The following is a 47,372-nucleotide window of genomic DNA, read 5'->3' as shown; positions in this document are numbered from 1 at the left end:
TTTATCAGAAGTTCTGAGTCGGATTTTCCGGCCCTTCGGGAGTGGCTCCCGTACACGCGAAGTGTCCGGGTTCCCCCTCAGGCGGAGCCGTAAACGTACTGGAGCGGGCCGCCTCGATGCAAATCGAGGCGGCCCGCTCCAGGTTCACGCGTACGAGGGGGTCGTACGACCGTCAGACCTCCACGACGACCGGGAGGATCATCGGCCTGCGCCGGTAGTTGTCGGAGACCCACTTGCCCAGCGTGCGGCGGATCAGTTGCTGCAGCTGGTGGGGTTCTACGACGCCGTCCTGGGCCGAGCGTTCCAGGACCTCCGTGATCCTCGGGACCACGTCCACGAAGGCGGAGTCATCGATGCCGGAGCCGCGGGCCTGGATGTGCGGGCCACCCGTGATCTTGCCGGTGGACGAGTCCACGACGAGGAAGACCGAGATGATGCCCTCGTCCCCCAGGATCCTGCGGTCCTTCAGCGCGGGTTCGCCGACATCGCCGACCGAGAGGCCGTCGACGTAGACATAACCCGCCTGGACCTTGCCCGAGATCTTGGCCTTGCCCTCGATGAGGTCGACGACCACGCCGTCCTCGGCGATGACGATGCGGTCGTGCGGGACGCCTGTCATGGCGCCCAGCTCGGCGTTGGCCCGTAGGTGGCGCCATTCGCCGTGGACCGGCATCAGGTTCTTCGGCCGGCAGATGTTGTAGAAGTACAGCAGCTCGCCGGCCGAGGCGTGTCCGGAGACGTGGACCTTGGCGTTGCCCTTGTGGACGACGTTGGCGCCCCAGCGGGTGAGGCCGTTGATGACCCGGTAGACCGCGTTCTCGTTGCCCGGGATAAGCGACGAGGCCAGGATTACTGTGTCGCCCGCGACGATGCGGATCTGGTGGTCGCGGTTGGCCATGCGGGACAGGGCGGCCATCGGTTCGCCCTGCGAGCCCGTGCAGACCAGGACGACCTGGCTGTCCGGGAGGTCGTCGAGCGTCTTGACGTCGACCACCAGGCCCGGCGGGACCTTGAGATAGCCGAGGTCACGGGCGATGCCCATGTTGCGGACCATCGAGCGGCCGACGAAGGCGACCCGGCGGCCGTGCTCGTGCGCCGTGTCCAGGACCTGCTGGATGCGGTGAACGTGGCTGGCGAAGCTCGCCACGATGATCCGCTTGCGAGCGCCGCTGAAGACCTGTCGCAGGACGTTAGAGATGTCGCGCTCGGGCGGGACGAATCCCGGGACCTCGGCGTTCGTCGAGTCGGCGAGGAGCAGGTCGATGCCCTCCTCGCTCAGCCGTGCGAACGCGTGTAGATCTGTCAGACGACCGTCCAGCGGGAGCTGGTCCATCTTGAAGTCGCCGGTGTGGACGACCATGCCCGCGGGGGTGCGGATGGCGACCGCGAGCGCGTCCGGGATCGAGTGGTTGACCGCGACGAACTCGCAGTCGAAGGGACCGATTCGCTCGCGGTGCCCCTCTGCGACCTCCAGCGTGTACGGCCGGATGCGGTGCTCCTGGAGCTTCGCCTCGATGAGGGCGAGGGTCAGCTTGGAGCCGATCAGCGGGATGTCCGCCTTCTCACGAAGGAGATACGGGACTGCGCCGATGTGATCCTCGTGGCCATGCGTGAGGACGATGCCGTCGATGTCGTCGAGGCGGTCCCTGATGGACGTGAAGTCCGGCAGGATCAGGTCGATGCCGGGCTGCTCCTCCTCGGGGAAGAGCACGCCGCAGTCGACGATGAGCAGGCGGCCGCCGTATTCGAAGACCGTCATATTCCGGCCGATTTCCCCGAGGCCGCCGAGTGGGGTGACCCTCAGGCCGCCTTCGGGGAGCTTGGGCGGCGGGGCGAGTTCAGGATGCGGATGACTCAAAAGACTCTCCTACCCATGCGCGCCACGTACCTGTGGGCACGTGGCGCGCATGACGTTCGTGCAAAAGCAGTTATCGGATGTGGGGTGCGGGCGCCGAAGCCCCGCGTATTCAGTTGTGAAGTCCGTTGTCAGAGCTGTACCCCGCCGGCGGCAAGATCGATCTTGAGCTGAGCGATCTCCTCGGGCGAGCACTCGACCATCGGTGAGCGCAGCGGTCCGGCGGGCAGTCCCTGGAGGGTGAGCGCGGCCTTGGTGGTCATGACGCCCTGGGTGCGGAACATGCCGGTGTAGACGGGAAGCAGCTTCTGGTGGATCTCGGTGGCCTTCTGGACGTCACCGGAGACGTACGCCTCCACCAGGGTGCGCAGTTCGGGTGTGACCACATGGCCGACGACCGAGACGAAGCCGACCGCGCCCACGGAGAGCAGCGGCAGGTTCAGCATGTCGTCGCCGGAGTACCAGGCCAGGCCGGTCCGGGCGATGGCCCAGCTGGCGCGGCCGAGGTCACCCTTTGCGTCCTTGTTGGCGACGATGCGCGGGTGCTCGGCGAGCCTGACCAGGGTCTCGGTGCCGATCGGGACGCCGCTGCGGCCGGGGATGTCGTAGAGCATGACCGGCAGTTCGGCGGCGTCGGCGACGGCCGTGAAGTGGCGGTAGAGGCCCTCCTGCGGGGGCTTGTTGTAGTACGGCGTGACGACGAGCAGGCCGTGCGCGCCGGTGCGTTCGGCTGTGCGGGCGAGTTCGACGCTGTGGTGGGTGTCGTTCGTGCCGACGCCCGCGATGACGTGGGCGCGGTCGCCGACCGCTTCCAGTACGGCTCGTACGAGATCCGTTTTCTCCGCGTCGCTGGTGGTCGGGGACTCACCGGTGGTGCCGTTGATGATCAGGCCGTCGTTGCCTGCGTCCACCAGGTGGGTAGCGAGCCGCTGAGCGCCGTCGAGGTCGAGTGCGCCGTCCGCCGTGAAGGGCGTGACCATGGCGGTGAGGACCCGCCCGAAGGGGGTCTGCGGAGTGGAGGTCGGAGCCATGGGTGACACGCTACTCGCTGCTCAATGCGGGGTCTGCCCTAGGGGCAGGCGACAAGTCGTGACAAATATGGAGCCCGGCACTGCCTGCTCGGGGGTTCAAGCAGTGCCGGGTCCGTTTGATCAGGCTAGATGAACTTCTCCAAATGCCGCAATACGGACACTTCGTGCGGCCCATCCGTACATGTGTGCCCGACCGGCAAACAGAGGTGCGCTACGGGGCGACACGGCCGTTGGCATTGAAGGCGGCGTAGGTGAGCGGCATGAGCTTGGCCCACTGCTCCTCCATCTTCTCGCCGACCATCTCGATCTCCCGCTGCGGGAAGGACGGCACCTTCGCCAGCTCGTGCTGTGTGCGCAGTCCGAGGAAGTGCATCAGCGAGCGCGCGTTGCACGTGGCGTACATCGAGGAGAAGAGGCCTACGGGGAGGACGGCACGGGCGACCTCGCGGGCCACGCCGGCGGCGAGCATCTCCTGGTACGCCTCGTACGACTGGCGGTACGAGTCCTCCATGGTGCGGCCGACCAGCTCCTGCTGGGCCTGGGTGCCCTCGACGAAGACGTACTTGCCCGGGCGGCCCTCCTGGACCAGCTTGCGGGACTCGCCGGGGACGTAGAAGACCGGCTGGAGCTCCCGGTACCTTCCCGATTCCTCGTTGTAGGACCAGCCCACGCGGTGCCGCATGAACTCGCGGAAGACGAGGATCGGGGCGCTGATGAAGAACGTCATGGAGTTGTGCTCGAAGGGGCTGCCGTGCCGGTCGCGCATCAGGTAGTTGATCAGGCCCTTGGAGCGCTCGGGGTCCTTGCCCATCTCGTCCAGGGACTGCTCGCCGATCGTCGAGACGCGGGCGGCGAAGAGCACGTCCGCGTCGGACGCGGTGTGCTTGACCAGCTCGACGGTGACATCGCTGCGGAAACTGGGCTTGAGGTCGTCGGCGGGGGTGTCGGTCACGGCTCGGAGGGTCCTTCCATCACGTCTCTCGGGCGGCGCCCACTCTACGGCCCGGCACTGACATCGGGGCGTTCGGTGCCGTGCCGCGACATTCATTGGCGAACTTCTGCGAATTCGGTGAAACAGGGCACCGATTGGGGCGTTCGCTCGTCTGTATTGGTGAGAGCCACCCGTTCGATCCCGACTCGACCCCAGAGGGGAGAAGCACCACCGATGTTCCGTCGGCGCGAACCTGTTCCGTTCGCCTTCATCGCCGAGACCGACCGCTTCCGCAGCAATGTCACCCCGCCGCCGCGTGAGCGTGCGTCCGCCGGGCAGATAGCCGGGCGTTGGCTCCTGGGCCTCACCATCATCGCCGGAATCGTGGGCTCTCTGGTCCTCGGGATGCCGGCGCTGTCCCAGAACAACCTCTCGACCCAGAACCAGCAGTCCCAGGCCGCCGACAATCGCTGACCTGGCGCGCAGCCGTACAGCTGACCATGACTCATCCGGACCCCCAACGGTGGTGAGCGGGAACACGGCCGGATAGCCTCACCGGGCACAGCCCACGCATGGATTCAGTGAGGACACCAGCCGTGCCCCTGCCCTTCCTTACGGCCGACCGCGCATTCGAGGCCGCGGACGAGCTCGCGCTGCCGTTCGACGACCGCGACCGCTGGCGGCGCCCCTACCGGCCCGGACCGTGGCGGGTGGCGGCAGCGGCGCTCGTGCTGCTGCTCGCGTCGTACGTGCTGTTCGCCGCCGTCATCATCGCGTTGACCGGCTCGCGGCCCGAGGCCGCGGTGATCCTCGGTATCGCGGTGGTCGTCATCCTCTGCGCCCTGCGGCTGCTGCGCATGGGCGTGTGGGTGAGCGCGCGCGGGCTGCGCCGGGTGCGGTTCCTCTTCACCCTCACGGTGCGGTGGGACCGGGTCGCCGCCGTACGCACGGTGCAGCAGCCGGTGCGCTGGCTCGGGCTGCCGCGCACAGTGCAGGGGCAGGCGCTGCTCCTCGTACGCAAGGACCGTGCTCCGGAGGATGTGACCGCGCTGCTGACCACGCACGACATCGACTTCGTGGCGCGGGCCTCCTCCTTCGACCGGGCCGCGGACTCGGTCGAAGTGTGGTCCGACGAGTACCGGCGGAGCTGACCGCCCGACAGCAGCCGTAAGGCACACAGCCGTATGCCGAAGGGGCCGGTCCGCAGTGGGTGCGGGGCGGCCCCTTCGGCGTACGGGCGTTTCGGGAGTTCAGGCTTGGACGGGTCTGCCGTCGTGCAGGGCGATCGCGCGTTGCATCGCCTTGCGGGCGCGCGGGGTGTCGCGGGCATCGTGGTAGGCGACGGCCAGGCGGAACCAGCTGCGCCAGTCGTCGGGGGCGTCCTCCGTCTCGGCCTTGCGCTTGGCGAAGACCTCGTCGGCGGAGTCGCGGTCGATGCGGCCGCCGGCGGTGCGCCTCAACTCGTCGACGGGCAGGCCGCCTTCGGCGTCGAGTTCGGCGGCGAGCTTGTTGGCGTTGCGGACGAACTGGGTGTTCTTCCAGAGGAACCAGATGCCGATCACCGGCAGGATCAGGACCGCGATCCCGAAGGTGACCGTGATGAGCGTGCCGGACTGTATGAGCATGACGCCGCGGCTGCCGACCAGGACGAAGTAGAAGACCAGGACGGCGGCCGTGACGGCGTAGGTGAGTTTGGCGCGCATGTCGTGAGTCTCAGCCCAGGTCCAGGAAGTGTTCCAGGCCGAAGGTGAGGCCCGGGGTCGTCACCACGCGGCGGGCGCCGAGCAGGATGCCCGGCATGAAGCTGCTGTGGTGGAGCGAATCGTGGCGGACGGTCAGCGTCTCGCCCTCGCCGCCGAGCAGGACCTCCTGGTGGGCCAGTAGGCCACGCAGCCGGACGGCGTGCACCGGGATGCCGTCGACATTCGCGCCGCGCGCGCCGTCCAGGGCCGTGGTCGTGGCGTCCGGCGCCGGGGCCGAGCCCGCCTTGGCGCGGGCCTCCGCGATGAGCTGGGCCGTGCGAGTGGCGGTGCCGCTGGGGGCGTCCACCTTGTTCGGGTGGTGCAGTTCGATGACCTCGACCGACTCGAAGTAGGGCGCGGCGATCTGCGCGAACTTCATGGTGAGTACGGCCCCGATGGAGAAGTTGGGCGCGATGAGGACGCCCGTCTCCGGGGACTTGGCCAGCCAGCCGTTGAGCTGCGCGAGGCGTTCGTCGGTCCAGCCCGTCGTGCCGACGACCGCGTGGATGCCGTGGCCCACGCAGAAGTCGAGGTTGTCCATCACCGAGGCGGGCGTGGTCAGTTCGACCGCGACCTGGGCGCCCGAAGCCGTGAGCGTCTCCAGGGTGTCGCCCCGGCCCAGGGCGGCCACCAGTTCCATGTCCTCGGCGGCCTCGACGGCTCGTACCGCCTCGGCGCCGATCCGGCCCTTGGCACCGAGGACCGCCACGCGCAGCTTGCTCATCGTTCTTGCTTCCTTACCGGATACGGGTTCCGAAACCGGATACGGGTTCCGAAGGCGGGTGTCAGGCGACGGCGTCGTGCAGTCGGGCCGCCTGCTTGTCCTTGAGCGGGCCGATGACCGACAGCGAGGGCCGCTGTCCCAGGATCTCGCGGGCGACCTCGCGGACCTCGTCCGGGGTGACCGACGCGATCCGGGCGAGCATGTCGTCGACGGACATCTGCTCGCCCCAGCACAGCTCGCTCTTGCCGATGCGGTTCATCAGCGCGCCGGTGTCTTCGAGGCCCAGGACGGTGGAGCCCTGGAGCTGGCCGACGGCGCGGCCGATCTCGTCGTCGGACAGGCCGTGTTCGGCGACCTGGTCGAGTTCGTCGCGGCAGATCTTCAGCACGTCGTGGACCTGCGAGGGCCGGCAGCCGGCGTAGACGCCGAAGAGGCCGCAGTCGGCGAAGCCGGACGTGTACGAGTACACGCTGTAGGCCAGGCCGCGCTTCTCCCGGACCTCCTGGAAGAGGCGGGAGGACATGCCACCGCCGAGGGCCGTGTTGAGGACCCCCAGCGCCCAGCGGCGCTCGTCGGTGCGGGCCAGGCCCGGCATGCCGAGGACGACGTGCGCCTGCTCGGTCTTGCGGCCGATCAGCTCGACCTTGCCGGTGGAGCGCAGCACGCGGCGGCCGTCGCGCGGGGCGATGGGTGCCGCCTCGGGGGTGCGGAAGGCGCCCGCCTTGTCGAAGGCCGCGCGGACCTGTCGTACGACCTTGTCGTGGTCGATGTTGCCGGCGGCCGCGACCACGAGGTGGGTCGGGTCGTAGTGCTTCTTGTAGAAGCGGCGGATGCGGTCCGCGGTGAGGGCGTTGACGGTGTCGACCGTGCCGAGGACGGGGCGGCCGAGGGGGTTGTCGCCGAACATCGTGCGCGCGAACAGGTCGTGCACGCAGTCGCCCGGGTCGTCCTCCGTCATGGCGATCTCTTCGAGGATGGCGCCGCGCTCGACGTTGACGTCGTCCTCACGGATGAGGGAGCCGGTCAGCATGTCGCAGACGACGTCGATGGCGAGCGGCAGGTCGGTGTCGAGCACGCGCGCGTAGTAGCACGTGTACTCCTTCGCCGTGAACGCGTTCATCTCACCGCCGACCGCGTCGATCGCGGAGGAGATGTCCAGCGCGCTGCGCTTGTGCGTGCCCTTGAAGAGGAGGTGCTCCAGGTAGTGCGTGGCGCCGTTCAGGGACGGCGTCTCGTCGCGGGAGCCCACGTGTGCCCAGATGCCGAAGGTCGCGGAGCGGACCGAGGGCAGCGTCTCGGTGACGATGCGCAGGCCGCCCGGGAGGGTGGTCTTACGGACCGTGCCGATGCCGTTCGTGCCCTGGATGAGGGTTTGGGTACGGGCGACGGCCCGCGCCTCCGAGGAGGTGCGGGCCGTCGTCGTGGAGCTGGTCGACGTCACTTGTCGTCGTCGTCCTTCTTGTCGTCGCCGCTCTCTTCACCCTCGATGACGGGGATGAGGGAGAGCTTGCCGCGGGAGTCGATCTCGGCGATCTCGACCTGGACCTTCTGGCCCACGCCGACGACGTCCTCGACGTTCTCCACGCGCTTGCCACCGGCGAGCTTGCGGATCTGCGAGATGTGCAGCAGACCGTCCTTGCCCGGGAGCAGCGACACGAACGCGCCGAAGGTGGTGGTCTTGACGACCGTACCCAGGTAGCGCTCGCCGACCTCCGGCATGGTCGGGTTGGCGATGCCGTTGATCACTGCGCGAGCGGCCTCGGCCTGCGAGCCCTGCGCGGCACCGATGTAGATGGTGCCGTCGTCCTCGATCGTGATGTCGGCGCCGGTGTCCTCCTGGATCTGGTTGATCATCTTGCCCTTCGGGCCGATGACCTCGCCGATCTTGTCCACGGGGATCTTGACGGTGATGATCCGCGGGGCGTTCGGGGACATCTCGTCCGGCGTGTCGATCGCTTCCATCATCACGTCGAGGATGTGGAGGCGGGCGTCACGGGCCTGCTTGAGCGCGGCGGCCAGGACGGAGGCGGGGATGCCGTCCAGCTTGGTGTCGAGCTGGAGGGCGGTGACGAACTCCTTGGTGCCGGCGACCTTGAAGTCCATGTCGCCGAAGGCGTCCTCCGCACCGAGGATGTCGGTGAGGGCGACGTAGTGCGTCTCGCCGTTGATCTCCTGGGAGATCAGGCCCATGGCGATACCGGCGACGGGGGCCTTCAGCGGCACACCGGCGTTCAGCAGCGACATGGTGGAGGCGCAGACCGAGCCCATGGACGTCGAGCCGTTCGACCCGAGGGCCTCGGAGACCTGACGGATCGCGTAGGGGAACTCCTCGCGCGTCGGCAGGACCGGGACCAGGGCGCGCTCGGCGAGCGCTCCGTGGCCGATCTCGCGGCGCTTCGGGGAGCCGACGCGGCCGGTCTCGCCGACCGAGTACGGCGGGAAGTTGTAGTTGTGCATGTAGCGCTTGCGGGTCACCGGGGAGAGGGTGTCCAGCTGCTGCTCCATGCGGAGCATGTTGAGGGTGGTGACGCCCAGGATCTGGGTCTCGCCACGCTCGAACAGCGCGGAACCGTGCACGCGCGGGATGGCCTCGACCTCGGCGGCCAGGGTGCGGATGTCGGTGACACCGCGGCCGTCGATGCGGACCTTGTCCTTGATGACGCGCTCACGGACCAGGGACTTGGTCAGCGAGCGGTACGCGGCGGAGATCTCCTTCTCGCGGCCCTCGAACTGCGGGAGCAGCTTCTCGGCGGCGATCTCCTTGACGCGGTCCAGCTCGGCCTCGCGGTCCTGCTTGCCGGCGATGGTGAGCGCCTGGGAGAGCTCGCTCTTGACCGCGGCGGTCAGGGCCTCCAGGACGTCGTCCTGGTAGTCGAGGAAGACCGGGAACTCGCCGGTCGGCTTGGCGGCCTTGGCGGCGAGGTCGGCCTGGGCCTTGCAGAGCACCTTGATGAAGGGCTTCGCGGCGTCCAGACCGGAGGCGACGACCTCCTCGGTGGGCGCCTCGGCGCCGCCCGCGACCAGCGCGATGGTCTTCTCGGTGGCCTCGGCCTCGACCATCATGATCGCGACGTCGCCGTCCTCCAGGACACGACCGGCGACGACCATGTCGAAGACGGCGTCCTCGAGCTCGGTGTGCGTCGGGAACGCGACCCACTGGCCGTTGATCAGCGCGACGCGGACGCCGCCGATCGGGCCGGAGAAGGGCAGACCGGCCAGCTGCGTGGACGCGGAGGCGGCGTTGATCGCCACGACGTCGTACAGGTGGTCGGGGTTGAGGGCCATGATCGTGGCGACGACCTGGATCTCGTTGCGCAGGCCCTTCTTGAAGGACGGGCGCAGCGGGCGGTCGATCAGCCGGCAGGTGAGGATCGCGTCCTCGGAGGGGCGGCCCTCACGGCGGAAGAAGCTGCCGGGGATCTTGCCGGCGGCGTACATCCGCTCCTCGACGTCCACCGTGAGGGGGAAGAAGTCGAGATTTTCCTTGGGCTTCTTGGAGGCAGTGGTGGCCGACAGCACCATGGTGTCGTCGTCCAGGTACGCCACGGCGGAGCCGGCGGCCTGCCTGGCCAGCCTGCCCGTCTCGAAGCGGATGGTGCGGGTGCCGAAAGTACCGTTGTCAATGACGGCCTCGGCGTAGTGGGTCTCGTTCTCCACTAGCGTTTTCTCCGTTACTTGTCGTCTTTCGTCCCTCCCCGCCCGTGTGGCGGGGGGACGGTGGCGGAGAAGCGCTGTCTGATGCGGGCCGGTCTTCGATCGAAGCACCCGGGGTTTCCTGCCCGGGGGCCACTACCGAGGACCGGCGGCTGCGAGGCGCGCTTCTCCTCTTCGTGGTCGTGCTCTGTCGCACGTGGTCGTGCTGGGTCGTACGTTCTGCGTTCACATCGTGCGTTGTGCTACCACACTACAAAGCGTGAGTGACACTCCGCACGTTTCCGCACGTACGGGCAATCCGCACATACGGCAAAGGGAGCGGCTCCCGATCGCTTCGGGACCCGCTCCCCTCACGGCGTCTTACTTGGCGCCCGCAGCACCGCGGCGGATGCCCAGGCGGTCCACCAGCGCACGGAAGCGCTGGATGTCCTTCTTGGCCAGGTACTGGAGCAGCCGACGGCGCTGACCGACCAGGATCAGCAGACCACGACGGGAGTGGTGGTCGTGCTTGTGGGTCTTGAGGTGCTCGGTCAGGTCCGAGATACGGCGCGAGAGCATGGCGACCTGGACCTCGGGGGAGCCGGTGTCGCCCTCCTTCTGACCGAACTCACTGATGAGCTGCTTCTTCGTAGCGGCGTCGAGCGACACGCGTACTCCTCGTAGTCTGAGATGTGCCACCGAGTGCCCCTGGTCCACTTCTCAGGGGAGCTTCCGTAACTCGGGAGGCGGGATCCGTAGGGCGCTGCCTCCGGAGCGCTGAGCTCCAGGGGTGCGTACACAAACGGCCGCTACACAGCGTACCAGCCTGGGGGGATGCCTCGGTCCAGGTCCGTGAAGGGCCCTGACCGGGGCGGATACGGCCACTAGGGTGACTTCCATCCGTGGACGGAGCGTTCCGTCCACGGATGGAGCGTGGATCACGTCGGTTCGTCCGGAAGGGGTCGCTTCGCCATGGCGGAGACGGAGCAGGAGATCAAGGCACGCAAGGAGCGGGAGCGGGACGAGCTGTACGCCCTCGACATCTCGGGTGTCGAGTGGCGCAGCGCGCCGGGCACGGAGGAGCACGAGGAGCGCGTCGAGATCGCCGACCTGCCCGACGGTGCGGTGGCCATGCGCTCGTCGCTCGACCCGGACACCGTGCTGCGGTACACGGAGGCGGAGTGGACGGCCTTCGTGCTGGGCGCCCGGGACGGGGAGTTCGACCTGGAGCCGGCGCCGCACGACGGGGAGCCGGGGGCGGACGCGTAGCGCCTTCGCGCGACGGGGGGTGGGGGTCGGCCGAGGGTTCGGCCGACCCCCACCCCCCGTCGCGTGCGTGCGGGGCCGCGGCTACTTCACCGCCATGCTCTCTATGCCCAGGACGAGATAGACCCACTTTGACTGGCCGGCGGCGGGGCCCTCGGCCTTCTTGACGCCGAAGAAGATGCGCCCGTCCTGGACGACGATGTCGTTGTAGTCGGTCATCGTCATCAGGTCTGCCTCCTCCGGCAGATCGAAGTAGAGGTACGGGGTCTCCTTGCCCGTCTTCGGATCCAGGCTGACGAGCCCCGAAGGCATGATGTGCTGGTCGGTCACGCGCACGGCGAGGAGCTTGTCGCCGCTCATCCGTACCGGATACAGGAGCGAGCCGGGGCCGGAGTCGAACTTCATGGTGGTTTTCCCGGTCGCCAGGTCGAAGCCGATGAGCCAGTTGGAGTTGACCAGCTCACCCGACTCCTTGCTGCGCAGGAAGACCTGGCCGTCGCCGACGGCGATGGTCGGGCAGTCGTCGATGGTGAGGTAGTCGTCGTACGCGCACTCGCCGACGTAGGTGCCGTTCTGGAGGCGGACCACGGCGCGGATCTTGCCCTTGGCGTCGAGGGAGAGCATCTCGGAGATGCCGATCTCGCCGGCCTGGACGGCCAGGACAGGTGGCTCGGCGGACGGGATGTCGAGGTCCCGGATCCCCTTCGCGGCGGTGTACGTCCACAGGACCTTGCCCGTGTTCGGGTCCACCTTGCGGGCCTTGTAGGTGGTGGCTGCCAGCGAGCCGAGAGGGGCGTCGTCGTGGTAGCACTCCTGGCGTACGAGCAGCGCGCCTCCGCCGGCGGCGCCCATGTCCTGGCAGGAGCCGGTCGACGTCGTCTCCCACAGTCGCTTCCCCGTGGTCATGCTGTACGCGTCGGTGCCACCTCCCCAGGTCACCACGACCGTGCCGTGCGTCAGGGTCACGCTCGGAGTGTCCTGGTCGTCACCGCCCGTCGCGGAGCTCGTCTCGTCCCCGAGCTTGGAATAGGGGAAGTCGGTCTCCCAGACCTCGCTGCCGTCGTCGAGGTCGAAGAACGCCACGTGGTTGCAGTAGGCACCGCCCCGGTCGTTGGCCCGGTACAGGACAGCCGTGCGGTTCTCGCCGTTCACATGGCGCGTGTAGCCGCAGATCGGGCCGTCGAGGGGGAGCTTCCACTTCTCGTCGCCCGGGACGGCGTCGGTGCCCATGCGCAGGCCGATGACGGTCTTGTTGATGCCCTTGGCAAGAATCTTGTCCGTCGCCCACATGCCGGGCATCTGGTACTCCTCGCCCGGGCTCATGTCGTCCACCGAGAAACGGACGGCCATCTTTCCGGTGGTACTCGCGGGCTGTTTCTCCACGGTCTCGCGGACGTCGAGGCGGCCCTGGCTCGCCGCCGGGGCGTTGTCGGTCGTCGCCTCCGTCTTGTTGTCGCCCCCGGCCGCCAGCAGGCCGGCCGTGCCCACGGCCGCGACGAGAACGACCGCCAGCAGTCCGAGCAGCCTGTTCCGGCGGCGCTTCTTGCGCCGGCCGTCCTCGGCGACGGTGGACTGGGTGTACATGGTGGGAGGTGGGCCGAAGCTCACGCGGACGAATCCTTTCGTCGCCTGTTCGCGGGCATGCGTCTGTTCACGGGCATACGTCTGCTTCTCGTCGGCCGTCCCCTACGAGAAGCTGTCCCCTACGGGAAGCAGACGCCGGGTCAGCTCGTCAGTGACCGGACCGTCGCGTACACGTCGAAGACGGCGAGTGCCAGCGGCACCAGGGTCAGCAGGACGAAGCCCTCGGCGATCTCCAGGAAGCGCCCCCAGAACGGGGTGAGGCCGCTGCGCGGGACGATCAGGCCGAGCGCGGTCACCAGCGCGGTGGCCGCCGCGATCGCCGCGACGAGCCAGACCGTACGGAGGTCGAGGCCGCCGCGGTCGCCGCGGAGCGCCTCGTGGATCAGGGAGGTCGGCGGGTTGAGCGCCAGGCCCAGGCCGAGCAGCACGAGGGAGCCGAGTCCGGCGGCCAGGACGGGGGCGACCTGGGCGGTGTAGCGGAAGAGGTGGGCGCGCATCAGCAGCGCGACACCGGTCGCGAGGGCGAGCAGCTGGGCCCAGACGTCGTTCGAGAAGCCGAGGACCGCCGTGGCACCGACGGCGGTGACCGCGCAGCCGCCGACGAGGCCGACGAGGAGTTCGTGACCGCGGCGGGCCTGGGCGGCGACGCGTTCGGTGTCGACCGCTTCCTGGGCGGCGGGCTCGGTGCCGTACGCGCTGCGCGGGGCGGTGTTCGGGGGGTCGAAGCCGATCGGCAGGCGGGCGAAGCGCATCGAGAGGCCCGGCAGGAAGGCCAGCGCGCCGACCGCGACCGGGGCGCACAGGGCGGCGATCTCGGACGGGGTCCAGTGGGCCCGGATCGCGATGAACGCGACGATCAGGCCGACCGCGGACGCGAACACGAGGGCGACGAACGGCGCGTCCCCGCCGGGTGAGCACAGAGTGAGGACGACGGCGGCCACCAGCACGGCCGCGCAGGCGAGGAGGAACTGGAGTTTGCCGATCCCCTGGCCGTCGGTGAGCGGCAGCAGGCCCGAGCCGGCCACCCCGATGTTGGGCAGGGCGCCGAGGCCCAGCGCGATGGCCGAGGACCGGTCGTCGTAGACCCGGGCGCGGACGCAGGCCAGGACGACCAGCAGGATGCCGACGACCGCGGCGAGGATGCCGGGCAGGCTGTTCATGTCGTGGCGCGGGTCGGCGGTCCAGGCGACGAAGGCGAGCAGGGCCGGCAGGACACCGCCGCCGACGAGGCCGGCCGCGCGGGTCAACTCGCCGCTCCACAGCGTGTGTTCGCGGGTCACCGCGGCCGAGACCGCCTCGGACACGTCGTCGAACACGGCCGGCGGGAGCGACTCGGAGAAGGGGCGCAGGGTGAGGAGTTCGCCGTCGAGAATGCGCTGGGCGGCGAACGTGCGGGAGCTGTCGAGGACGGTGCCGTCCCGGCGCACCAGGTGATAGCCGACCGGGGCGCCCTCGGTGGGGCTCTGCCGGGAGAGCCTGAGGATCTCCGGATAGATGTCGGCGACCGGGATGTCGTCGGGCAGTGCCACGTCGATGCGACTGTCGGGCGCGACGATCGTGACCCGGCAGAAACCGAGCCCCGGTCCGGTGCCGACCGGGGCTCCGGTACCGGGCCCGCCCGCCGCGGAGGCCGTGATGCTCACCTGCTGCTCCCCCTCAATGATGATTCTGCGTCTGCGTCGTGAAGGTGTCGCGCAGCACGTCCCGCACACCTTCACATCGCGTGAAATGCCCTGTTTTTCCAGCCTGGTTCGCGTGTGCTCACGCGAACATCCGGCACCCTACCGCTCACCCGTCCCGCGCGAAGTCAGTAGGATCGCGCGGCGGCCTGCGTCCGCCTGACACGGGGTGGCGGACGGTAGTCCCGGGGCCGCGCAAGGGAATTGGTGAGCAGTGAGCCACATCGTCGTCAAGCGCCCGCCGCGCGCGCTGCCGTCCGAGGTGCCCACGGACGAGATCGTCCTGCAACCTCCGCCGGAGTTGCCTCGGGGGCATCAGGAGAGCGTCCTGATGCAGTTGCTGCCGACGCTCGGCATGGGCGGCTCGGTGGTGTTCTTCTTCACGAACGGACAGCCGTTCATGAAGATCATGGGCATGGTGATGATCGTCTCGACGGTGGCCATGTCCATCGCCATGGTGGTCCGCTTCCGCCGCGGCAACCAGGGTCAGCTCGCGGATCTGCGCACCGACTATCTCCGCTACCTGGCGCAGACCCGGCGGACCGCCCTGGACACCGCGCGGGCGCAGCGCGACGCGCAGTACTACCTCCACCCCTCCCCCGAGCAGCTCTGGGCGCTGGTCGCCGAGGGCAGCCGGGTGTGGGAACGGCGGCCGGGCGACGAGGACTTCGGCCAGGTGCGCATCGGCCTCGGCCGGCAGGCGCTCGCCACCGCGCTCATCGCCCCCGAGACCGGCGGGGTCGACCAACTGGAGCCGCTGACGGCGGGCGCGATGCAGCGCTTCCTGTCCGTCCACGGCACCCTGGACGACCTGCCGATGGCGGTCTCCCTGCGCGCCTTCTCCTACCTCACCATCAGCGGCGAGGCGCAGTCCGTACGGTCCTCCGCCCGGGCCCTGGCCGGTTCGCTGGCGGCGCTGCACTCGCCCGAGGACCTGATGATCGTGGTCGCGGCGGCCAGGGAGTCCCTGCCGCACTGGGAGTGGGCCAAGTGGCTGCCGCACGCGCAGGCGCCCGGTGCCACGGACGGCGCGGGCACCCGCCGGCTGATCGACAGCGACATCCGCGAGCTGGAGAACCTGATCTCCGCCCGGCTGACCGGCCGTCCGCGCTTCCACCCCGACGCGACAGCGCTGCCGGACGAGCCGCACATCGTCATCGTCCTCGACGGGGTCTCCCTGCCCCCCGACTCGGTCCTGGCCAACCCCGAGGGCCTGCAGGGCGTGACGCTCGTCGACGTCGTCCCCGGCGAACCGGCCGCGGTCCGCGGCGAGCTCTCCATCGTCGTACAGCCGACGTCGCTGCATCTGGAGTCCGGACACGGAGACGTCTACGAGGGGACGCCCGACGCCCTCTCGTACGAGTCCGCCGAGGCGCTCGCAAGGCAGTTGGCGCCGCTGCGGATGGCGTCCGGCGGGGACGACGACCAACCGCTGCTCGCCAACCTGGAGTTCACCGATCTGCTGAACCTCGGTGACGCGGCCTCCGTCGACACCAAGCGCACCTGGCGGACGCGTTCGCTGGCCGAGCGGCTGCGGGTGCCGATCGGGCTCGGGGAGGACGGGCGGCCCGTGATGCTCGACCTCAAGGAGGCCGCGCAGGAGGGCATGGGCCCGCACGGACTGTGCGTGGGCGCCACCGGCTCCGGCAAGTCCGAGCTGCTGCGCACCCTGGTCCTCGGCCTCGCGGTCACCCACTCCTCGGAGACGCTGAACTTCGTCCTCGCGGACTTCAAGGGCGGCGCCACCTTCGCCGGCATGGCGCAGATGCCGCACGTGGCGGCCGTGATCACCAACCTCGCGGACGATCTGACGCTGGTCGACCGCATGGGCGACTCCATCCGCGGCGAGCTCAACCGCCGCCAGGAACTCCTGCGCGACTCGGGCAACTACGCCAACATCCACGACTACGAGAAGGCGCGCGCCGCGGGCGCCCCGCTCCAGCCGATCCCCTCCCTGGTGCTGGTGATCGACGAGTTCAGCGAACTCCTCACCGCCAAGCCGGACTTCATCGAGATGTTCGTGCAGATCGGCCGGATCGGCCGCTCGCTCGGCGTGCATCTGCTGCTGGCCTCGCAGCGCCTGGAGGAGGGCCGGCTGCGCGGCCTGGAGACCTATCTGTCGTACCGCGTCGGTCTGCGCACCTTCTCGGCGGCCGAGTCGCGGGCCGCGCTGGGCGTGCCGGACGCCTACGAACTCCCGAACGTCCCCGGGTCCGGCTTCCTGAAGTACGGCACGGACGAGATGGTGCGGTTCAAGGCCGCCTATGTGTCCGGTACTTACCGCTCGGGCACCTCGCAGGCGTCGCTCGGTGCCGGTCAACTGCCGGTCGACCGGCGGCCGGTGCTGTTCACGGCGGCCGAAGTGCCGGTGCAGTACACGGCGGTGCCGCAGCAGCGCACCGAGTCCCCGGACATCGACGACGCGCTCGCCGACACGGTGCTCGACGTCATCGTGCGCCGCCTTGAGGCGCAGGGTCCGGCGGCCCACCAGGTGTGGCTGCCGCCGCTGGACAGCCCGCCCTCGCTGGACGGACTCCTGCCCGGCCTCACGGCGGTGCAGGGCCGCGGACTCACCCAGCCCGGCTACGAGGGCGCGGGCCGGCTGGTGGTCCCGGTCGGCCTGGTCGACAAGCCGTACGAGCAGCGCCGCGACCACCTGTGGATCGACTTCTCCGGCGCGGCCGGCCATATGCAGATCGTCGGCGGCCCGCAGTCCGGCAAGTCCACCCTCCTGCGCTCCCTGATCTGCGCCTTCGCCCTGACCCACACCCCGTACGAAGTCCAGTTCTACGGCCTCGACTTCGGCGGCGGCGGTCTGTCCTCGGTGGCCGGCCTGCCGCACGTGGGCGGCGTCGGCTCCCGCCTGGACCCCGAGAAGGTCCGGCGCACGGTCTCCGAGGTGTACGGCGTGATGACGCGCCGCGAGGAGTACTTCCGCTCGGCGGGCATCCCGTCGATCGCGGAGTTCCGCTCCCGCCGGGCGCGCGGCCAGATCTCGGTCACGGACCAGCCCTGGGGTGACGTCTTCCTCGTCATCGACGGTTGGGGCAACTTCCGCGCGGATTACGAGGGGTTGGAGGCCGCGGTCCTGGACATCGCCGCGCGCGGCCTCGGCTTCGGCATCCACCTGGTGCTCACCGCGTCCCGGTCGATGGAGGTCCGCGCCAACCTCAAGGACCACCTGATGAACCGCCTCGAACTGCGGCTCGGCGACACCATGGACTCCGAGATCGACCGCAAGGTGGCGGTGAACGTCCCGACCGGTGTCCCCGGACGCGGTGTGTCGCCGCAGCGGCTGCACTTCATGGCGGCGGTGCCGCGCATCGACGGCCTCGTCTCGGACACCGACCTGGCCGACGCCACCCAGGCGCTGGCGACCGAGGTGTCCCGGCACTGGGAGGCGCCGGGTGCGCCCGAAGTACGGCTGCTGCCACGCGAGTTGGCCGCCGCGCAACTGCCGCCGGGCGACCGGTTCCCGCAGCGCGGTGTCACGTTCGCCATCGACGAGAACAATCTGGAGCCGGTCTTCGTCGACTTCGAGCAGGACCCGTTCTTCCTCGTGTTCGGCGAGAGCGAGTCGGGCAAGTCGAACCTGCTGCGGCTGCTGATCAAGCAGTTGTCGGAGCGGTACACCGGCGACGAGGCGAAGCTCTTCGTCATCGACAACCGGCGCTCCCTGCTGGACGCGACGCCGGCCTCGCACCTCGCCGAGTACATCCCCATGTCCAACGCCATGGACCACCACATGGTCGCCCTGGCGGACCTGATGCAGCGCCGTACCCCGACGGCCGACGTAACGGCCCGGCAACTCCGCGAGCGGAGCTGGTGGCAGGGCCCGACGGTGTACGTGGTCGTGGACGACTACGACCTCGTCTCCACGTCCAGCGGCAACCCCCTGGGCAACCTCACGGAGATGCTGCCGTTCGCCCGTGACGTCGGCGTCCGCTTCATCATCGCCCGCTCCACGGCAGGCGCCGGACGCGCCGCGTACGAGCCGTTCATGCAGCGCATGCAGGAACTTGGCGCCCAGGGCGTCGTCCTGGCGGGCGACCCCGGCGAGGGCGACGTCCTGGGCGGGGTGCGGCCGCGGCCGATGCCTGCGGGGCGCGGGGTGTTCGTGTCGCGGAAGCGGGGGAAGCCGTTGGTGCAGACGGGGTTGATGCCGGAAGGGGAGTACTGAGGGGGCGCCGGGGCTGGAACGCTGCCGTAGGCCTCGGCGGGGCGTGAGGCGTGGGCGCGGTGTACCTGGGTGGTGGCTGCGGGGCGGTTCTCCTGACGGCTTTGTGCGCGGTTGACCGTGAGTTTCGAAGGCCCAGGCTCCAGCGGTGCCGCGCAGTGAGGCATCGCTGGTCGTGGCCACACACCGCTCCCGCGCCGGTCGCGCCACCGGACACGCCCTGACGCTTGAGCTCCGGGTCCGCTCAGCGCATCGGCTCCTCAGGCCCCCGCAGTGACTCAGAAGGCGGCCTGTGGAGGGGATGCGGAGGCTGGTCGTTTCCCTTTTGGAATCGGTCAAGTGAAGCTGATCCATTGGTAAATTGAGAGATCGGTTCCGCCAAGTCGAAGCACGCGAGGTAGCTCGCCGGCCTTCGTCGGGACGAGGGCCGAGCAGACCGACGGGGAGGGGCCGCGCATGGCGTGGGACGAGTGGGAGCAGCTGAAGTCCGAGGCGGCTCAGAAGCAGTCGGCGCACATGCAACTCAACCAGCTCGCGCCTTCGGGAGGCGGTGGGGGCGGGGGTAAGAGCGCATGGGGCGACCTCACCGTCAGCCAGAAGGATCTTGCCGCGATCGGCTCGGCGGCACAGGACTTGTTCGACGACTTCGGGCAGTACAGCGACTACGCCCGTGTCGCCTCCACGGCGGCCGCCGGCGGACTCAAGGACGAAGGCTTCGCACTCGGCGGGGCTCTCGATCATGTCGCGGAGCGCTGGGTCGACCAGGTGCAGTCCCTGCTGGACGCCTGCGCGCACATCTCGAACCACCTGCGGTTCACCAAGAACCAGCACGCGGCCGACGAAAGCTTCATCGCGGGCACTCTCAGCAGCATCTCCCTGCTGGACATCGGCTTCGACCACACAGGACGGGCCGCTGATGGACCTCGACGCTCTCCGCTTCGGTAACTTCTCGAAGCTCGGCGAGGCGATCACCGACTGGGAACAGATGACGACAAAGCTCGCGACCCTCAAGGAGGACGCGGAGCGCAACCTCAAGGGCAGGGCGGACAAAGCCAACTGGTCCGGCGTCAACGCCACTGTCACCCGCGAGTTCGTCGACAAGACGGCCACCGAGTTCGCCGACGCCCATACCCAGGCCGACTCCATCACGAAGATCCTCGCCGATACCCGGGGCGAACTCATCGGTTTCCGTGCCCAGTTGAACGACGCGATCACCCGGGCCTCGCAGCAGAACCTCAGCGTGATCGACACCGGCGCCGGCACGTTCACCGTCGCCGGGAACACCCGGCCCGACTGGGCGTCCGACCCCAGCGGAAAAACCGGCGTGACGGATCCGGGAACGGTGAACGGCTTCCGCGACGAGATCCAAGGCATCCTGACCAAGGCGACACAGAGCGACCAGAGCGCCGCAAAGGTTCTGAGGCTTCTTGTCGACGAGGCCAAGTACGGCTTCGCCGACGCCTCCTACACGGACCGGGACGAGGCGGCAAAGGCCGTCGCGGCTGCGGAGAAACTGGCGAAGATGGCCAAGGACCCGGCCGACATGAGCCTCGACGACATCGCGGTCTTCAACCGCACGATGGAGAAGTACCACGACGATCCCCTCTTCGCCGAGCAGTTCGCGACCCGTCTGGGGGCCAAGGGGACGCTCCAGTTCTGGACCGAGATGACCTCCGTCCACGCTGGTGCCAGGGGCTCGGAGCTCACGGCCATGAAGGACCTACAGGCGAACATGAGCCTGACCCTGGCCACGGCATCCTTCTCCGACTCGGACGCCATGCGGGACTGGAAGAAGGACCTCATCGCCGAGCGCAACACGAACTTCCGCGCCACCGACTCGCCCAACCCCGTCGGCGCCCTGGGCTCTCAGGTCATCAGCAGCCTCATGCGTAAGGGCGAGTACGACACCGAGTTCCTCGGCGACTACCGGGAACAGCTGTTCAAGGCGGACAAGGCAGCAGGGGACGCCGGCACCCATGACCTGTGGGTCAAGGGGTACGACGCCGTGGATCTCGTCTTCGGCGACGGGAACGGCAGAGACCCACTGGAGGGGCTGTTCGACGGCCTCTCCCACAATCCCGAGGCGGCGGAACACGCCTTCGAGTCCAAGTCGGATCTGGAGCACATGCTCGGCACCACCGGCTACACAGACCGAGGTGAGTCCCTCGGCCGCGCCCTGGAAGCCGCCGTCACGGGAGTTGCCGACGGTGACACCACCACCAAGGCACCGGGGCACAGCGTGGCTCAAGTACACATCATGGCGAACATCATGAAGGCGGTGGCGCAGCCTGGCGGGGGCGCGGGGCTCGTGGGCTACGGCTTGGGTGACAGTTTCGGCAACATGGCGGCTTCCTACATGCCTGAGATTAGTCAAGCATTGAACGGCCCGCAATCCGGTAGCGTCTTCCTTACGAACAGCGAAAGCCCGAATGGATTCAAAGAAATGGTCCCTGACGTCGCGAGATTCATTTCCGAAGTGTCCGCAGACCCCGCCGGGCGGGCTGGCATTGTCTTCGGAGAAAGCCTCTATACCACCGCCCTCACGGAATCACATTTGTCGGACCCATCTCTCTTCGATGGACCGCAACAGCAACTCCTTGGGGATATCGGCAGGAACGCGGGCATCATCCAAGGTCTCGTCGCACATTCCGTGGCGGACGGCGAGGTTGAAGCCGCTGTCGCGAGCGAGAGCGAATATAACAGCGCAATGAAGGAAAAGGGGGATTATGCCAAAACCTGGATCCAAGTCGGCATGACCTTTCTCAAGGTTCCTGCAGAGCTCGGAGGAGACGTAATGGGAAGTGTGGTCGGAGGAGGGCTAGCCACCATCGCTGGGGCGGCCGTTGACCATATCCAGGGACCGCAGGCAACCGGCGCTGGCGATCAAGCCTTGTACCACTCTGCACACGACTTCTACCAAACGCGGAACTCAGTGAACGAACAAACCGTATGGTCAGTCGAGGAAGCCATGCGTCGGAATCATGTGGATCTCCCGAAGGATGGGATAGACGACACCGTCGGACGATCCGTCGAGGATGGTTTCGACAATGCCAGCGAGCTCCTCTCTCGCTCCAAGGAGCGCCCGAATGGGTAAGTTGAGTTGGAGTCGAGAAAAAGTCGCTAGTCGAAAAAGCGTGAAAGTGGTTCTTTTCAGTCTGACAATTCTCTGCACTGCGGGCATCTCCGGGTTCGCATATGTTCACTTCTTCACCAAGGGGCTGGAAAACCTACCGTCCAGGGTTTGTGACGGCACCGTTGAACGGGACCTGGTCATCCAGGTGTTGCCACCGGCACGATCAGCCGACCAATGGACTGACCGTCAAAATTCGAGGGCGGACCTCACTTATTACTGTCACGTTACCACCACCAACAACTCGTCCCTCTTGAGTGAAACCCGGGTCCGCCCCATCTCCAAGGCGGACTGGCTCAAGAGCTATTCGAAAAACGGCGGAACCAACAAGATCATCCACACCACAGCAGATGACATAGAGGCATTGACACAACTCAACAGTGATTATGTGGAGGTATACGCACCTTGCTCACCTCCCTCAATCCCTTCCTATAACGCGTCTGAAGACTATGCGGTCCTCACCAGGCTGTGGGTGGACGGAGACACCAAAGCAACCGGCACGCCATTGGGACAGGCCTTGACCGACATCGCCTATCAAGTCACCAAACATGTACACAAACTGGCCGAATGCCAAGGCGCCCACGATTTTCCCCAGGAACTGCCCCGCTACGGAGACCGTTGATGGATGGCGACGAGATGCGGTCCCGCTTCGACGGCCGGGGCCGCGTCGAGTTCCGGCTCGATGCGTCAGCACTGCCTCGGGCCAAGGACATCGCCCACGCACTCGGGTACCGGCTGCTTTCGAGCGGGAGAATCTCCCGATGGGTTCACGTGCTCGTTTTCCAGCGCGACGACGACCCGCGGGCACGCCGCCGAGCCGAACAGACCATCGAGCGGCTGCGGGCGGGCGGCCCGGTCCTGCCAGACGGGGAACTGCCTGCACCCCCGCCTCCACCTCCGGCACCGCCCCTCACGCCCCGACAGCCTGAGCCCCGCCCCCGCCGATCGCTGGAACCCCAGCCCCCTCCACCTGTAGGCCCGCCTGCTGTAGGCCTGCTTGGCCCCCGGGTCCCTTCCCGGCCGCCGTACCCGCCACTGCCTCCACCACCGCCTTCCGCCACACCGGAATCCCTGGAAGATTCCAGTCCTGAGAGGCGGTCGTGACGCTATGAGGTTTGTGGTGCGGTTCGCGGCGCTTGGCCGGATCGTTGATCCAGACGGTCTGGCGTAACGCGGGTGGTCGGGGGCGCCGACCTACGCGTTCGGGATGGTGGGCTCATGCCTCGGCGAGAGTGGTGGCCCGCATGTACTTGGCGGTCTTGAACTGGGCCTCGCTGCAGGAGTTGAGGAAGCCCGGCAAGGCCGACGACAGTACCGATCCCGATCCCGATCGAGTCCGATTTGCCCGAAGGCTGGCGAGCTGCGCCTCCTAATGAAGTCGGCGCGCTTGGCGCACCGTTCGTCGCAGTCCGCCTACCGTCGTCGGACGCTGGCCTCGCAGCGAACATCACGATCGACGGGGAATACTGGCCCGACATGGCGACGCTCCCCGAGGTCACCGACGAGTCCGTGGCACCTACGGGTCGGGCGGTGACGTCCGTCACGGTGACCGCCCGCCGCGAAACCGGCTCCGTGGATGCTCCGCTCTTCACACAGGAGTCCCGGGCGAGGAGTTGCGGGCGGCTCTGCTCGGTCTCAATCAGTCCGACGTTCCGTACGTCATCCGTTGCGGTGACCGGGAGCAATGCGACCTGGTGGCGGAGTGGCGGCTCACGGAGCCCGCCTGGCAGCAGGATTTCGTCCGGTCCCACATCACTCACGCCGTGCGGATCCGGATGCGACTCGTCAACGAGGACCACGAATTGCGCGCACTTGAGGAACAGTGGGAGGTCAGCCGGGTGAGGAGTCCGACGAGGCTCCAGGTGCCGTCGGAGTACGTGCGCGGGCCGAGTCGAACAGGCAGCCGCGAGTGGACCTTCGGTCGTGGGCAGAACGGTGGCCTCGAAGCGACGGAGACCTTCCGTTTCGACAGCGCGGAACTGCGTTCTCCCCTACAGGACACCGTCCTGAAGTCGGGCTGGACCTGGCGGGGAGTGATCTTCGGCAAGCTGTGAGTGCGGCGCTCACCCTTCTTCCGTCACCCCACGGCGGCCGGTGGTCATCGAAGTATGCAGGTCCCGGCGGTGTGACGATCAGCAAGAGGGCACTGCGTACCCGAAGCGGCTCCGGTTGACGGGCCGGCCTCGCCAAATCGCCCGGTCTGTCTAGAACTTCGATGTACCTTCGTCCCGCCACCGTCTGCACCACTGCACCACCGAGCCGCTCACCACCCAACACGCCGCGCGCCACTCGCCCCACGCCCCACGCCATTGCGATGTGCCCGAGCCTCAACCACGACAAGGCCCCTGACAGTAGGACAGGTCATCCGTGCGCCGCCCCCACCAGGTGGGACTTCGAAGCCGCCTTCGGTTCACCGTGTGGAAGAGCTGCCCGAAACGCAAACACCGGGGTGGGCACCTCCCGTGCGTGCCCACCCCGGTGTTGCTGTTGTCAGCCTGTCCTACTCGAAGAAGCTGGCCGCCTTCTTGTCGCCGCCGCGGTAGTCGCCGCCGGCCTGGTGCACCTTCTGCGTGATGGACAGCAGCGCCTGGTGGATGGCAGTGGTGTGGCCGTCCCACTCCCTCGACTTCCGGTTGAAGGACTCGTAGGCGTCACCGGCCCAGCCCTCGGCCGCGTCGTGGACGCCCTTCTTCAGCGCCGTGAGGTCGCTCTCCAACTGCTTGGCCAGGTTGCCGAGTTCAGTGGCGAGCGCGTCCAGGGTGCCGTACTTGACGGCGAGATCCTGCATGTGCGGCGTGCCGGTCATGTTTCCTCATCTCCTTGACGATGTGAGAGGGACCTCGCGGTCCGGGGTGCGACGCTCGGGGCGGTCAGTAGAGGTTGAGCGCCGAGGTCTTCGCACCAGCGTCCACTTCGATGCTGGAGATCGTGGAGTGGAGTTCGTCCTCGAGCTTGTCCTTGTCCTGCTTGGTGAGGTGAATTCCGTTCAGGAAGTCGTCGAGCATGCGGCCGATCCCGACCATGTGGTCGTTGATCTCGTGCTGCTTGGTCTTGAAGGCGTTGGCACCGTGGCCCGTCCAGTTCGCCTCGATCATGTCGATGCAGCCCTGGAGCTTCTGCAGGTGCTTCTTGACGTTGTCGTACCTGTCGATGACGTTCGTCTGGAGCTTTTGTACATGTGCGTCATCAAGCTTGCGGCCGTCAGCCATCTCGGCACTCCCTTTCGCGAGAGAGGTTGGTGTTTCTGGGACGCAACACCGAGTGGTGAAGCGCTGGTTGGTCGGGTGAGCCCGGTGTACGAGCTCTCATGCGCCTCGCCGCGAGCGAACCACCGCGAAGGCTCCACCGCCGAGCACGACTACGGCCGCTGCGGCGCCGAGTGCGACCCACGGGGTGGTGTTGCCGGACGAGTCGGAGGTCGATGCTGCGGCGGAAGTCTGGCCGCCTGAGGTGGGGGTGGGGGTTTTGGACGAGGTCGATGCGGAGGCGGAGGGCGAAGCGCCCGTGACGCCGGTTCCGTTCTCGAAGCTGAGCGGGTCCGTGCCGGGGGCACCCGGGTTGATGCTGCTGTTCTCCAACACCTTGCGGGGGCGGATCAGGCCGTAGCCAAGGTAGTTACTCGGCTTGTTCTTCGGCCAGTCGCGGCCTGCGGTGTCGATGAGGGTGGCCAGGACCTGGTTGGCCGTCCAGGTGGGATGCGCGGACCAGATGAGGGCGGCGGAGGCGGAGGTGAGGGCGGTCGCTGCGCTGGTACCACCGCTGTCGCAGTACGACTTGAATGTCGCGTCGCACCACACCGGAACGTTGCGACCCGGGGCCGCCAGATCGACGTAGTTGCCGTGCTCCGAGAAGTCGGCCACCTTGCCGTCCTTGTCGGCTGCGGCTACGCCGACGACGTACGGGTCTGCGGCAGGGTAGCCAATGAAGTTCTTGGTCTCAGCGTCGTTTCCAGTAGCAGCGAACATCAACTTGCCCTTGGATTCGGCGTACTTAACGGCTTTGGCCTCGTCCGGGTTCATGATGTCGCCGCCGAACGACATGCTGATGATCTTGGCATCGCTGTCTGCGGCAGCCTTGATCGCATCGGCGATCGAAGGTGTCTTCTTTACGTCGGTCTTGTTCTTCACGCCCTTGGTCAGCACCCGGTAAGGCACGACCTTCGCACCGGGAGCCAGGCCCTGCAGACCACCTCCGGCGCCGGTGCCGGCAATCATCTCCGCCATGGTGGTCCCGTGGCTCAGATAGTCGTTGGTGGCGTTGTACGAGACAGCCTGATGCACCCCGTCCACGAGTACCTGGCCCTTGAGGGATGAAGTGTCCGGGTTTACCCCAGTGTCCAGCACAGCAACCTTGACGCCTTTGCCTGTGCTTACCTTCCACATCCCCTTCGCGTCCATAATGTCCAAGTACCACTGCTTCGACTGAACATCGGCGGCAACCGCGCTCGGAGCCAGCCCCGAAGACACAATGGCGAAAGCACCGACTGCGGCACACACGGCCGACACTCGTCTTCCGGCACGTCCTTGGAGGAACGCGGTCAATCCGCCACGCGGGCTGGTCCCTGTCATGCTTCTGTTGATCCTCGCTCGTGGTCAGTCGGTCACGGGCGGCGTGTTGCGCCGCTGCGCATCTTGCTCGCGCTCGCCCTCACGGTCTTCTCGGTTCCTACTGTGTCGACTTCCCGCCGACCCCCTCGGAACCCCCGGTGCACCTCCGGTGCCTCCGGCGCCCCTGACAGTGGAAGGCCGGCTTTGGGGAGTGCCGACCACCCCGTCGGGGTTGCCCACGGCGGGCCGACCGGACTGCCCCGGGCGCGCGCCCGGGGCGGATTTCGGCGCCCCGATGACCCCGCGCTGACCGATCTTGCCCGTAGGTGTACGGGAGTTGGAGTTGCCCTCGGCACCGACGACCGTGCCGCGAGGCACCCTGGGTCCGTTCGCTCCCGGGGCAGCGCCTGTGGTGGGCTTTCCTCCGACCACACCGTTGCCACGTGCCGCCCCTGTGGAAGTCGGGCCGCCGGCCCGGCCGCCCACCGGCCCGCCGACGGGGCGAGGCGTTCCGCCGGATACTGCCCGGCCGAGGGGTGATCTGCCTGCTGCTGTTTCACCACTCCGGATGCCCGACTGTCCTGTTGCGGCGGCACGCCCCATCGGGCCTGTGTTGCCACGCCCGCCTGTCGTACCACCGGGACTGACCGCACGTCCCTGCGCCGAAATCGGGGATCTGCTCCCGGTTGCTCCGCCGAATCCCGAGGTACGTCCCGTCGAGGTGCCGAAAGCAGGAGGAACCGCACCCGAGACCAAGGGCGGAATCATCCCGCTATTGCCTCCGCCCGAAGCGGGCATTGTCGGAGGCAGGTTGGTCGCCGGCTTCGTGATCTCCTGGGACGGCAGGGTGCCCACACCGTCGATCTTCGTACCGACGTTCACGTCTGGATGGACACGCGAGTCATCCGGGTGCCTGACCGTCTGCGTGGTGTCGACCGAACTCGGATGGTGGGTCACCACGCTCGAAGCGTGGTGACGAGTCGCCGCTGGCTCCTGAACGCCACCAAGGCTCTGGTCATCTCGCTTCTCAATGGGTAGATACGGATCCGAGATCGACGGCTTCGGCCTAGGCACCCCCACATCCGGCATAGCCTGCAAAAACGTAGGCGGCTCCTGTGCCGCCAACACCCCCTCCGACACCGTGTAGAAGGACGACAACCGATTCATCTGGTTGATCGCCTCCTGTCGGTCCTTCTCGACCTTGACCGCCTCGGTGTACTCCCCGTTGCCCGAGACGCGCGCGGGCAGCGGAATGTCGCTGGGCGTCTGGCTGGTGTTGAAGCGGGTGTCGCGTGGCGGCATGGCGATGCGGACGGAGGCGAGGCCCGTGGCCGCGGCCGAGATCTGGGTGCCTGCTACTTCCGCGAAGGACGCGAGGTTGACGGCGTAGGTGACGAGGTCGCTGCCCCAGTCGCGGAAGGCCTGACCGGAGTCGCCCTCCCAGTCGACGTTGTCGATGTGGCCGCGGAGTTCCTCGGCCGCGTCGCTGATGGCGTCGCGGGCCTCCCAGAGCGCCGTGCCCGCGTTCTCCAGGTGCTCCGGACTCGCGGTCTGGACCATGTCGATCATGTCGTTGAGGCGGTGGTTCTCGAAGTCGGTCGTGCCGAAGCACCGGACGTTGCCGCCGCCGAAGATGTTCGAAATGGTGCTGGCGGCATCGATGACGCCGACCTGCTGGGCCACCTGCGTCAGTTCCGCCTGGTGCGGATTCGGCTGCTTCTGCTCGTCACCCATCAGTACCCGGCCTTGGACTGCTTGTCGTCGGAACGCCCCTGCTCGGGCTTGCCGTTCTTCGCCGCCTCCGCGGCCTGCTGCTCCTGCAGCGCCTCGGCGTGCTCACGACTGAGCTGTGTCTGGATCTCCCAGAATCGGCGCCGCTGGTCCTCGTCCACGTTGTGGAAGTTGTTGTGCGCGGCGCTCACGGCGATCTGGAGCGCCTCGATCTGGAGGCCCAGGTTCTTGGAGAGCGCGGTGAGACGCTCGTGGACCCGCTCGTACTGTGCGTGCAGGCCCTTGGCCTCGCCGAAACTTCCGGCACCGCCGAAGGAAGCCTGGGTGAGCTCGTGCGCCCCGACCTTGTGCGCGCTACCCGGTGAGCTCTCGAAGTTCGAAAGCACCCCGTCCACACGCTTCTTGAACGTTCCGAGCGCTTCCAGGCTTGCCCTGAAGCCCCCTCCACCGTCAACAGGAGGCATGATGCCTTCCCCTCCCCGTTTTCGTCGCCCGCCCCTGAGCGACTGCACTCCTGAGCGTTCCTCTCCGCAACGCAATCACTCTAGTCGCTTCCTGTGACAGTCCCAACTGCCTTATACGACAGCTGTGCTATCACTCGACCAAGCTTCACCGCTCCTTCACGCCACGCTCTCGCGCCCACCTGGGCGGCTGCCGCCCTCTGACGCTACGTGACCTGCGGACCGGCGGCCTGAGTACGGCTACTCAGTCGTCGTACCCGCACACATGTGAGTGACCAACATGGCGGGTGGAGGGGTGACGCGGAGCCGTCGTTGCTGCGTGACCATTGCGAATGGCATCCTCCGTTTGCGTCAACTTCCGCCGTCTGCCTGCTCCTTCGCAGGTCGTGCCCTCTTGACAGGCGGACGGAGCCGACAGACGGAGCCCACGGGCGGCGCACCCCTCGGGGCTCGCCGGGCGTCAGTCCAGCCCCGCGACCCGCCGCGCCCGCTTGCGCGCGTCCCGGGTCGCCACCGCCGTGCCGCCCAGTCCCGCCACCAGTACCGCCGCGCCCAGGGCGACGTAGGTCGCGAGGCGGGCGTCGTGTTCGTCGGGGGTCTCGCCGAGTTGGAGTTTCGCGGGGGACGGGGCCTGGGCCTTGGTGAGGCCGTCCTGGGGGTTGGGGGACTCGATCGGGTGGTCGTCCTCCGTGAGCGCGCGGGCCGGGTCCACGACGCCCCAGCCGACGAGGCGGTCGTGGCCGGCGATGGTGCGCTCGGCGGTCTGCTCGATCTGGGCTACGACCTCGCGGGCGGTCCAGTCCGGGTGCTTCGCCTTGATCAGCGCGGCGACACCGGAGACGTAGGGCGCCGAGAAGCTCGTACCGTTGTCGGAGCAGTGACCGCCCTTGGGGACGGTGGAGATCATGTCGACGCCGGGTGCCGCTACGCCGACGAAGTCGCCCGACTGGGAGAAGGACGCGCGTTCGTTGTTGCGGTCGGAGGCCGCTACGGCGAGGACGCCGGGGAAGGACGCCGGGTACGTCTTCTTGACGTTGCCGCCCTGGCCGCCGTTGCCCGCCGACGCCACGACCACGATCTTCTTCGACAGTGCCGTGTCGATCGCCGACTCCAGGGAGGGGTCGGGCTTCACCGCGTTCGACGTGTCCTGGGAAATGTTGATGACGTCGGCGTTGGCCTGGATCGCGTAGTTGACCGCGGCCGTGAGCGTGTCCACCGTGCCGTGGCCGTCCGCGTCGTTCTGCTCGATCGGGATGATGGTCGCCTCGGGGGCCAGACCCACGAAACCAGTGCCGCTGATCGGGCGGGCGGCGATGATGCCGGCGACCTTGGTGCCGTGTCCCACGGTGTCGGTCGTGCCGTTCTCGCTGCCCCGCGCGATCTTGTCGCCGTTGCTGTCCTTGAGGTTCTTGGGCAGGAGGTTACGGCCGCTCTTCACGTCCACCGCGTGGGTGAGCTGGGGGTTCTTCACGTCCACGCCGGTGTCGATGACCGCCACCCGTACGCCCTTGCCCTTGGACTGGCTCCACAGCTCGTCGAGGAGGACGCGTTGCAGGGCCCAAGGGCGGCCCGGGTACTTCTTGTTGGGGAACGTGCACTGGTCCGAGAAGCCGTCGTCCGCCGCCGCGGGAGGCGCGAGCACGACGGTGGACACGGCCAGGGTCGCGGCTACGGCGGCCAGCGCCGCCGTAGCGCGGAGAGGGCGGAGGGGACGGCGGGAAATCGTGTATGGCATGCCCAACTCCCCCTACGAACCCTGCGGTTGACGTGCCGCCGCCGTCGACAGACGGGGACCCGTGGGCAGGAACTCGGACCAGGAGGCGGGGACCGGCGCCGGGTCGACGTCGGCGTAGCCGAGCCGGATCTGGGCCTGCTCGGCCTCCTGCTGCTCCTGTTGGCGTTCCTTGGCCGTCGTACCGATGCCCGCGTCGTTCGTGGCGCTGTCGGCGTTGGACTGCAGGACGTAACGCAGCCCCGTGTCGGTGACCAGGAAGACGGGGCCCGCCTTGGTCTCCTCGCCCTGGAACTGGCGGAAGAGCTGCCCGGAGCCGGGCGTTACGTAGGCGCTGGTGGAGTCGGTGGGGAGCGGGGCCGGGAAGTCGGTGCCCGCCCAGGTCGTCAGGGTGGTGACGCCCTTGCCGTCCACCTTCTGTAGGACATTGCAGATCGTGCTGCGGCTGCCGGACGCGTCCGAGGCCTCGTTGACGGCCGTGGGTTCCTTGGTGGGCCAGCGGTGTTCGGCGCCGAAGGTCCCCTCCGGGGTGATCGCGCCCGGGCTCACCGCGGTGGCGTGACCGGCTTGGCCGAGCGGGGCCAGATCCTTGCTGGACAGCAGGAGTTGGGCGACGAAGGCGGAGACCTGCGCGACCTTGCCGGGAAGCACTACGTAGTAGTGCTCCCCGCTGGCGTCGGACGCCTTGAGCACCATGCCCGCCCTGTTGGCCGACGCGTCCAGCTCGCCCGGGGCGCCGGCGGCCGTACCGGGTGTGGAGCCGATGGACGGGAAGGTGATCGGGTCGCCCTGGTGCAGGGTGGCCAGCCACTCCTGGGAGACGCGCTCGGGGTCGCGGCCGGTGCCGACGACCGCGCGCAGCAGCAGCTCGTCGCTCTTGTCCACGCGGTACGCCGTGCCGCTCGCGTCCACCACGTAGCGGTTCTTGTCCGGGTCCACCACGTAGAGCAGCTCTCCGCCCCGCAGCCGCTGCTTGCCCTCGGTCTTCTTCATGTCGCGCTCGGCGAGGACCAGCGCCGCCTTCTGGATGGAACCGCCGCCCGCGCTCGGGCGCTCGCACACCGCCCAGCGCTTCTCGGCGCCCGCCTCGCTCGCCGAGGGCAGCCGGTCGGGGGCGTACGGGATGCCGACGGTGACGCCGTGCGGGATCTTGCCGCCGTCGAGGACCGACTCGTCGACGGTGACGACCTCGCCCTGCCCGGCGTTGAGGAGCAGCTTCGCGGACGCCATGTTGAGGACGGGGTGCAGCTGGGCCTTGCCGTCGGTCGTCAGGACGACGTAGCGGGTGGTCGACTTGCTGGCGATGATCACCTTCGACTTGGGGGTGGCCCAGCCTTGGGGCGCCGTCGGTTTGAACATGCCCCAGGCGCCGAAGACCGCCATGACGACCACGCCCACGATGACGCCGGGCACCACTCCGCGCAGCGGTCGCGGTGCCCCCTCCTCCGAACCGTCCGGGGACGACTGCACGAAGGACGCCAGCATGCGGCGCTTCGCGAAGGTGTAGGCGTTGAGCTGGTCCCGCCGAGATGCCATCTGTGTCTGTCTCTCCCCGTGTTCAGCCTGGGCAGCGCTCGGGAGTTCGACGTCCCCCGCCCATCGATGTCAGACCAGGCACCTACTATGCCTGGTATCCGCGGGGACGTGTGGAGCGGGTAGGGTACCTGGACCTTCAGGGGCCCTATGTGGTGCTGAAACAGCAGTGAGTTGTGAGTAAAACGGGGGGATGGAGTGATGGCTTCCGGAACGCGGACACGGTCTCGTGACCGGTCGCGGACGAGGGGCTCCGGGACACCCGGGCCGGGGTCCGCGCAGCCGCCGTCCGCGGCGGGCGCATCGCCCCAGGGACCGGGCGGACTTCATCTCAGGACGCGCCGCGGACAGGGCGGGGCATTCCGGTTGCAACGGCTCGTCCTGCTGGAGCTCGCGGCGGCCGTCCTCCTCGTCGGCTGGGCGATCGCCCCGATGGCGCTGGTGCCGGCGGGTGTCGTCGCCGTGGCGCTCGTGCTGCTCGCCTTCGTCCGGCGGCGCGGCCGCTCCCTGCCCGAATGGATGGGCACCGCGCGGGCGTTGCGGGCGCGGCAGAAGAGCGCCGCGAACACGGAGACACCGCCGGGCACCGAGCCCGGTCTCGCACCGACCGTCGAGTGCGACCCGACCCTGCGGACCTACTCGTACGGCGGCCGGGACCGGCGTCCGATCGGGCTGATCGGGGACGGCACCTTCGTGACCGCCGTCGTACAGGTCGAGGCCGATGTCACCGCGCTGCGGGCCGACCGGAACCGGCAGCCGCTGCCGCTCTCGCTGGTGCGGGACGCGCTCGAAGTGGACGGTATCCGGCTGGAGTCGGCGCAGCTCGTGCTGCACACCCAGCCCGCGCCCGCGCTGCACCTGCCCCAGCACTCGGTGGCCGTCACCAACTACGCGCCGCTGCAGGAGCAGACCGGCGCCCCGGCGGTGCGCATCACCTGGATCGCACTGAAGCTCGACCCCGAGCAGTGCCTGGAGGCCGTGGCCGCGCGAGGCGGCGGCCTCACCGGAGCGCAGAAGTGCGTCGTGCGCGTCGCCGACCATCTCGCGAGCCGCCTCACCGGTGCCGGCTTCCGCACGACGATCCTGAACGAGGAGGAGCTGACCGCCGCCCTCGCCACCTCCGCCTGCGCCAACCCCCTGGTGACGGCGGAGGCCGGACGGACCGACACACGGGAGCGCCGGACCGAGGAGTCCAGCCGGAGCTGGCGCTGCGACAACCGCAGACACACGACGTACTGGATCCGCCGCTGGCCCCAACTGGGCGGTCGCGGCCCGTCGTTGCCCCAGCTGATCGCCCTGCTCACGGCCACCCCGGCGCTCGCCACGACGTTCAGCCTCACGCTCGCGCGCGGGGAGCGCCAGGAGGTGTCGATGTGCGGGCACCTGCGGGTGACGGGCCGCAGCGACGACGAACTGGTCGCGGCACGGCGCGCGTTGGAGGGCGCGGCACGGCACACCGGCCTGGCATTGGCCCGCCTCGACCGCGAGCAGCTCCCGGGTGTGCTCGCCACCCTGCCCCTCGGAGGTGCCCGATGACCGCGCTGACGATGCTGCGCAGCGGCCTCGGCCTGATCGGTCCCCGCCACGGACGGCATGTGCTCTCCCCCGAGCAGGTGGACGCGCTCGCGCTGCCCATCGGGGACGACGGCGTCGTGATCGGCGTCGACACCGAGGGACAGCCCGCGGTGCTGGGCCTCAACCGGCCCACTCCGTACGACGTCGTCCTCATCGGCGGGCTGTGGACCGCGCAGGTCATCGCCCTCAGAGCGGCGGCCACCGGTGCGCGCGTCGCCGTGGAGACCGGCCGCCCGCAGGCCTGGATGCAGATGGTCCACGCCATGGGCGGCGGACAGAACGGCCTGGCGGTGTACGACGTGGGCCGCGTCCAGCCGCAGGGTGCCTCGGCGGGCACACCCGTGCTCGTGGTGCGGGACTGCGGCATGCGGCCACCGCGCGGGCGGGTGGTGTCCGGGCCCTGGCAGTCGGTGCTGACCCTGCTGCCGTATCTCAGTCCCGTCGCGCCTCGGCTCATACGGCAGGCGCGGCTCGTCGGGGTGCAGCGGATCTCGCCGGACGAGGCGGCGGAGCTGGGCCGCGCCATGGCGCTCCCCCGGGCCGACGTCGACTCCCTGCCCACGCTCCCCGACGGCGTCACGCTCTGGTGCGGCGACCGCGACCGGCAGTATGTGATGACCCAGCCCACGGATGCCGAGATCGGATTGTTGGGTACACCACGCAGGATGGACTGAACCGGCGGACCACCGACCGAAGTTGAGTGATTCAGCCCGTTTCGCCCCTTCTTCCCCAGCGGATGCGCGCCACTATCTCCCGTTTTGCGCAACGGGGCGGTGGGCACATGTGCCGGTTCCGGGCGTCATGTGGCGCGTTGGACGGACGCGGAGAGGTGGACGGGCCTGCCGTGAGGTTGCTTGTGGTGATTAGGCTGGGACCGGGCGCCGCGTCAGGGCCCGCGGCCGGACCGGCAGCGCTTCGGGGGACGGGCCGGGCGGATCCGATCGATTCGGGCCGCCGACCGACCGTTCCCGACGCTTTCGGCGGACCGGGCCCGTACGACACGAGCGGTCGCCCCAGCACGACATGAGGGTGCTCGACCACACCAGGAGGAATTGTGAGCAGCGATCGGGACGGGATCCGCGGGGGCTGGGCCACGCCCGGCGATGACCAGCCCGACGACGAGTCCGCCATCGAGATGACGGGCGAGTTCACGATCGACTACGCGCCGCCGGCCTGGTACACGCAGAACTCGTCCGGCGCGTCGGGCGCTTCCGCGCAGGCCTCGCCGCCTCCGACTCCGGCGAACGGTACGGCGACACCGCCCCCGGCGCCTCCGGTCGGACCGTCGTTCACGGTGCCTGTGCTGCCGGACAACTCCGGTTTCCAGCCCGGCTGGGCACCGTCGGCCACGGTTCCGCCGCCCGCGGTCCCGGCCGAGGAGGACTCCGAGAACGGCGACCTCGTGAGCGGCGCGACGATGCGGATCTCTTCCGCCGCCCTGAAGCGGGAGATCACGGAACGGGGTGCGGGGCCGGACAGCACGCCGGAGCACGGCGACACGGACCAGGCCAACGCGGAAACCCCGGCGGCTCCGGCTCCGGCCGAGGGTTCCGTGGGTGACGAAGGTTCCGTGGAAGGCGCCGAAGGCTCGGATGCCGGTGCCAGTGCCAGTGCCGGTACTGGTGTCGGTGCCGGTGACGCCGAATCAGGCTCCGGGGAACCGGAGTTCGAGCCCGAGGTGCCGGATGCCGGTGTCACCGAGGGCACCGATGCCGCCGAGGTGAGCATCCAGGACGAGGACGCACCGGTCGCCGACACGGACACCGAGGACTCCTCTGCTTCCGCGAACCCCGCCGAAGGCGAGAGCACCGGCGACGCCTCCGCGTCCACGGCATCCCCCGACACGGACCCCAGCGCCGCCCAGACCGACGCCCAGGCGGATGACACGGCGAGCGACACGACCGACGACGCAGCTGGTGACCTGGCCGGCGCTCCGGAGCACGAGCCGAGCAACGCCGACGCCACAGCGCCCACACCGCCCGAGGCCGACTCCCCTCAGGCCCCTCAGGTCCCTCAGGGTGACGCCCCGGCCACCGGTGCCCCCGGCGACGTACAGGAAGCCCCTCCCGCCTGGACTCCGCCGCCGGCCCCGCAGAGCGGTGTCCCGCCGTTGCCGCCCTCGTACCAGCCCGCCGCCCCGGCCCCGGCCGACCACTGGCCGGCACAGCCTCAGCCGCAAGGCCAGGGGCAGGGCCAGCCTCACCCCCAAGTACCGCCGCAGCCCGTGCCGTTGGACGCTATGGCGCCCCCGCCGCCCGTGCCACCCGTACCGCAACAGCCCGTAGCGCCCCCGGCCCAGCCGCCGTTGCCGCCGCAGCAGCAGCCCCCGTTCCAGCCGCAGGCACCGCAACCCGCGCCGGCCGCCTGGAACGCACCGCCGGCGCCGAACACCCAGGGCGGCTACGGCTTCCCGCCGCCACCGGCACAGCAGGCCCAGCCCCAGCCCGCCCCCAACGCGCCGAACCAGCAAGGCGGTTACGGCTTCCCCCCTGCGCCGGCACAACAGGGCCAGCCCCACCCCCAGAGCGGCTACGGCTTCCCCCCGGCGCCCCCCGCGCCCGCACAGCAGGCCCAGCCCGACGCACCGCAGCCCCCGCAGGCACCCCAGCCGCAGGCGCCGCCGCCCACCCAGCCCCCGGTCGACCCCCGCACCGGCGCCGCCTGGCCCCAGCCCATTCAGCACGACCAGCGGCAGCCGACCAACCCCGGTGCCGCGCCGCTGGGTTACACCGCCGCCGTGGAGCTGTCGTCGGACCGGCTGCTCAACAACAAGAAGCAGAAGGCGAAGAGCGGTCGGCCCGGTGCCGCGCCCTCGCGGTTCAAGATCGGCGGCAAGAAGGAAGAGGCCGAGCGGCAGCGGAAGTTGGAGCTGATCCGCACGCCGGTGCTGTCCTGCTACCGGATCGCGGTGATCAGCCTCAAGGGCGGTGTCGGCAAGACCACGACGACCACCGCGCTCGGCTCCACGCTCGCCACCGAGCGCCAGGACAAGATCCTCGCGATCGACGCCAACCCGGACGCCGGCACCCTCGGCCGCCGCGTGCGCCGCGAGACCGGCGCCACCATCCGCGACCTGGTCCAGGCGATCCCGTACCTCAACTCGTACATGGACATCCGCCGGTTCACGTCCCAGGCGGCCTCCGGTCTGGAGATCATCGCCAACGACGTCGACCCGGCCGTCTCCACCACGTTCAACGACGAGGACTACCGGCGCGCGCTGGACGTGCTGGGCAAGCAGTACCCGATCATCCTCACCGACTCCGGCACCGGTCTGCTCTACAGCGCGATGCGCGGTGTGCTCGACCTCGCCGACCAGCTCATCATCATCTCGACGCCGTCCGTGGACGGTGCGAGCAGCGCGAGTACGACGCTGGACTGGCTGTCGGCGCACGGGTACGCGGACCTGGTCTCGCGCTCGCTCACGGTCATCTCCGGTGTCCGCGAGACCGGTAAGACCATCAAGGTGGAGGACATCGTCAGCCACTTCGAGACGCGCTGCCGGGGTGTCGTGGTCGTGCCGTTCGACGAGCATCTCGCCGCCGGTGCGGAGGTCGACCTCGACATGATGCGGCCGAAGGTCCGGGAGTCGTACTTCAACCTCGCGGCACTGGTCGCCGAGGACTTCGTCCGGCACCAGCAGATGCACGGCCTGTGGACGAGCGACGGCAACCCGCCGCCGGTGGCGGCCCCGCCGATGCCGGGCCAGCAGGGCTACGCGGGACAGCAGGGCTACGCGGGACAGCAGCCGCCGTACCCGGGCCCGCAGCCCGGCCAACCCGGGCCCGGCCAGCCGTACCCCGGGCAGCCCGGCCAGTACCCGCAACAGCCCCAGCCCGGACAGCCGTACGGTCAGCAGCCCTACCCCCAGCAGGGTCAGCCCCCGGCGCAGCAGCCCGCACCGCCCTACCCGCAGCACCCGGGGCAGCAGCAGGCCCAGCCGTACCCGCAGCACCCCGGCCACGCACAGCCCGGTCAGACCCCGCCCCCGCCCCCGCCCGCACCCCCGCAGCAGTAATCCCCACCGCCGAACGCGAAGGGCGGCCGGTGCTCACAAGCACCGGCCGCCCTTCGCGTCGTAGAAAGAAGAACAGCTACCCGGCATCCCCGGTATCCGCCGAGATCAGTTCCCTGCATCGCTTCACGTCCTGGGCGATCTGCTCCAGCAGGCCCTCCAGCGAGTCGAACTTCGCCTGGCCGCGCACGAACGCGAGGAAGTCGACGGCGACGTGCAGGCCGTACAGGTCGAGGCCGACGCGGTCGATCGCGTACGCCTCCACCGTGCGCTCGGTGCCGTCGAACTGCGGGTTCGTGCCGACGGAGATCGCGGCCGGCATGGCCTCGCCCTCGACGTGGAGGTAACCGGCGTAGACGCCGTCCGCCGGGATCGCCGTGTGGGGCAGGGTCTCGACGTTGGCCGTCGGGAAGCCCATTTCGCGACCGCGCTGGGCGCCGCGCACGACGACGCCCTCCACCCGGTGCGGGCGGCCGAGAATCTCGCGGGCGCCCTCGACGTCGCCCTCGGCGACCAGGCGTCTGGTCAGTGTGGAGGAGAAGGGCTCGCCGCCGCCCGCCGCACCGCTCACGTAAAGATCCACCACCTCTACCTCGAAGTCGTATGTCCTGCCCTGCTCGATCAGAAAGGCCACATTGCCCGCGGCCTTGTGGCCGAAGCGGAAGTTGGGGCCCTCGACGACCGCCTTCGCGTGCAGCTTGTCCACCAGGACCTTGACCACGAAGTCGGCCGGGGACAGCTTCGAGAACTCTTTGGTGAACGGCAGGATCAGCGCCGCGTCCACCCCCAGCTCGGCCATCAGTTCGGCGCGGCGGTGGTGCGGGGCGAGCAGCGGCGGGTGGCTGCCCGGGCGCACGACCTCGCTGGGGTGCGGGTCGAAGGTGACGACGACCGAGGGAACGCCCAGCTCACGGGCGCGCTCCACGGCATGCCGGATGATCAGCTGGTGCCCGCGGTGGACCCCGTCATAAGAACCGATGGTGACGACACTGCGCCCCCAGTCCTCAGGGATGTCCTCCAAGCCACGCCAGCGCTGCACTGTGACCGCTCCTCATCGAACCCGTGTCCGTATGTAGACCTGTGTCATTGACCTCTTACGCAGGTCTAAGGGTGCCATGCCGGGGGCCTGTGGCCCGCATCGGCCTGGAGGCTGTGACCGGGCGCACGTACCGAAGCCGCTACGCGGGAACCCCCACCCCGGCCAGGTTCTCGATCATGCGCCGCGTGCTGGGTCCGACCACCGCGGCCCAGTCCTCCGGGGTGTCGGCCAGCCAGCGGGCCATCAGCGCGGCGAAGCCGGGCACGTGGCGGCCCAGGTCGACGAGCCCGCGGTCGAAACGGGTCGCGCCCGCGGGGGTACGGACGAGCAGCCGGCCGGTGCGGTGGACGAGGTCGCGGATCTCGTCGTCGTCACGGCGGCCGGCCGTGTGCAGGAGTGCGTCCAGTACGGCGGGGTCGTGCTCGTGCGTGAGCAGGAACTCCAGGAGTTCGCGGCGCAGGGGGCGCGAGGCCGGGATGCCGGGGGCGGCGAGCACGGGGGCGAGGGCGGTGCGCGCCGAGGCCGGGCCGCCGTCCAGGAGGCCGGTGACCAGGGGGAAGAGGATCGCGCGGGCGGTGGGGCCGTGGTCGAGGCACCGGTCCACGTAGACGCCGAGGTGCGCCGCCGTCTCCGGCCACCGTACGGCGGTCTCGCGCACCAGGGCGGCGGCCCGGCGGGCGAGGTCCGGGGCCGTGACGTCGGCGAGGGTGCGGACGGCCTCGCTCGCGTGCGGTCCGTGCAGGCGGGCGCGGAAGGCCTCCAGGACCGGTTCGGGGTGGGTGGTCAGGGCGGCGGCCAGCGCGCTCGGCGGGAACTGCGGGTCGCCGGACACGAAGTGCCGTAGCGCCTGCGGGAGATGGCGGGCGCGGGTGTGTGGATCGCGGACGAGGAGGGCGAGCGCGCCGCCGTGCAGGGTGCAGTCGGCGGGGCGGGCCAGCAGGAACTCGGCCGCGTAGCGCAGGAGTTCGCGGTCGGCCTCGGTCCGTACGTGTGGTGCGGCCCGCAGTCCGTACGCCACCGCCGCCACCCGGCGCGCCGGCCGCTCGTCGTGCGCCCACCGGTCCACGGCCCGGCACACGGCCGACGGCTCCTCCTCGGCCAGTACGGCGAGAAGTTCGTCGGCCCGCCCGTGCGCACAGCCGACGAGCACCTCCGTCAGATCGTCCAGCGCCCGCCGCCGATGCGTGTGCAGCAAGGCCTGCGCGGCCGTCGCCACGGTCGCCTCCGGCGTCGCGGGCAACGCCCGCTCGTCGTCGAACCACCGGGTCAGCAGCGGCTGTACGACGGCGGGGTCCGCGGCGAGCAACTCAGCGGCGGCGTCCAGGAATCGGGGCTGTCCGGCGGTGTCCTGCGGGGGCCCATCGGCGAGCACGAGCCCCCGCAGCAACGCGAACCGCTCGACATGGGGCAGGCGCAGCGCGGTCCAGAACTCCGGCGCGAACTCCTTCGGTACGGCCGCCTGTTGCCGCCTCCGCGCCACCAACTGGTCGGCCAGCAAGCGCAATGCGTTGCCGTACGGCGTGGCATCGGGCACCCTTCGCAGCACCTCGGCGAGCAGGTGCGCGGCCCACCAGGAGTCCGGGTCGGCGTTCAGGGCGTCCGCCAACTCCTCCAGCCTGAGGGCCAGTTGATGGGTGACGTGTTGCCGGGCGAGGAGCAGCAGGGCCTGTACGACGGGGCCGATGCGGTGGTGCGGTACGGGGAGGGGGTGCCCGGAGCGTGGCGTCCTGGGCCGGTGCACCAGGGCGCGCAGGGCCTCATCGAGGTCGAGGTGCGTGCCCTGGATCCAGTCGGCCAACTCCTCGTGGGCGAACCGGTATCCGGTACCGGCCGGCACGAGCAGCCCTTCGGTGAGGACGGCGGACGCCCACCCGGTACCGCCGCCGAGCCGGGCCGGTGCGGGTCCCCACGGGAACACCGCCTCGAACGACTCCCGGTCCAACTCCCCCTGCCCCGGCCCGAGACTGCGCCGCGCGGCCTCGTGCACCTGCCCGGACACCTTCGCGGCGAGCCTCCGTACGGCGGTGCCGCGCAGCCCGTTCTCGGCGGCGAGCCGGACCGCGATCCGGAGGCACATCAGGTCGAGGTAGGCGGCGAACACGTCGTCCCGGTCGAGTTGGGCACCCGGGGTGGAGGGCAGCGCGGCGAGCACCTCGGAGAGAAGCCGGAGGGTGAGGGGGTGACGGGCGTCGGAATCAACGAGAACACCCTCCGGCACGGCATACGCTGCGCGAGCTCGGCGGGCTTCGTGCGGCCCAAGGTCCCCAAGCTGAACGCAGGCCGGGGTCACCCCCCTGGGGGCTGCGCCCCCCCAGACCCCCATCGGCCCTGAAGGGGCCTCGTCCTCAAACGCCGGACGGGCTGAAAAATACGGACCGGCGTCATCAGGCGCGAGCGCGCCGTAGCGAGCCGGATTTGCCGCGTCAGGAGCGGGCTCCCCGAAGAGAAACTCACCGACGCCGTCACCCACAGGCGCCCCGGAGCAATCCGAACCCGCCTCGCCAACCCCAGCCTTCCCCGACAAAGACCCGCCGTACAGCAACTCCCCCGGAAACCCCGCCCCCGCCCCTTCCCAGTACTCCGCCCGACACCCCACCACCAACCGCGCCCCGCTCCCCCGCAACCACTCCCCCGTCCCCCCGGTCCACTCGGCCAACCGGTGTGCCAGCACCGGCGGCATCTCCTCCGGCCCGTCGAGCAACAGCAGCAAGGGGCGGCCGGCGTCACGGGCGACCCGGGCCAGGCGTTCGGGGCTCACGTCGCCGAGGTCGCGGGAGCCTTCCGGCAGGGAGACGGACGCGGCGACGATGCGGGCCGCCCGTTCGACCGTCCTGCGCACCGCGTCCGCGACCGACGCGTCCCCGTCCCGCAGATCGGCGCCGCGCAACCACAGCGTGGGCGCCGGTTCGGCACCGCCGTTGCGCCGTGCGGCGAGCGCCGCGAGTTCCGTCGTACGGCCGCTGCCCGGTGCTCCGACGAGGCCCAGCACGGCGGCCGGGCTCTCGACGAAGGCGGCGAACTCCCGTACCAGCGAAGGACGTTCGACCGGCTCCACCACACACGAACCGTCGCCGTCACGGCCGGGACCGATGAACCCCGCCAGCGCCCCCGGCGGTCCGTCCGAGCCCACCGAAGTCGCCGTCAGTTCCAGGACTCCCGCCAGATTGAGGTCGGCGCCGTACGCGGGCACCGTCGCCGCGTTGCGGGCGAGGAGTTCGGTCAACGGGTCCCCGAAATCTCGGACTTGGCGCAGGGGTACCGCGAACCCAGTGTCCCGTTGGCCGGACTGCAGCGCCGTGCCGAGGACGCCGATCACCGCGCCGGTCGCGGCGTCCAGGACCGGGCCCCCGGCCGCTCCGCCACCCAGCCGCAGCGCGTCCCGCCCGGCCGTGCCGATCGCCAACTCCAGGGCGTCGTCGAGGAGATGGAAGCGGTCGGTGGCCGTGTAGGTCACGGAGGTCGCGCCCAGGAGGCGGGCCTCGCGCCAGCGGCCGGCGGCGACGCGTACGTATGTGCCGGTCTCGACGCGGTCCCGGACGGTGACCGGGAGCGGGTCGACGCCCAGGCCCTCGGTGCGGACGAGGGCCAGGTCGAGGGCGGGGAGAGGGGTCACCGCGTCGGCCGTCACGAGGCAGGTGCGGTCGCCCGCGGCGTGCAGGACGATGCGGGGCAGTCCGTCGACCGCTTCGTGGCTTGTGATCACCGTGCCATGGTGGTCGGCGACGAAACCGGTGCCGCGCGGGCGCCCGGCGAGGTCACGGATGCGCACCAAGGACTCGTCACCGGCAGCCGGGGCAGCCCCGGCCCCGGCCCCGTCAGCAGCATCGGGCGCCGCGCCGATCACGTCGCCAACAGCGGGTGCGGCGCCGTGCGTTGATCGCGCCGACGCCGGTGTGTCCTCCCGCGTCCGACGGCCGCCGCCCGTCCGCGGGCTCCGTCCCGCCATGGTCGAACCTCCCCGCCCGCCCCGCCGTACCCGTGCCCTGTGTTCGACGGTAGGCGTGTCGTGATCAGCGGGACAGATCGCGTGGTGAACGCGCCCCCTTCCGCTCCCTCGGTTCACTCCGAGCGCCTGCCCGGACGGGTGAATAGAAGCGGAGGGTTGGATACACCCTAGGGGTGGGGGAACCGAGGGGGGACCGTGGAGCGGCGGGAACGTAGACCCCGTGACCGCCGCTCCACGGGCGGGACTTGAGACCCCGCCCCCGCCCTGGCCCCGCCTTCGGCCCACCCCGGAAGGACGCTCAGGCGAAGACCGCGAGGCTCTTCGCCTTGCCCTTCTGTTCCTCCACGAGTGCCAGGAAGCGGCCCTCGGGGTCGAAGACGCCGACCGCGCCGGCGCCCGTGTACTCCTCGGGGATGTCCAGGCGGACGCCGTTGAGGAGGAGCTTCGCCCGACGAGAGTCCACGGACCAGCGTGGGAACGCGGCCTCGGCGGCCTCCGCGATCGGCATGACCGTCAGCTCCTCCTGGAGCTGCTCCAGGGTCCTCGCCGCGTCCAGCTTGTACGGGCCCACGCGGGTGCGGCGGAGGGCGGTCAGGTGGCCGCCCACGCCGAGGTCCTCGCCCAGGTCGCGGGCCAGGGCCCGGATGTAGGTGCCGGACGAGCAGACCACCGAGACCACCAGGTCCAGGACGGGGGTGCCGTCCTCGGCGACGGCGTCCCGGACGTCGTAGACCGCGAAGGAGGAGATGGTGACGGGGCGGGCGGGGATCTCGAAGTCCTCGCCGTCGCGGGCCCGTTTGTAGGAGCGGACGCCCTTGATCTTGATGGCGCTGACCTTGGACGGGACCTGCATGATCTGGCCGCTGAGCTTGGCGATCCCGGCGTCGACGGCGTCCCGGGTGACCTTCGAGGCGTCTGTCGACCCCGTGATCTCGCCCTCTGCGTCGTCGGTCAGGGTGCTCTGGCCCAGGCGGATCGTGCCCAGGTACTCCTTCTCCGTGAGAGCGAGATGCCCTAGGAGCTTTGTCGCCTTCTCGACTCCGAGGACCAGTACGCCTGTTGCCATGGGGTCGAGGGTGCCTGCGTGCCCGACGCGGCGGGTGCGGGCGATGCCGCGCATCTTGGCGACCACGTCGTGCGAGGTGAAGCCCGACGGCTTGTCCACGATGACAAGGCCGTCGGGCGTCGGGGTTTTCTCGGTCATTCGGCGGTGTCGTCCTCGTCGTCGTCCTCGTCGTCCGGCTTCTTGTACGGGTCCGCGTCACCCGCGTACGCGGCGCCCGCCGAGACCTCGCGTACCTTCTCGTCGGACTGCCGCGCCTTGTCGAGGAGGTCCTCGATGGTCTTGGCGGTGTCCGGGAGGGCGTCCGCGACGAAGGTGAGGGTCGGCGTGAACTTCACGCCCGCCGCGGCGCCCACCGCGGAACGGAGCACGCCCTTGGCGCTCTCCAGTCCGGCAGCCGCCTCGGCCCGCGCCTCGTCGTCCCCGTACACCGTGTAGAAGACGGTCGCCTCCCGCAGGTCACCCGTCACCCGGGTGTCCGTGATGGTGACGTGCGTGCCGAGCCGCGGATCCTTGATCCCGCGCTGCAGCTTCTTGGCCACCACCTCTCGGATGAGGTCCGCCAGCCTCTTGGCACGCGCGTTGTCGGCCACTGGTCCGTCTCCTTAGTAACTACGTCTTGCTGCAACTACGTCTTGCCGCTTGCTTCGCTCTTCGTCCGGCTTCGGTCTTCGTCCGGCTTCAGTCTTCGTCGCTGTGAAGTCTGCGTCGAACGGAGAGCAGTTCCACCTCGGGCCGCGCGGCGACGAGTCGCTCGCAGCGGTCCAGTACGTCGGTGAGGTGTCCCGTGTCCCCGGAGACCACCGCGAGCCCGATCTCGGCCCTGCGATGGAGGTCCTGACTGCCCGTCTCGGCCGCGCTCACCGCGTACTTGCGCTGGAGTTCGGCCACGATCGGACGGACGAGAGAGCGTTTCTCCTTCAGCGAGTGGACGTCGCCGAGGAGCAGGTCGAAGGACAGAGTCCCCACATACATGTATGTCCGGATGTCCCGCCGGTTCGGGGTATGGGCGCCGGTCTCGGACGCCGATACAGGAACCGTACACGCAACGGCCGGGGCCGATCGACGGAAATTCTCTCCGCCGACCGGCCCCGATCGCGTGCTGTGTCGATCAGCCGCGAGGCTTCTCGCGCATCTCGTACGTCGCGATGACGTCGTCGACCTTGATGTCGTTGAAGTTGCCGAGGTTGATACCGCCCTCGAACCCTTCGCGGATCTCGGTGACGTCGTCCTTGAAGCGACGCAGACCGGAGATGTTGAGGCTCTCGGCGATGACCTTGCCGTCGCGGACGAGGCGCGCCTTGGTGTTGCGCTTGACCTCTCCGGACCGGACCAGGACACCGGCGATGTTGCCCAGCTTGGACGACTTGAAGACCTCGCGGATCTCCGCCGTACCGAGCTCGACCTCCTCGTACTCCGGCTTGAGCATGCCCTTCAGGGCCGCCTCGATCTCCTCGATGGCCTGGTAGATCACCGAGTAGTACCGGACGTCGACGCCCTCGCGCTCCGCCATCTGCGCCGCGCGGCCCGCAGCGCGGACGTTGAAGCCGATGACGATCGCGTCGGAGCCGGTCGCCAGGTCGATGTCCGACTCGGTGACCGCACCCACGCCGCGGTGCAGGACGCGGATGTCGACCTCTTCGCCGACGTCGAGCTGGAGCAGCGAGGACTCGAGAGCCTCCACCGAACCGGACGCGTCGCCCTTGATGATGAGGTTGAGTTCCTGCACCAGACCGGCCTTGAGGGCCTCGTCCAGGTTCTCCAGGGAGAACCGGACTCCGCGCCGGGCGAAGTTGGCGTTGCGCTCGCGCGCCGCGCGCTTCTCGGCGATCTGACGTGCCGTGCGGTCCTCGTCGACAACGAGGAAGTTGTCGCCGGCGCCCGGGACGTTGGTGAGTCCGAGGACGAGGACCGGGGTCGAGGGACCCGCCTCTTCCACGTTGTCGCCCTTGTCGTCGAGCATCGCGCGGACCCGGCCGTAGGCGTCGCCGACCACCATGGTGTCGCCGACCCGCAGGGTGCCGCGCTGGACCAGGACGGTCGCGACGGCGCCGCGGCCCTTGTCCAGGTGGGACTCGATCGCGATGCCCTGCGCGTCCTGCTCCGGGTTGGCCCGCAGGTCGAGCGAGGCGTCCGCGGTCAGGATCACGGCCTCCAGCAGGCTCTCGATGTTGAGGCCCTGCTTGGCGGAGATGTCGACGAACATGGTGTCGCCGCCGTACTCCTCGGCCACCAGACCGAACTCGGTGAGCTGACCGCGCACCTTGGTCGGGTCGGCGCCCTCGACGTCGATCTTGTTGACCGCGACCACGATCGGCACGTCGGCCGCCTTGGCGTGGTTCAACGCTTCGATCGTCTGGGGCATCACACCGTCGTTGGCCGCCACCACGAGGATCGCGATGTCGGTCGACTTGGCACCACGGGCACGCATGGCGGTGAACGCCTCGTGACCCGGGGTGTCGATGAAGGTGATGCGACGCTCTTCGCCGTTGACCTCGGTCGCGACCTGGTAAGCACCGATGTGCTGGGTGATACCGCCGGCCTCGCCCGCGACGACGTTCGTCTTGCGGATGGTGTCGAGGAGGCGGGTCTTACCGTGGTCGACGTGACCCATGACGGTCACGACCGGCGGACGCGCGACGAGGAACTCCTCGCCACCCTCGTCCTCGCCGAACTCGATGTCGAAGGACTCGAGCAGCTCGCGGTCCTCCTCCTCGGGGCTGACGATCTCGAGGACGAAGTTCATCTCGTCCGCGAGGAGCTTCAGCGTCTCGTCGGAGACGGACTGCGTGGCAGTGACCATCTCGCCGAGGTTCATCATCACGCCGACGAGCGACGCCGGGTTGGCGTTGATCTTCTCGGCGAAGTCGGTGAGGGACGCACCGCGCGACAGACGGACGGACTGTCCGTTGCCACGAGGCAGCATCACACCGCCGACCGACGGGGCCTGCATGGCCTCGTACTCCTGGCGCCTCTGCCGCTTCGACTTGCGACCACGACGCGCGGGACCACCGGGACGGCCGAAGGCGCCCTGTGTGCCACCGCGGCCACCCGGACCACCGGGACGGCCACCGAAGCCGGGACGGCCACCGCCGCCACCGGCGGGAGCACCCGGACGGCCGGCGAAACCGCCGCCACCGCCACCCGGACCCGCGGGACGACCGGCGAAACCGCCACCGCCGCCACCCGGACGACCGGCGAAGCCGCCGCCGCCACCGGGACGACCGCCACCGGCACCCGGACCACCGGGACGACCGCCGCCGGCACCGGGACCACGGCCACCGGGGCCGCCACCGGGACGGGGGCTACCCGCAGCGGGACGCTGCGGCATCATGCCGGGGTTCGGACGGTTGCCACCGGGGCCACCGCCGGGACGCGGAGCGCCGCCCTGCGGGCGGGGCATGCCGCCCGGGCTCGGACGCGCGCCACCGGGAGCACCCGGACGGGCACCGCCCGCAGCGCCCTGGGGACGGGGACCGCCCTGACCGGCACCCTGCGGACGCGGAGCGCCACCGGGAGCACCGCCCGGACGGTCCTGACCGCCGGGACGCGGGGCACCGGGACGGGGAGCCCCGGGGCGCGCCATGCCGGTGGAACCACCGGAGGTGAACGGGTTGTTGCCCGGACGGGGACCGGCCGGACGAGCACCGGGACGCGCGCCCTGACCGGCCGGACGCGGGGCGCCCGGACGGTCGCCGCGGTCACTGCGCTCGGGACGGTCGCCACGACCCTGACCACCCTGGCCGGGACCGGCCGGACGGGCACCGCCCGGACGGGGGGCCTGGCCGGCCGGACGCGGGGCGCCCGGACGCGGGGCAGAGCTGGAACCGCCCGTAGAAGCAGGGGCGGCAGGCGCGGCCGGAGCCACGGGAGCCGCCGGGGGGGCGGTGAACTCGGGTGTGGTCGGCGCCGGCGAGGCCGGAGCCGGACGCGGCGCGGGCCGCGGACCCGGACGGGGGCCGCCGGCGGAGGCCGGTGCGG

The 47,372-nt window shown here is 69.6% G+C and carries 34 protein-coding genes; 11 read left to right on the top strand and 23 right to left on the bottom strand.

What is annotated here, in order from left to right; all coding sequences use genetic code 11:
* Nucleotides 1–172: 172 nt before the first annotated feature.
* The 3 genes from SPR02S_RS51035 to thyX all read right to left on the bottom strand — a co-directional run bounded on the left by SPR02S_RS51035 (nt 173) and on the right by thyX (nt 3,838).
* A complete protein-coding gene (locus SPR02S_RS51035; RefSeq protein ID WP_026151656.1) occupies nt 173–1,858 on the bottom strand; it encodes a ribonuclease J in 1,686 nt (561 codons plus the stop codon).
* A gap of 128 nt (nt 1,859–1,986) precedes the next feature.
* Nucleotides 1,987–2,886 carry a 4-hydroxy-tetrahydrodipicolinate synthase gene (gene dapA, locus SPR02S_RS51030; RefSeq protein WP_019064795.1) on the bottom strand — a complete coding sequence of 300 codons (900 nt, stop codon included), beginning with the start codon at nt 2,884–2,886 and terminating at the stop codon, nt 1,987–1,989.
* A gap of 211 nt (nt 2,887–3,097) precedes the next feature.
* Nucleotides 3,098–3,838, bottom strand: coding sequence for an FAD-dependent thymidylate synthase (gene thyX / locus SPR02S_RS51025; protein WP_019064794.1), 741 nt, complete (start codon nt 3,836–3,838; stop codon nt 3,098–3,100).
* Nucleotides 3,839–4,051: 213 nt separating this feature from the next.
* On the opposite strand from thyX, the gene SPR02S_RS51020 reads away from it, so the two are divergent.
* Both SPR02S_RS51020 and SPR02S_RS51015 read left to right on the top strand, forming a co-directional pair.
* Nucleotides 4,052–4,291, top strand: a complete 240-nt coding sequence (locus tag SPR02S_RS51020) for a hypothetical protein (protein ID WP_019064793.1) — start codon at nt 4,052–4,054, stop codon at nt 4,289–4,291.
* A 122-nt stretch (nt 4,292–4,413) separates the two neighbouring features.
* Nucleotides 4,414–4,968, top strand: coding sequence for an SCO5741 family PH domain-containing membrane protein (locus SPR02S_RS51015; protein WP_019064792.1), 555 nt, complete (start codon nt 4,414–4,416; stop codon nt 4,966–4,968).
* Between the two features lie 99 nt (nt 4,969–5,067).
* Here the strand turns inward: SPR02S_RS51015 and SPR02S_RS51010 are convergent, their stop codons facing one another.
* The 5 genes from SPR02S_RS51010 to rpsO all read right to left on the bottom strand — a co-directional run bounded on the left by SPR02S_RS51010 (nt 5,068) and on the right by rpsO (nt 10,585).
* Nucleotides 5,068–5,520: a tetratricopeptide repeat protein gene (locus SPR02S_RS51010; protein ID WP_019064791.1), complete on the bottom strand. Its 453-nt coding sequence runs from the start codon at nt 5,518–5,520 to the stop codon at nt 5,068–5,070.
* A gap of 10 nt (nt 5,521–5,530) precedes the next feature.
* Nucleotides 5,531–6,283, bottom strand: coding sequence for a 4-hydroxy-tetrahydrodipicolinate reductase (gene dapB / locus SPR02S_RS51005; protein WP_019064790.1), 753 nt, complete (start codon nt 6,281–6,283; stop codon nt 5,531–5,533).
* 61 nt (nt 6,284–6,344) lie between these two features.
* A complete protein-coding gene (locus tag SPR02S_RS51000) occupies nt 6,345–7,724 on the bottom strand; it encodes a M16 family metallopeptidase (RefSeq protein ID WP_019064789.1) in 1,380 nt (459 codons plus the stop codon).
* Nucleotides 7,721–9,940 carry a polyribonucleotide nucleotidyltransferase gene (locus tag SPR02S_RS50995; protein ID WP_019064788.1) on the bottom strand — a complete coding sequence of 740 codons (2,220 nt, stop codon included), beginning with the start codon at nt 9,938–9,940 and terminating at the stop codon, nt 7,721–7,723. The genes SPR02S_RS51000 and SPR02S_RS50995 overlap by 4 nt, the downstream gene beginning before the upstream one ends.
* A gap of 357 nt (nt 9,941–10,297) precedes the next feature.
* Complete coding sequence (rpsO, locus tag SPR02S_RS50990; protein ID WP_019064787.1) at nt 10,298–10,585, bottom strand: 30S ribosomal protein S15; 288 nt, start codon at nt 10,583–10,585, stop codon at nt 10,298–10,300.
* Between the two features lie 303 nt (nt 10,586–10,888).
* Between rpsO and SPR02S_RS50985 the strand changes: the two genes are divergently transcribed.
* Nucleotides 10,889–11,185, top strand: a complete 297-nt coding sequence (locus SPR02S_RS50985) for a DUF397 domain-containing protein (protein ID WP_019064786.1) — start codon at nt 10,889–10,891, stop codon at nt 11,183–11,185.
* Between the two features lie 81 nt (nt 11,186–11,266).
* Here the strand turns inward: SPR02S_RS50985 and SPR02S_RS50980 are convergent, their stop codons facing one another.
* Both SPR02S_RS50980 and eccD read right to left on the bottom strand, forming a co-directional pair.
* The gene (locus tag SPR02S_RS50980) at nt 11,267–12,790 is read right to left on the bottom strand and encodes a PQQ-binding-like beta-propeller repeat protein (protein ID WP_026151655.1); all 1,524 of its coding nucleotides are present in this window, start codon (nt 12,788–12,790) and stop codon (nt 11,267–11,269) included.
* Nucleotides 12,791–12,906: 116 nt separating this feature from the next.
* Nucleotides 12,907–14,409, bottom strand: coding sequence for a type VII secretion integral membrane protein EccD (eccD, locus tag SPR02S_RS50975; protein WP_019064784.1), 1,503 nt, complete (start codon nt 14,407–14,409; stop codon nt 12,907–12,909).
* Between the two features lie 250 nt (nt 14,410–14,659).
* On the opposite strand from eccD, the gene eccCa reads away from it, so the two are divergent.
* From eccCa to SPR02S_RS50950, 5 genes are all read left to right on the top strand, one after another.
* Nucleotides 14,660–18,625: a type VII secretion protein EccCa gene (eccCa, locus tag SPR02S_RS50970; RefSeq protein WP_019064783.1), complete on the top strand. Its 3,966-nt coding sequence runs from the start codon at nt 14,660–14,662 to the stop codon at nt 18,623–18,625.
* 453 nt (nt 18,626–19,078) lie between these two features.
* Entirely contained in the window at nt 19,079–19,567 is a 489-nt protein-coding gene (locus tag SPR02S_RS50965; RefSeq protein WP_019064782.1) for a hypothetical protein, read from the top strand.
* The gene (locus tag SPR02S_RS50960) at nt 19,539–21,716 is read left to right on the top strand and encodes a hypothetical protein (protein ID WP_019064781.1); all 2,178 of its coding nucleotides are present in this window, start codon (nt 19,539–19,541) and stop codon (nt 21,714–21,716) included. Before SPR02S_RS50965 ends, SPR02S_RS50960 begins: the two co-directional genes overlap by 29 nt.
* Entirely contained in the window at nt 21,709–22,374 is a 666-nt protein-coding gene (locus SPR02S_RS63705; protein WP_158698015.1) for a hypothetical protein, read from the top strand. Before SPR02S_RS50960 ends, SPR02S_RS63705 begins: the two co-directional genes overlap by 8 nt.
* A gap of 991 nt (nt 22,375–23,365) precedes the next feature.
* A complete protein-coding gene (locus SPR02S_RS50950; protein ID WP_019064780.1) occupies nt 23,366–23,806 on the top strand; it encodes a hypothetical protein in 441 nt (146 codons plus the stop codon).
* A 446-nt stretch (nt 23,807–24,252) separates the two neighbouring features.
* On the opposite strand, the gene SPR02S_RS50945 is transcribed toward SPR02S_RS50950, so the two are convergent.
* The 7 genes from SPR02S_RS50945 to eccB all read right to left on the bottom strand — a co-directional run bounded on the left by SPR02S_RS50945 (nt 24,253) and on the right by eccB (nt 31,759).
* On the bottom strand, nt 24,253–24,558 hold the full coding sequence (locus tag SPR02S_RS50945) for a WXG100 family type VII secretion target (protein WP_019064779.1): 306 nt from the start codon (nt 24,556–24,558) through the stop codon (nt 24,253–24,255).
* Nucleotides 24,559–24,622: 64 nt separating this feature from the next.
* Nucleotides 24,623–24,961 carry a WXG100 family type VII secretion target gene (locus SPR02S_RS50940; protein ID WP_019064778.1) on the bottom strand — a complete coding sequence of 113 codons (339 nt, stop codon included), beginning with the start codon at nt 24,959–24,961 and terminating at the stop codon, nt 24,623–24,625.
* A 96-nt stretch (nt 24,962–25,057) separates the two neighbouring features.
* Entirely contained in the window at nt 25,058–26,320 is a 1,263-nt protein-coding gene (locus tag SPR02S_RS50935; protein WP_078623262.1) for a S8 family serine peptidase, read from the bottom strand.
* Nucleotides 26,321–26,344: 24 nt separating this feature from the next.
* Nucleotides 26,345–28,033 carry a WXG100 family type VII secretion target gene (locus SPR02S_RS63700; RefSeq protein ID WP_019064776.1) on the bottom strand — a complete coding sequence of 563 codons (1,689 nt, stop codon included), beginning with the start codon at nt 28,031–28,033 and terminating at the stop codon, nt 26,345–26,347.
* Complete coding sequence (locus tag SPR02S_RS50925) at nt 28,033–28,494, bottom strand: DUF2563 family protein (RefSeq protein ID WP_026151653.1); 462 nt, start codon at nt 28,492–28,494, stop codon at nt 28,033–28,035. Before SPR02S_RS50925 ends, SPR02S_RS63700 begins: the two co-directional genes overlap by 1 nt.
* Nucleotides 28,495–28,951: 457 nt before the next feature.
* Nucleotides 28,952–30,226, bottom strand: a complete 1,275-nt coding sequence (mycP, locus tag SPR02S_RS50920) for a type VII secretion-associated serine protease mycosin (RefSeq protein ID WP_019064774.1) — start codon at nt 30,224–30,226, stop codon at nt 28,952–28,954.
* A gap of 12 nt (nt 30,227–30,238) precedes the next feature.
* The gene (gene eccB / locus SPR02S_RS50915) at nt 30,239–31,759 is read right to left on the bottom strand and encodes a type VII secretion protein EccB (RefSeq protein WP_019064773.1); all 1,521 of its coding nucleotides are present in this window, start codon (nt 31,757–31,759) and stop codon (nt 30,239–30,241) included.
* Nucleotides 31,760–31,957: 198 nt separating this feature from the next.
* Between eccB and eccE the strand changes: the two genes are divergently transcribed.
* From eccE to SPR02S_RS50900, 3 genes are all read left to right on the top strand, one after another.
* The gene (eccE, locus tag SPR02S_RS50910) at nt 31,958–33,292 is read left to right on the top strand and encodes a type VII secretion protein EccE (RefSeq protein ID WP_078623260.1); all 1,335 of its coding nucleotides are present in this window, start codon (nt 31,958–31,960) and stop codon (nt 33,290–33,292) included.
* Nucleotides 33,289–34,005, top strand: coding sequence for a hypothetical protein (locus SPR02S_RS50905; RefSeq protein ID WP_019064771.1), 717 nt, complete (start codon nt 33,289–33,291; stop codon nt 34,003–34,005). Before eccE ends, SPR02S_RS50905 begins: the two co-directional genes overlap by 4 nt.
* 380 nt (nt 34,006–34,385) lie before the next feature.
* Complete coding sequence (locus SPR02S_RS50900) at nt 34,386–37,346, top strand: SCO5717 family growth-regulating ATPase (protein ID WP_019064770.1); 2,961 nt, start codon at nt 34,386–34,388, stop codon at nt 37,344–37,346.
* Nucleotides 37,347–37,422: 76 nt separating this feature from the next.
* Here the strand turns inward: SPR02S_RS50900 and SPR02S_RS50895 are convergent, their stop codons facing one another.
* From SPR02S_RS50895 to infB, 6 genes are all read right to left on the bottom strand, one after another.
* Nucleotides 37,423–38,382, bottom strand: a complete 960-nt coding sequence (locus SPR02S_RS50895) for a bifunctional riboflavin kinase/FAD synthetase (RefSeq protein WP_019064769.1) — start codon at nt 38,380–38,382, stop codon at nt 37,423–37,425.
* A 139-nt stretch (nt 38,383–38,521) separates the two neighbouring features.
* Nucleotides 38,522–42,328 carry a trypsin-like peptidase domain-containing protein gene (locus SPR02S_RS50890; protein WP_106437181.1) on the bottom strand — a complete coding sequence of 1,269 codons (3,807 nt, stop codon included), beginning with the start codon at nt 42,326–42,328 and terminating at the stop codon, nt 38,522–38,524.
* Between the two features lie 298 nt (nt 42,329–42,626).
* The gene (gene truB / locus SPR02S_RS50885) at nt 42,627–43,532 is read right to left on the bottom strand and encodes a tRNA pseudouridine(55) synthase TruB (protein ID WP_019064767.1); all 906 of its coding nucleotides are present in this window, start codon (nt 43,530–43,532) and stop codon (nt 42,627–42,629) included.
* A complete protein-coding gene (gene rbfA, locus SPR02S_RS50880) occupies nt 43,529–43,984 on the bottom strand; it encodes a 30S ribosome-binding factor RbfA (RefSeq protein ID WP_019064766.1) in 456 nt (151 codons plus the stop codon). Before rbfA ends, truB begins: the two co-directional genes overlap by 4 nt.
* An 88-nt stretch (nt 43,985–44,072) precedes the next feature.
* Nucleotides 44,073–44,366, bottom strand: a complete 294-nt coding sequence (locus SPR02S_RS50875) for a DUF503 domain-containing protein (RefSeq protein WP_019064765.1) — start codon at nt 44,364–44,366, stop codon at nt 44,073–44,075.
* Between the two features lie 136 nt (nt 44,367–44,502).
* The coding region (gene infB, locus SPR02S_RS61390) for a translation initiation factor IF-2 (protein WP_078623264.1) at nt 44,503–47,372 on the bottom strand (2,870 nt) is incomplete at its 5' end.

The organism is Streptomyces prunicolor NBRC 13075 (assembly GCF_000367365.1).
GTDB classification, from domain to species: domain Bacteria; phylum Actinomycetota; class Actinomycetes; order Streptomycetales; family Streptomycetaceae; genus Streptomyces; species Streptomyces prunicolor.
This window is presented reverse-complemented; position numbering and strand designations above follow the sequence as displayed.

Coding starts and splice junctions, on each gene's coding strand:
- SPR02S_RS50890 (WP_106437181.1), bottom strand. CDS start 42,328: ATGGCGGGACGGAGCCCGCGGACGGGCGGCGGCCGTCGGACGCGGGAG.
- SPR02S_RS50945 (WP_019064779.1), bottom strand. CDS start 24,558: ATGACCGGCACGCCGCACATGCAGGATCTCGCCGTCAAGTACGGCACC.
- SPR02S_RS50965 (WP_019064782.1), top strand. CDS start 19,079: ATGGCGTGGGACGAGTGGGAGCAGCTGAAGTCCGAGGCGGCTCAGAAG.
- eccB (WP_019064773.1), bottom strand. CDS start 31,759: ATGGCATCTCGGCGGGACCAGCTCAACGCCTACACCTTCGCGAAGCGC.
- truB (WP_019064767.1), bottom strand. CDS start 43,532: ATGACCGAGAAAACCCCGACGCCCGACGGCCTTGTCATCGTGGACAAG.
- mycP (WP_019064774.1), bottom strand. CDS start 30,226: ATGCCATACACGATTTCCCGCCGTCCCCTCCGCCCTCTCCGCGCTACG.
- SPR02S_RS50875 (WP_019064765.1), bottom strand. CDS start 44,366: ATGTATGTGGGGACTCTGTCCTTCGACCTGCTCCTCGGCGACGTCCAC.
- SPR02S_RS63700 (WP_019064776.1), bottom strand. CDS start 28,033: ATGGGTGACGAGCAGAAGCAGCCGAATCCGCACCAGGCGGAACTGACG.
- SPR02S_RS63705 (WP_158698015.1), top strand. CDS start 21,709: ATGGGTAAGTTGAGTTGGAGTCGAGAAAAAGTCGCTAGTCGAAAAAGC.
- SPR02S_RS51020 (WP_019064793.1), top strand. CDS start 4,052: ATGTTCCGTCGGCGCGAACCTGTTCCGTTCGCCTTCATCGCCGAGACC.
- SPR02S_RS50935 (WP_078623262.1), bottom strand. CDS start 26,320: ATGACAGGGACCAGCCCGCGTGGCGGATTGACCGCGTTCCTCCAAGGA.
- dapA (WP_019064795.1), bottom strand. CDS start 2,886: ATGGCTCCGACCTCCACTCCGCAGACCCCCTTCGGGCGGGTCCTCACC.
- SPR02S_RS50960 (WP_019064781.1), top strand. CDS start 19,539: ATGGACCTCGACGCTCTCCGCTTCGGTAACTTCTCGAAGCTCGGCGAG.
- eccE (WP_078623260.1), top strand. CDS start 31,958: ATGGCTTCCGGAACGCGGACACGGTCTCGTGACCGGTCGCGGACGAGG.
- SPR02S_RS50985 (WP_019064786.1), top strand. CDS start 10,889: ATGGCGGAGACGGAGCAGGAGATCAAGGCACGCAAGGAGCGGGAGCGG.
- SPR02S_RS51010 (WP_019064791.1), bottom strand. CDS start 5,520: ATGCGCGCCAAACTCACCTACGCCGTCACGGCCGCCGTCCTGGTCTTC.
- SPR02S_RS50925 (WP_026151653.1), bottom strand. CDS start 28,494: ATGCCTCCTGTTGACGGTGGAGGGGGCTTCAGGGCAAGCCTGGAAGCG.
- dapB (WP_019064790.1), bottom strand. CDS start 6,283: ATGAGCAAGCTGCGCGTGGCGGTCCTCGGTGCCAAGGGCCGGATCGGC.
- SPR02S_RS50905 (WP_019064771.1), top strand. CDS start 33,289: ATGACCGCGCTGACGATGCTGCGCAGCGGCCTCGGCCTGATCGGTCCC.
- SPR02S_RS50940 (WP_019064778.1), bottom strand. CDS start 24,961: ATGGCTGACGGCCGCAAGCTTGATGACGCACATGTACAAAAGCTCCAG.